Source organism: Paenibacillus sp. L3-i20 (genome assembly GCF_022180385.2).
In the GTDB taxonomy this organism is placed as follows: Bacteria; Bacillota; Bacilli; order Paenibacillales; family Paenibacillaceae; genus Pristimantibacillus.
This window is the reverse complement of sequence record NZ_BQME02000001.1, coordinates 916,200-973,870: the sequence shown is the minus strand read 5'-3', so window position 1 is coordinate 973,870 and position 57,671 is coordinate 916,200. Positions and strand designations below refer to the sequence as shown.

43 protein-coding genes and 2 CRISPR repeat arrays (3 of these 45 running past the window's edge) are annotated in these 57,671 nt (G+C 41.1%); of the genes, 33 read left to right on the top strand and 10 right to left on the bottom strand.

Going from position 1 to position 57,671, the window contains the following annotated elements; genetic code table 11:
* A protein-coding gene (locus MFF31_RS04725) for an ATP-binding cassette domain-containing protein (RefSeq protein WP_238186955.1) crosses the window boundary here: on the top strand, nt 1–19 show its final stretch. The gene continues 833 nt to the left of window position 1, outside the view; 19 of the gene's 852 nt are visible here — the last part of the coding sequence; its start codon lies beyond the left edge, outside the window; the stop codon is at nt 17–19.
* Nucleotides 1–887, top strand: partial view of an ABC transporter ATP-binding protein gene (locus MFF31_RS04720; RefSeq protein ID WP_248565483.1) — the 3' portion only. 1 nt of this gene lie to the left of the window's left edge; 887 of the gene's 888 nt are visible here — the last part of the coding sequence; the start codon is cut by the window's left edge — 2 of its three bases fall inside, at nt 1–2; it ends in the stop codon at nt 885–887. Before MFF31_RS04725 ends, MFF31_RS04720 begins: the two co-directional genes overlap by 20 nt.
* Nucleotides 888–1,145: 258 nt before the next feature.
* A CRISPR array of direct repeats spans nt 1,146–3,474; the repeat unit is 32 nt; unit sequence GTCACATCCTACACGGATGTGTGGATTGAAAT.
* 409 nt (nt 3,475–3,883) lie between these two features.
* A complete protein-coding gene (locus MFF31_RS04715; RefSeq protein ID WP_238186953.1) occupies nt 3,884–4,831 on the top strand; it encodes a helix-turn-helix transcriptional regulator in 948 nt (315 codons plus the stop codon).
* A gap of 104 nt (nt 4,832–4,935) precedes the next feature.
* Nucleotides 4,936–7,362, top strand: coding sequence for a CRISPR-associated helicase Cas3' (gene cas3, locus MFF31_RS04710; protein ID WP_238186952.1), 2,427 nt, complete (start codon nt 4,936–4,938; stop codon nt 7,360–7,362).
* Between the two features lie 223 nt (nt 7,363–7,585).
* Entirely contained in the window at nt 7,586–8,305 is a 720-nt protein-coding gene (gene cas5c / locus MFF31_RS04705) for a type I-C CRISPR-associated protein Cas5c (RefSeq protein WP_238186951.1), read from the top strand.
* Nucleotides 8,302–10,206 (top strand): type I-C CRISPR-associated protein Cas8c/Csd1, encoded by a 1,905-nt coding sequence (gene cas8c, locus MFF31_RS04700; RefSeq protein ID WP_238186950.1) that lies wholly within the window; start codon nt 8,302–8,304, stop codon nt 10,204–10,206. Before cas5c ends, cas8c begins: the two co-directional genes overlap by 4 nt.
* A 13-nt stretch (nt 10,207–10,219) precedes the next feature.
* Complete coding sequence (gene cas7c / locus MFF31_RS04695; RefSeq protein ID WP_238186949.1) at nt 10,220–11,083, top strand: type I-C CRISPR-associated protein Cas7/Csd2; 864 nt, start codon at nt 10,220–10,222, stop codon at nt 11,081–11,083.
* Nucleotides 11,073–11,729 carry a CRISPR-associated protein Cas4 gene (gene cas4, locus MFF31_RS04690; RefSeq protein WP_238188492.1) on the top strand — a complete coding sequence of 219 codons (657 nt, stop codon included), beginning with the start codon at nt 11,073–11,075 and terminating at the stop codon, nt 11,727–11,729. The genes cas7c and cas4 overlap by 11 nt, the downstream gene beginning before the upstream one ends.
* Entirely contained in the window at nt 11,726–12,757 is a 1,032-nt protein-coding gene (gene cas1c, locus MFF31_RS04685; protein ID WP_238186948.1) for a type I-C CRISPR-associated endonuclease Cas1c, read from the top strand. The genes cas4 and cas1c overlap by 4 nt, the downstream gene beginning before the upstream one ends.
* Before the next feature lie 9 nt (nt 12,758–12,766).
* Nucleotides 12,767–13,057 carry a CRISPR-associated endonuclease Cas2 gene (gene cas2, locus MFF31_RS04680; protein WP_238186947.1) on the top strand — a complete coding sequence of 97 codons (291 nt, stop codon included), beginning with the start codon at nt 12,767–12,769 and terminating at the stop codon, nt 13,055–13,057.
* A gap of 181 nt (nt 13,058–13,238) precedes the next feature.
* Nucleotides 13,239–15,972: a CRISPR direct-repeat array (repeat unit 32 nt; unit sequence GTCGCACCTCGTGTAGGTGCGTGGATTGAAAT).
* Nucleotides 15,973–16,303: 331 nt separating this feature from the next.
* Nucleotides 16,304–17,326 (top strand): ABC transporter substrate-binding protein, encoded by a 1,023-nt coding sequence (locus MFF31_RS04675; RefSeq protein ID WP_238186946.1) that lies wholly within the window; start codon nt 16,304–16,306, stop codon nt 17,324–17,326.
* Nucleotides 17,327–17,458: 132 nt separating this feature from the next.
* Nucleotides 17,459–19,072 carry a helix-turn-helix domain-containing protein gene (locus MFF31_RS04670; RefSeq protein ID WP_238186945.1) on the top strand — a complete coding sequence of 538 codons (1,614 nt, stop codon included), beginning with the start codon at nt 17,459–17,461 and terminating at the stop codon, nt 19,070–19,072.
* Nucleotides 19,073–19,107: 35 nt separating this feature from the next.
* The gene (locus tag MFF31_RS04665; protein WP_248565399.1) at nt 19,108–19,248 is read left to right on the top strand and encodes a hypothetical protein; all 141 of its coding nucleotides are present in this window, start codon (nt 19,108–19,110) and stop codon (nt 19,246–19,248) included.
* A 64-nt stretch (nt 19,249–19,312) separates the two neighbouring features.
* Here MFF31_RS04665 and MFF31_RS04660 read toward each other — a convergent pair whose 3' ends face one another.
* From MFF31_RS04660 to MFF31_RS04630, 7 genes are all read right to left on the bottom strand, one after another.
* Nucleotides 19,313–19,594: an ArsR/SmtB family transcription factor gene (locus MFF31_RS04660; RefSeq protein WP_238186944.1), complete on the bottom strand. Its 282-nt coding sequence runs from the start codon at nt 19,592–19,594 to the stop codon at nt 19,313–19,315.
* A 117-nt stretch (nt 19,595–19,711) separates the two neighbouring features.
* Nucleotides 19,712–21,535, bottom strand: coding sequence for an ABC transporter ATP-binding protein (locus MFF31_RS04655; protein WP_238186943.1), 1,824 nt, complete (start codon nt 21,533–21,535; stop codon nt 19,712–19,714).
* Nucleotides 21,535–21,933 carry a hypothetical protein gene (locus MFF31_RS04650; protein WP_238186942.1) on the bottom strand — a complete coding sequence of 133 codons (399 nt, stop codon included), beginning with the start codon at nt 21,931–21,933 and terminating at the stop codon, nt 21,535–21,537. The genes MFF31_RS04655 and MFF31_RS04650 overlap by 1 nt, the downstream gene beginning before the upstream one ends.
* Nucleotides 21,918–22,406, bottom strand: a complete 489-nt coding sequence (locus tag MFF31_RS04645) for a hypothetical protein (protein ID WP_248565398.1) — start codon at nt 22,404–22,406, stop codon at nt 21,918–21,920. The genes MFF31_RS04650 and MFF31_RS04645 overlap by 16 nt, the downstream gene beginning before the upstream one ends.
* Nucleotides 22,403–22,933 carry a MauE/DoxX family redox-associated membrane protein gene (locus MFF31_RS04640; protein WP_238186940.1) on the bottom strand — a complete coding sequence of 177 codons (531 nt, stop codon included), beginning with the start codon at nt 22,931–22,933 and terminating at the stop codon, nt 22,403–22,405. Before MFF31_RS04640 ends, MFF31_RS04645 begins: the two co-directional genes overlap by 4 nt.
* A 1-nt stretch (nt 22,934) precedes the next feature.
* On the bottom strand, nt 22,935–23,423 hold the full coding sequence (locus tag MFF31_RS04635; RefSeq protein WP_238186939.1) for a hypothetical protein: 489 nt from the start codon (nt 23,421–23,423) through the stop codon (nt 22,935–22,937).
* A complete protein-coding gene (locus tag MFF31_RS04630; RefSeq protein WP_238186938.1) occupies nt 23,420–23,917 on the bottom strand; it encodes a TlpA family protein disulfide reductase in 498 nt (165 codons plus the stop codon). Before MFF31_RS04630 ends, MFF31_RS04635 begins: the two co-directional genes overlap by 4 nt.
* A gap of 484 nt (nt 23,918–24,401) precedes the next feature.
* Between MFF31_RS04630 and MFF31_RS04625 the strand changes: the two genes are divergently transcribed.
* Together MFF31_RS04625 and MFF31_RS04620 are read left to right on the top strand one after the other, a co-directional pair.
* Complete coding sequence (locus tag MFF31_RS04625; RefSeq protein WP_238186937.1) at nt 24,402–25,463, top strand: endonuclease/exonuclease/phosphatase family protein; 1,062 nt, start codon at nt 24,402–24,404, stop codon at nt 25,461–25,463.
* 22 nt (nt 25,464–25,485) lie between these two features.
* The gene (locus tag MFF31_RS04620) at nt 25,486–25,782 is read left to right on the top strand and encodes a metal-sensitive transcriptional regulator (protein WP_238186936.1); all 297 of its coding nucleotides are present in this window, start codon (nt 25,486–25,488) and stop codon (nt 25,780–25,782) included.
* Nucleotides 25,783–25,879: 97 nt separating this feature from the next.
* Here the strand turns inward: MFF31_RS04620 and corA are convergent, their stop codons facing one another.
* Nucleotides 25,880–26,830, bottom strand: coding sequence for a magnesium/cobalt transporter CorA (gene corA, locus MFF31_RS04615; protein ID WP_238186935.1), 951 nt, complete (start codon nt 26,828–26,830; stop codon nt 25,880–25,882).
* A 303-nt stretch (nt 26,831–27,133) separates the two neighbouring features.
* Here corA and MFF31_RS04610 point away from each other — a divergent pair, with 303 nt between their 5' ends.
* From MFF31_RS04610 to MFF31_RS04535, 17 genes are all read left to right on the top strand, one after another.
* Entirely contained in the window at nt 27,134–28,135 is a 1,002-nt protein-coding gene (locus tag MFF31_RS04610) for a cell wall hydrolase (protein ID WP_238186934.1), read from the top strand.
* Nucleotides 28,136–28,399: 264 nt separating this feature from the next.
* Nucleotides 28,400–29,488 (top strand): ABC transporter ATP-binding protein, encoded by a 1,089-nt coding sequence (locus MFF31_RS04605; protein WP_238186933.1) that lies wholly within the window; start codon nt 28,400–28,402, stop codon nt 29,486–29,488.
* Nucleotides 29,485–30,654 carry an alkaline phosphatase family protein gene (locus tag MFF31_RS04600; RefSeq protein WP_238186932.1) on the top strand — a complete coding sequence of 390 codons (1,170 nt, stop codon included), beginning with the start codon at nt 29,485–29,487 and terminating at the stop codon, nt 30,652–30,654. The genes MFF31_RS04605 and MFF31_RS04600 overlap by 4 nt, the downstream gene beginning before the upstream one ends.
* Nucleotides 30,655–31,542, top strand: a complete 888-nt coding sequence (locus MFF31_RS04595; protein ID WP_238186931.1) for a carbohydrate ABC transporter permease — start codon at nt 30,655–30,657, stop codon at nt 31,540–31,542.
* A gap of 10 nt (nt 31,543–31,552) precedes the next feature.
* Nucleotides 31,553–32,380 (top strand): carbohydrate ABC transporter permease, encoded by an 828-nt coding sequence (locus tag MFF31_RS04590; protein ID WP_238186930.1) that lies wholly within the window; start codon nt 31,553–31,555, stop codon nt 32,378–32,380.
* 93 nt (nt 32,381–32,473) lie between these two features.
* Nucleotides 32,474–33,811, top strand: a complete 1,338-nt coding sequence (locus MFF31_RS04585) for an ABC transporter substrate-binding protein (RefSeq protein ID WP_238186929.1) — start codon at nt 32,474–32,476, stop codon at nt 33,809–33,811.
* Between the two features lie 23 nt (nt 33,812–33,834).
* Nucleotides 33,835–34,569, top strand: coding sequence for an HAD hydrolase-like protein (locus MFF31_RS04580; RefSeq protein ID WP_238186928.1), 735 nt, complete (start codon nt 33,835–33,837; stop codon nt 34,567–34,569).
* Nucleotides 34,569–35,498, top strand: a complete 930-nt coding sequence (locus tag MFF31_RS04575; RefSeq protein ID WP_238186927.1) for a sugar phosphate isomerase/epimerase family protein — start codon at nt 34,569–34,571, stop codon at nt 35,496–35,498. Before MFF31_RS04580 ends, MFF31_RS04575 begins: the two co-directional genes overlap by 1 nt.
* Nucleotides 35,499–35,526: 28 nt before the next feature.
* Entirely contained in the window at nt 35,527–36,465 is a 939-nt protein-coding gene (locus MFF31_RS04570; protein ID WP_238186926.1) for an NAD(P)-dependent oxidoreductase, read from the top strand.
* 507 nt (nt 36,466–36,972) lie between these two features.
* Nucleotides 36,973–37,104 carry a hypothetical protein gene (locus tag MFF31_RS25160; protein WP_282570419.1) on the top strand — a complete coding sequence of 44 codons (132 nt, stop codon included), beginning with the start codon at nt 36,973–36,975 and terminating at the stop codon, nt 37,102–37,104.
* A 4-nt stretch (nt 37,105–37,108) separates the two neighbouring features.
* On the top strand, nt 37,109–43,672 hold the full coding sequence (locus MFF31_RS04565; protein ID WP_238186925.1) for an S-layer homology domain-containing protein: 6,564 nt from the start codon (nt 37,109–37,111) through the stop codon (nt 43,670–43,672).
* 13 nt (nt 43,673–43,685) lie between these two features.
* Nucleotides 43,686–44,234 (top strand): hypothetical protein, encoded by a 549-nt coding sequence (locus MFF31_RS04560; RefSeq protein ID WP_238186924.1) that lies wholly within the window; start codon nt 43,686–43,688, stop codon nt 44,232–44,234.
* Between the two features lie 375 nt (nt 44,235–44,609).
* On the top strand, nt 44,610–45,101 hold the full coding sequence (locus MFF31_RS04555) for an RNase A-like domain-containing protein (RefSeq protein ID WP_248565397.1): 492 nt from the start codon (nt 44,610–44,612) through the stop codon (nt 45,099–45,101).
* Nucleotides 45,102–45,115: 14 nt separating this feature from the next.
* Nucleotides 45,116–45,385: a contact-dependent growth inhibition system immunity protein gene (locus MFF31_RS04550; RefSeq protein WP_238186922.1), complete on the top strand. Its 270-nt coding sequence runs from the start codon at nt 45,116–45,118 to the stop codon at nt 45,383–45,385.
* Nucleotides 45,386–46,618: 1,233 nt separating this feature from the next.
* Nucleotides 46,619–47,053, top strand: coding sequence for a hypothetical protein (locus MFF31_RS04545; RefSeq protein ID WP_238186921.1), 435 nt, complete (start codon nt 46,619–46,621; stop codon nt 47,051–47,053).
* A gap of 82 nt (nt 47,054–47,135) precedes the next feature.
* Complete coding sequence (locus MFF31_RS04540) at nt 47,136–50,036, top strand: glycoside hydrolase family 66 protein (protein WP_238186920.1); 2,901 nt, start codon at nt 47,136–47,138, stop codon at nt 50,034–50,036.
* A 122-nt stretch (nt 50,037–50,158) separates the two neighbouring features.
* Nucleotides 50,159–54,007: a TIM-barrel domain-containing protein gene (locus tag MFF31_RS04535; RefSeq protein WP_238186919.1), complete on the top strand. Its 3,849-nt coding sequence runs from the start codon at nt 50,159–50,161 to the stop codon at nt 54,005–54,007.
* A gap of 179 nt (nt 54,008–54,186) precedes the next feature.
* On the opposite strand, the gene MFF31_RS04530 is transcribed toward MFF31_RS04535, so the two are convergent.
* Together MFF31_RS04530 and MFF31_RS04525 are read right to left on the bottom strand one after the other, a co-directional pair.
* Nucleotides 54,187–55,527 (bottom strand): response regulator, encoded by a 1,341-nt coding sequence (locus MFF31_RS04530; RefSeq protein ID WP_238186918.1) that lies wholly within the window; start codon nt 55,525–55,527, stop codon nt 54,187–54,189.
* The gene (locus MFF31_RS04525) at nt 55,520–57,325 is read right to left on the bottom strand and encodes a sensor histidine kinase (protein WP_238186917.1); all 1,806 of its coding nucleotides are present in this window, start codon (nt 57,323–57,325) and stop codon (nt 55,520–55,522) included. Before MFF31_RS04525 ends, MFF31_RS04530 begins: the two co-directional genes overlap by 8 nt.
* 182 nt (nt 57,326–57,507) lie before the next feature.
* Here MFF31_RS04525 and MFF31_RS04520 point away from each other — a divergent pair, with 182 nt between their 5' ends.
* On the top strand, nt 57,508–57,671 hold the beginning of the coding sequence (locus tag MFF31_RS04520) for an ABC transporter substrate-binding protein (RefSeq protein ID WP_238186916.1). The gene runs 1,192 nt beyond the window's last position; the window shows 164 of its 1,356 coding nt (coding positions 1–164); it begins with the start codon at nt 57,508–57,510; the stop codon falls past the right edge of the window.

Genomic DNA, 57,671 nt, shown 5'->3' with positions numbered 1-57,671 from the left:
TGAGTATGTTAGAGTTTAAAAATATTTCGAAGTCATACTGTATGAAAGAGACGATAATGGCGCCGTCGAAATCGGTTAAGGTAGTAAATAATATCTCGCTTAAGTTGGAGCGGGGCAAATGCCTTGGCATCTTCGGTAGAAGTGGTTCTGGCAAAAGTACGCTGGGTCGTATAATCGCTGGGATAGAGCAGCCGGATTGCGGTGAGCTATTATTTAACGGGATAAATATGTTAGCAAAGACTAATAGAAACAATAAAGGGATACGTAGAAATATTGGTCTTATGTTTCAAGATTGCTATAGCTCAGTGAACCCCCGATTTACGACTAAAGATATCGTTGCTGAGCCGCTGCTTAATTATGAGAAATGTTCATCTGCCGAGCTAACAAAGAGGGTTGAGAAGTTACTAGAAGTAGTAAATTTGAGCTCCGATATAATGGGCAAATATCCGCATGAAATAAGCGGAGGGCAATTGCAAAGAGTCTGTATTGCAAGAGCGATAGCACTTAAGCCACAGCTAATCATACTGGATGAAGCAGTCAGCAGTTTAGATGTTCTCGTGCAGATGCAAATTATGGACTTATTGATTCAATTGCAGAAGGAATTTGGATTATCGTATTTGTTCATATCACATGATCTCCAAACAATTGGGAAGCTCGCCCATGAAATTGCAGTGATGGACCAAGGTCAAATTGTGGAGACGTTACAGGATGTTCATGCACTCCATCGCCTTTCTCATCCAGCATCGCGTCTCTTGTTCGACTCGGTGCTGCCTATGCATCCGGGTGGGAGGAAGAAGTTTGGATGTTTTAATAGGTTAGAGTTGTCACTGATTATGATTGTAAATTATTTTATTTTTAGTAACCATCTAGTTGTGTTAATTACATAATATTGGATTAAGCAAGATGAGTGTGTTACTATCACAAGAAATGGAACGAATAGATGTAAAAACGGGTGGATATCTTCCGTATGGATACTGGTGCGGATGTGGAGTGCACATGAAAACCCTAGTACATTCGCACCAAGATTAATCCAATATATAATAAAATAATGAGTAAAATCGTTATAAGAGTTTCGAATTTCATATAAATTTATCTGACAGAGGAAGATATGACACCCTTTTTAGATTTTCTTATAGGAATTCGCTGTCACATCCTACACGGATGTGTGGATTGAAATTTAGACCTACGTTGACACCAAGCTCGAACAACATGTCACATCCTACACGGATGTGTGGATTGAAATGCCTGTTAGATGACGATAATTATTTTTCGTAAAAGTCACATCCTACACGGATGTGTGGATTGAAATAATTATCTCCGTATAGTCATCCTCATACTCAACCAGTCACATCCTACACGGATGTGTGGATTGAAATACTTTGCACCGACATATGCAATGGGATTTGGTTAGTCACATCCTACACGGATGTGTGGATTGAAATCCTCTGCAGTTTCAATATCACGCCATTCACGAATGTCACATCCTACACGGATGTGTGGATTGAAATACTCAAGTGGGCAATGTGTGCCATATTTGGGGGCGTCACATCCTACACGGATGTGTGGATTGAAATCTTTGCCAATTGAAGTAATAGGATTAATGGATGAGTCACATCCTACACGGATGTGTGGATTGAAATTACTGTATCTTTTTGCCCTATTTTCGTTGTTGATGTCACATCCTACACGGATGTGTGGATTGAAATGATGAATAGGTGGTGTTTGCGAATGAAGTTAGAGTCACATCCTACACGGATGTGTGGATTGAAATTATTCATGCGAACAATAATCCCTATTTTGGACCTGTCACATCCTACACGGATGTGTGGATTGAAATAACAACAGAATCAATCGCCTTTACGGGTACTACTGTCACATCCTACACGGATGTGTGGATTGAAATCGAAGGATACCAAGAATCAAATGAAACATGTGAGTCACATCCTACACGGATGTGTGGATTGAAATTTGACGATCCTTAGTGCTTTGTAAGAATCAACTGGTCACATCCTACACGGATGTGTGGATTGAAATAGCAACTTAAACGCGGCGAAACATTAATTGTAAGTCACATCCTACACGGATGTGTGGATTGAAATTTAGGTAATCATAGCATTTCCTTCTTGATTGGTCGTCACATCCTACACGGATGTGTGGATTGAAATTATTATCAGAATTATTTAGCATCGTCATTATGTGTCACATCCTACACGGATGTGTGGATTGAAATTATTACTTAACATACGAGCGGAATACGTCACGTCACATCCTACACGGATGTGTGGATTGAAATCGTTCGGGAACGCCAAGCGCATCCGCAATCGGTAGTCACATCCTACACGGATGTGTGGATTGAAATCTTGACCTTATCCCGTATCATCTTATCTAGCACGTCACATCCTACACGGATGTGTGGATTGAAATGTCGCAATCTAGTATAAATGCGATGAAATCAATGTCACATCCTACACGGATGTGTGGATTGAAATATCAAGTACGGCCAGCAAGCACGTATCCAATTTGGTCACATCCTACACGGATGTGTGGATTGAAATATTAATGAGTGACGACGTAAAGAAGAGACCACAAGTCACATCCTACACGGATGTGTGGATTGAAATCATTTCATGGGGGGCGGCAAAAGTGAGGGGTATTGTCACATCCTACACGGATGTGTGGATTGAAATCATTTCATGGGGGGCGGCAAAAGTGAGGGGTATTGTCACATCCTACACGGATGTGTGGATTGAAATCATTTCATGGGGGGCGGCAAAAGTGAGGGGTATTGTCACATCCTACACGGATGTGTGGATTGAAATATCGGTATAAGTACCAATAAACTGAAAAATAGTAAGTCACATCCTACACGGATGTGTGGATTGAAATGTCTACTTTGAGATATAACCCCGTGTCAATGTCGTCACATCCTACACGGATGTGTGGATTGAAATTCGTAATGCAATCAAAGCGCTGATGAACGGTTGGTCACATCCTACACGGATGTGTGGATTGAAATAAGAACTCAATTACTTGCGCCTCGTCAGGGTATGTCACATCCTACACGGATGTGTGGATTGAAATTCGTAAATGAGCCATCCCAGGTCGATCCCGTTAGTCACATCCTACACGGATGTGTGGATTGAAATCATACAGGCTGTTAGTGGTATGGGTGAGCGTGAAGTCACATCCTACACGGATGTGTGGATTGAAATCATTCCATAGTAAATCACTCCTATTTTTAGTTAGTCACATCCTACACGGATGTGTGGATTGAAATTGTCGCTTTCAGTCGATCTTCCAAGCTTCGCAACGTCACATCCTACACGGATGTGTGGATTGAAATCAGTTGTTCAGGCCGTATGTCTCGGTATCGAGAGTCACATCCTACACGGATGTGTGGATTGAAATGCAAGAATTGGACGAGCTACTGAACGAACTTGGAGTCACATCCTACACGGATGTGTGGATTGAAATGTACGTCTTACCGCCCTTATTCGGTAATGATAAGTCACATCCTACACGGATTGTGTGGTTTGAAATGCAAATAGAAAGAGCTTCTTGCTTTGAGTTAAAGTCACATCGTAAATGGATGTGTTGATTAACCTGAAAAGATGGGGGTGGTCATGAAATTTTCATGCACATCCTACACGGAACACTATCATTTAATCTCTAATAGATAATAAGAAATCTTGTTTTTCATACTAAAAATCTGCCATTAACTTGTTTATCGCAATTCGGTAGCGACAATATGTGACACCATTCCAGCTATTGTTTTATTGTTCAATAAAAAGTGATAATAATTATTAATATATTGAAGGAAATTATTGGATTTTGTCGAATTGGTAATCATGGTAGTTCATTTCCTGAAATAAGGAGGGAAGCTATGATTGATAAGGTTATACGACTCATAAACATTATTATTGCAATACAAGCAAAACCAGGAATAACTGCATCAGAACTAGCGCTAAAATTTGATGTAACTATACGTACAATCTACAGAGATATAGATATAATCAGCTTATTTGCTCCCGTTACGAGTGAAGGAAGAGGCACTGGATACAGATTTATTGGTCAATTTTTTATGTACCCGCTTAATTTCTCCGAACAAGAAGCACTTGTTTTTTCTTTGTTGCCTTCTGTATTAGATTTAGAAAAACTTCCCCCTGGTTTTGAAACCGCCCATGATAAGGTCATGTCTACTCATAATAAGGAAAAGTCTCGACTGAATAATATATTTGAAGATATCGCAAAAGTTATTCAAACCGGTACCCCTGCATATCGCAAGGAAAGTCCAAATTACCTACAAACGATTATACAAGCTATTTTGGAGCAAAAAACGATCGAGACGGTTTATCATACCCAGTATAGAAATGAAACAAAGGAGCGGAAAATTGACCCGTATTTTCTTGTCCCTCGTGATCAACGTTTTTATCTTATTGGAAAATGTCACAAAGATGAAAAAGTGAAAACGTTTCGGGTTAGTCGCTTTCTTGAAGTGAAATTTACATCCGACTCTTTCCCTAGGGGCACTTTAGATATTAAAAAATTTTTTAAGAATACATGGTCAATTCAGCAAGGTACCCGGAATGTTACATTTAAAGTGCGGTTTAGTTCTACTGTTGCTAGATATGTAAAAGAAGAAGAATTATTTGTTCGTCCGAGAATGAAAGATATGAATGACGGAAGCATTCTATTCGAAGTAACTGTAAATAACGAGGAAGAGTTTATTAGATGGGTTCGACAGTATGGACCAGAAGCAGAGATACTAGAGCCTTTACAAGCCAGAGAGGCGTTTAAAAAAGAACTAGGTGACTGGATGAAGTTATATTAATGAACCGAACATACATTCGAGACGACGAACTGTCACTTTATTATTGCATAATAGCAATATAAGGGATTAGTAGTAGACAAAATGAAAAGAAAGCAGGCCATCTCATGGATTTTATTGCTCATATTCGAGAAAGCGACAAAGAGATTCAAAGTGTTGAGGAACATTTACTAGGAGTAAAAAAATTGGCCGAATCGTATGGGGAGAAAATTGGCGTTAAGCATATTGCCGGGCTCGCTGGTTTACTCCATGATATGGGCAAATTTACGCTTGAATTTAGAACATATATATTGGATGCAGTCAATAATCCGGATAATCCGCCAAGGCGTGGAAGTGTAGATCATTCAACTGCAGGTGGTAAGTTACTGTTTGAACTGTATCATAATGAACCAAGTCCTAGTTTAAAATGGATTTTGGCAGAAGTAGTTGGCAACGTTATTATTTCGCATCACTCGTATTTACATGATTTTTTGAATCCAGATTTAGAGTCTGATTACTTGAAGCGTGTATTTGAGAAAGATCTTAAGTCATATGAGGAAGCAAAAAGAAACTTTTTCGTTAATGTAGTGAGTGAAGACAGGCTTAGACTATATGTGGGGGAGGCATTGACTGAACTAGAATCATTTATATTAAAACCATCGACAGAATCACAAGAAAGTAAACTAATGTTTTTAACGAAGTTTGTATTTAGTACATTAATTGATGCAGATCGCACAAACACAAGATTATTTGAAGAAAATAAGAGCATCGAGCCACAACTAGAAAGCACGGTGTTATTTCAGGATTATTACGAAAAAATGATGAATAAAATAAGTTCCTTCAAAGAACATAAGGATGCAAACACCACTATTAATCTACTAAGAAAACAAATGTCGGATCGTTGTGAAGAGTTTGCGATGGAATTGCCAAGTATTTATAAACTTTCAATTCCAACAGGTGGCGGAAAAACGTTGGCAAGCTTTCGATATGCACTCAAACATGCAATGGAGTTTGGGAAAAAACGCATTATATGCGTTGTTCCTTATACAACAATAATTGAACAAAATGCTCTAGAAATACGCAAAATCATTCAAGATGATACTAGTTTGCTTGAACATCATTCGAATGTTATTGATGATGGAAACGATGATGATGAGGACATCGATGGCATTGTTAACAAAAACCAGAAATTGAAATTAGCTAAAGACAACTGGGATTCGCCTATTATTTTCACAACGATGGTACAGTTTCTGAATGTTTTTTATGAGCGTGGAAGTCGGAATATTCGGAGAATGCATAATCTGAGCGAATCCGTAATTATTTTTGATGAAGTACAGAAGGTTCCAGTTCCATGTGTTTCATTATTTAATTGCGCTGTTAATTTTCTTAAAACGTATGGTCGATCCACTCTTATCCTATGCACGGCGACGCAACCTACACTTGATTTCGTAGAACATAAACTTGAATTAGAAGCTGAACCTGAAATCATTAATAACTTAGACCACATTATAGAAGAATTCACACGAGTAAAAATAATAGATCGAGCGACAGGTGAGTCCTATACGAATGAAAAACTTGTTCATTTCGTAGAAGAGAAAATTGAAGAAGTAGGAAGTGTTCTAGTTATTCTTAATACGAAGTCGGTTGTCAGACGACTTTATGAACTATTGAGTGATTACGAGGATATATCAATCTATCATTTGAGTACGGCGATGTGTGCTTCTCATCGGAATGACATCTTGGGAAAAGTGCGAGAGCATCTTGCTAGGGAAGAAAAAGTTGTGTGTATCAGCACTCAACTAATTGAAGCAGGAGTTGATGTAAGTTTTAAATGTGTCATTCGTTCGTTGGCTGGATTAGATTCTATTGCACAAGCTGCCGGCAGATGCAATCGTCATGGGGAATGGGGTATTCAGTATGTGTATGTCATTGATCATGAGGAAGAAAATTTAAAGCATTTGAAGGAAATAAGGATTGGGAAAGAGATTTCTAAAAAGCTATTAATTGATTTAAAACAGGATCACAATTGTCATGGTGGGCATGTTCTGTCGATCGATGCGATGAAACAATATTTCCATAGATTTTATAGAGAGTTAGAAACAAATTTGAACTATCCTATTGCGAAATTGGAGAAGAATATGACGGAATTATTATTCGCTAATCGTAAAGATAGCTCTTATTATGTTGCAAACAAGCATGAAAATGGTACGGCATTGCCACTTTTCATTATAAATAGCTATCGAACAGCTGCAAATCATTTTCAGGTTATAGAAAATTATACAACCTCTGTAATTGCGCCTTACGGTGAAGTAGGGAGGGAGATTATTGCGAAATTGAATGGCAATGAGACGATTGAAAATTTAACACAGTTATTACGAAGTTCGCAGCAATACACGATCAACTTACTTCCATACGAAATTCAAAAGTTAACTCAGAATGATGGATTAGTATGTTTGTTTGATGGAAAGGTATGGGCGCTCAAGGAAAGTGCGTATAGTGATAGGTTTGGTGTTGATATTGAAAATGAAAGTGGATTTGGGGACAGCTTTATTTAAGGGTAGAAATGAAAGAAACCTATCTTCGTGGGGAAGTTAGGTTCTCATTTCACACAATATATTTTTCAATCCACGCCCAGTGAAGTGCGACGAATTATTATACCATATATTTAACATAAGTTAATAAGATTCATATAATGTGTTAAATAATACTTTACTTATAGATATCGTTGTAATATTCTATTTATAGAAACAAATGTAATTTTAGAAAGGAGGTGAATCTATGAGAAATTCAGTGGAATTTGTTATATATGGCGATTACGCCCTGTTTACGGACCCTCTAACTAAGTTGGGAGGTGAGAAGCTTAGCTACCAAGTCCCGACTTATCAAGCACTGAAGGGAATTGTGGAATCTATTTACTGGAAGCCCACTCTCATTATGGTGATAGATGAAGTGAGAATTATGAATCCGATCCGTATGGAGTCGAAGGGCATTCGTCCACTGGAATATAGCGGTGGAAATACGCTAGCGAACTACACTTATTTGAAGGAACCGTGTTATCAGGTTAGATCACATTTTGAGTTCAATTTGAACCGTCCAGAGATGGCTTTTGATCGCAACGAAAATAAGCACCACAATGTATTCAAGCGTTCACTTCAAGCGGGAGGTCGCAGGGATGTTTTTCTTGGGGCGAGGGAATGCCAAGCATATGTTGAACCCTGTGTTTTCGGTGAAGGTGAAAGTTTTTATGATAATTACGGAGACATTCATCTTGGCAATATGATACATGGAATTAACTATCCGGATGAAACAGGAAGAGAGCAGTTGGAAGTGCGTCTATGGAGTCCGGTGATGAGAAATGGCATTATTCAATTTATTCGACCAGAACAATGTGAGCAAGTTCGAATTATCTCTGATATGAAGCCTAAATATTTCGATCAGGGAAATGTTGAGCCAGTGGATGTACTATCTGATGAATTAGAAGGGAGGGGGAAACTATGAGTTGGCTACTCCATTTATATGAAACTTACGAGTTTAATTTAGAGCACGTTGGTAAGATCGAAAAAAAACATAACGATCAAGAGTACACGCTGCTACCAATTTCACATACGACTCAAACGGCACATGTCCAATTAAATATAACGGAAGACGGAAAATATCATTCTGCAACAGTTATTGATAAGTCCGACGGAAGTACCCTCATTCCTTGCACAGAGAAATCCGCTAGCAGAGCAGGTGCTGTAGTAGCGCCATATCCACTACATGATAAATTAAGTTATGTAGCAGGGGACTTTGTAGCCTATGGTGGGGAGGTTAAAAAGGGAGAAGATCCTTTTGTAGCTTACATTAGTAAGTTAGGTGAGTGGGCAAATTCTCCTTATGCTGTCCCTAAGGTTAAAAGTATGTACACTTACTTGTCCAAGGGTTGCCTTATTCAAGATTTAGTGGAAAATAAGGTGCTTTATACAGATGAAGATGGGCGATTAATTAATAAATGGGATAAGAAGTATGAAGAGCGATATGGTTCAAAGCCACCTATCTATTCTGTTATTGTTGGTGGTCCTGAAAGTGTGTTTATTAGATTTAATGTCCATTCACATGACCCACTATCAAATGATGTGTGGAAGGACAAAGAGATGCATCAATCTTTTATTCAATACTATCGACAGCAACTTGGCGAAGCAGATTATTGTTATGTGACAGGTGAGTTGTTGCCAAGCACTGATAAACATGCTAATAAGATCAGAAATGCCGGAGATAAGGCAAAGTTAATTTCAGCAAATGATGATACGGGATTCACGTTCCGTGGACGTTTTAATAAGGGATTTGAAGTAGCTAGTATTAGCTATGATGTATCGCAGAAGGCACATAATGCATTAAAGTGGCTCATTAATCGGCAAGGTAAAATTATTGATGGCCGAGTATTTCTTGTGTGGGCGAATAGGGAACTGGATTTACCAGGATTAACGGAGGAATCTTTTGATATTTTTCCTTCCGTTTCCAAAGTAAAGGAGACCATTCCATTTACTTATCGAGAGTTTGCAAACGAAGTTGCGAAGGCATTAGAGGGTTACAAAAATCGGCTTGCCGTTTCTACAAAATCGGATGTAAATATTATGATCCTTGATTCTGCAACAACTGGACGTATGGCTGTACTGTACTATCGAAGCATGAATAAAGAACTTTATTTGGACAGACTTGTTAAGTGGCATTCATCATGTGCATGGTTGCATCGTTATCGCAAGGATGAAGAAGGTAAATTTGTTCAATTTTACGGAGCTCCTGCGACAAAAGATATTGCATTTGCTGCATATGGACCACGTGCAGGAGATAAAATCGTCAAAGGCCTGATGGAGCGAATGTTTCCTTGTATTGTAGATGGTCAAAAAATACCTCGTGATATTGAAATGAGTGCGTTTCACCGTGCTTCTAATCCTGTTGCTATGGAAAAATGGGAGTGGGAGAAGACGCTTAGTATCACTTGCGCATTAATCAATAGAAGGGAGAAATCGAATGTGGCATTAGATCAAAGTAATAATGATCGTAATTACTTGTTTGGACGTCTGTTGGCAGTGGCTGATGTGCTAGAAAGACGTGCACTTGGTCCAGATGAGAATCGTGCGAGCAACGCTATCCGCTATATGAATGCGTTCTCAAAGCATCCAGAGAGAACGTGGAATACAATTCAACAATGTCTACAGCCGTATCAAGCAAGGTTAGGGAGAAAGGCAACAGATTTGAATAGAATTATTGATGAAATAGGTTCACGTCTCCCAGTAGACGAGTTTAATAATAGACCCCTAACAGGCTTGTATCTATTAGGTTATTATAGTCAGCGGCATGAGCTTTATCAGAAAAAGGATAAAGATGAAGATGTTATTGCAGAGCCAATCAACGAATAGGGAGAGATAAAATATGACGATTTTGGATTATAAAATTGATTTTGCTGTTGTACTATCCGTATCGAAAGCTAACCCCAATGGTGATCCACTTAACGGCAACCGTCCTCGTCAAAATTATGATGGGTTTGGTGAGATATCCGACGTTGCATTGAAGAGAAAGATTCGTAATCGCCTGCAAGATATGGGAGAATCCATTTTTGTACAATCAAATGACAGAAAAAATGATACGTTTGGTAGTTTGAGAGAGCGTGCCGATTCCAATGTTGAGCTAGGTAAAATATTGAAGTCCAAAACAGGATCTAGCGATGAGTTTGCTCAGATAGCTTGTCTAGAGTGGATTGATGTTCGGAGCTTTGGACAAGTGTTTGCATTCAAATCAGATAAAGCAGGCTCAGGTGTCTCCGTGGGCGTCAGAGGCCCAGTATCTATTCATACAGCAACAAGCCTTGATCCCATTGATATTACAAGCATACAAATCACAAAAAGTGTAAATTCCGAACCTGGTAATTCGAAAGGATCTGATACGATGGGTATGAAGCACCGTGTAGATTCAGGAGTTTACCTTTTCAAGGGTAGCATTAATACACAATTGGCGGAGAAAACTCAATTTACGAAAGAGGATGCACAAAAATTTAAGCAAGCACTTATTACATTATTCGAAAATGACTTATCTTCAGCTAGACCAGAAGGAAGTATGGAAGTTCATAAAGTTTTTTGGTGGGAGCATACATCTAAGTTAGGACAATACTCGTCAGCGAAAGTACATCGTTCATTGCTGGTAGAGAAACTTGTAGCTGAGCCAAAAGAATTTACAGATTACAGATTTGATGTGCAGTCATTGGAAGGTCTGAAAGTCGAAATTATTGATGGCCTATAACGAAGATGACTATCTTATGTTATCTGGAATACAACATTTTCAATTTTGTAAACGTCAATGGGCATTGATTCACATTGAACAACAATGGGAAGAAAATGTAAAGACGATTGAAGGGCAACATCTGCATAGGAATGCTGATAAGCCGTTTACAAGAGAAAAACGAGGAGACAAGCTCGTCGTTCGCGGAATGCCTGTTAAGTCAAATAAACTTGGCATTTCAGGCATTTGCGATGTTGTGGAGTTTAAAAGAAGTGATCACGGTGTAGAAGTATTTGGAGCCGAAGGGAAGTATGTCGCTTACCCGGTTGAATATAAACGTGGCAAACCAAAAACAAATGACGAAGATATTTTACAATTGGCTGCACAAGCAATTTGTTTGGAAGAGATGCTGTTATGTGAAATAGAAGTAGCCTATATGTTCTACAATGAAATAAAACATAGAGTTGAAGTCCCCATCACTTTGGAAATAAAGCATAAGGTCCAGCGAATCTTCTCAGAGATGCAGGATTACTACAGACGCAGACATACACCGAAAGTGAAAACAGGTTCATTTTGTAAGAGTTGTTCCCTTCATAACATATGTTTACCAGAATTGATGACTAAACGAACCGTGAAAAGTTATGTTGAAGGGAAAATTATGGAATGAAAAAACTACTGAATACGTTGTATGTTACGCAACCAGATGTGTATATGTCACTTGACGGTGATAATATTTTATTGCTGAAAGAACAAGAGAAGTTAGGAAGAATACCTCTTCATAACATTGAATCAATTATCGCTTTCGGCTACACCGGAGCAAGCCCGGCGTTAATGGGCTATTGTGCAGAACGCAATATCGATATCGTTTTTATGACGATGAGTGGGCGTTTTCTAGCAAGAGTAATAGGACAGAGCAAAGGTAATGTTATTTTGAGAAAGAAGCAATATTTGGTGTCAGAAGATGAAGTGATATCAGCAAAAATAGCTCGTAATTTCATTGTCGGTAAAATATATAACCACAAATGGATGCTTGAAAGAATGACAAGAGACTATCCCTTACGAATTGATGTTGCTCAGTTTAAAGCTGCTTCGCAGCAGTTATCTTCTATTATTATTGATGTTAGGGATTGTGAAGATTTAGAGAGATTGCGAGGTTTGGAAGGTCAAGCTGCTGTTTCTTATAATAGATTGTTTAATCATATGATCTTGCAACAAAAAGAAGATTTTTATTTTCATAATCGAAATCGAAGGCCGCCACTTGATAATGTGAATGCAATGTTATCCTTTGCTTATACATTGTTATCTAAAGATATGGCTGCTGCTTTGGAAGCTGTTGGATTAGATGCATATGTTGGATTTTTGCACCGAGATCGCCCAGGGCGGGAGTCTTTGGCACTCGATGTAATGGAAGAATTGCGAGGGGTTTTTGCAGACAAATTTGTATTATCATTAATCAATAAGAAAATTTTGAACAGTGAAGATTTTTTCAAGAAAGAAAACGGCGCGGTTATTATGAAGGATGATGGTAGGAAGACGTTTTTAAAGGCATGGCAAGAAAAGAAGCAAGAGAAGATCACACATCCCTATTTAGGGGAGAAGATTTCTTGGGGACTTGTGCCTCATGTGCAGGCTTTACTATTAGCTAGGTACCTGCGTGATGATCTGGATGAGTATCCGCCTTTTCTGTGGAAGTAGGTGTTTAAGTTGTTGGTGTTAATAACGTATGATGTAAGCACCATCAGCAGTGATGGTCAGAGAAGGCTGCGACAGGTATCTAAAACATGCCAAAGTTACGGTCAGAGGGTTCAAAATTCTGTATTTGAATGTATAGTAGATGCAGCTCAATTTACAGAATTAAAATTAAAACTACTCGATATTATCGATAAGGATCAGGATAGTCTTAGATTCTATCAACTAGGAAACAACTATAAGAATAAGGTGGAGCATGTGGGTGTAAAAGAAGCATTGGACTTGGAAGGGCCACTTATATTCTAGTGCGAAAGTCTGGTGCGAATGTATAGCTCACATGAAATCCCGGGGACATTCGCACCGGATTTAATATTTGAAAAGGTCATAAAAAGGTCGGAATGTATACAAAATCATATTTATTAACTGGTTTTCATGCGATTTCCCTTAAATATAGGGTTCTTTTTGTGTAATTTAAGCTAAAATCGCTGTCGCACCTCGTGTAGGTGCGTGGATTGAAATATGTACTGATCATCCATGCAATTATCGTAAGAGGTCGCACCTCGTGTAGGTGCGTGGATTGAAATCCTTTATCCCACTCCACAAATCGTTCTCTTACTAGTCGCACCTCGTGTAGGTGCGTGGATTGAAATTTTAACAGTGAAGATATTGCGATGCAACATTTCTGTCGCACCTCGTGTAGGTGCGTGGATTGAAATTATTAATAAACCATTAATAGTTGCAAAATCCTCGTCGCACCTCGTGTAGGTGCGTGGATTGAAATTTTGGCTTTGGATTGCAGCTTTAATTGTGCAGCGTGTCGCACCTCGTGTAGGTGCGTGGATTGAAATAGATTATACATTAATAGATTTGCAACAAGCTTGGTCGCACCTCGTGTAGGTGCGTGGATTGAAATTCACGCTGTAATTCCACTCTTTTAAGTTCTGCCTGGTCGCACCTCGTGTAGGTGCGTGGATTGAAATCAACCCCTTGAATACATGCCTTGTTGATGCGACGTCGCACCTCGTGTAGGTGCGTGGATTGAAATAGCGAGAAGAACTTGAGCTACAAAAAAAAATGGAGGTCGCACCTCGTGTAGGTGCGTGGATTGAAATTAATAAAAGTACAACAACCAATTAGTCTTACATCCGTCGCACCTCGTGTAGGTGCGTGGATTGAAATTATCATTAATATATTGTTCAATCTCATGAACTGGTCGCACCTCGTGTAGGTGCGTGGATTGAAATTTAAGAACCAGCTTCAAGCTAGCTTATCGCTAGGTCGCACCTCGTGTAGGTGCGTGGATTGAAATAAACAAGAGAGAACTATTCATTGAGACCTATATGTCGCACCTCGTGTAGGTGCGTGGATTGAAATCACCTGTTTTGAGAACATGGCTATTAAGATCCGCGTCGCACCTCGTGTAGGTGCGTGGATTGAAATTGGATTTCATCAAACAAGCATATTTGATATATCCCGTCGCACCTCGTGTAGGTGCGTGGATTGAAATACCTTATCCCGACCAGGATAAATATCTGGACTTCGTCGCACCTCGTGTAGGTGCGTGGATTGAAATTGGAGAAGTCGCCATTTTCGATGAACGAGACATGTCGCACCTCGTGTAGGTGCGTGGATTGAAATAAGAGCATCCAACCAGCGCTCAGATTGAACTGTGTCGCACCTCGTGTAGGTGCGTGGATTGAAATAGTGAAGGAGGAAACAGAACAATGATTAAACTAAGTCGCACCTCGTGTAGGTGCGTGGATTGAAATTTGCCATCAGCTCACCCAATTCAAAGCGCCACGAGTCGCACCTCGTGTAGGTGCGTGGATTGAAATGAACAGACGGATGGAACGGACAACCCGCGATTGTGTCGCACCTCGTGTAGGTGCGTGGATTGAAATAGAGATTATCCGGAGAGAGCTACCGTGGAGAGGGTCGCACCTCGTGTAGGTGCGTGGATTGAAATATCTGTCTGCATTTTAGCCATCCGTGCTGCTTGCGTCGCACCTCGTGTAGGTGCGTGGATTGAAATACTTCACACATTCACGAAATAGATGAGGTTGTTGGTCGCACCTCGTGTAGGTGCGTGGATTGAAATGCTCAATCTCGCTTTCGTACAGTGATTTTATCCCGTCGCACCTCGTGTAGGTGCGTGGATTGAAATGTCAGTCATGTAGCCATAGTTGCCGCCGCCGCCAAGTCGCACCTCGTGTAGGTGCGTGGATTGAAATACCATGAGGCTCAAAAAGATACGTATAGCCAAAGTCGCACCTCGTGTAGGTGCGTGGATTGAAATTTTTAAAAAGGGTTTAGCGTAATAGAGCTTCCGGGTCGCACCTCGTGTAGGTGCGTGGATTGAAATTACCCATCGGGCTGAAGCTTAGACTAGCATCAAAGTCGCACCTCGTGTAGGTGCGTGGATTGAAATAATGATTGATTAAGAGCACCGTTCACAGCATCACGTCGCACCTCGTGTAGGTGCGTGGATTGAAATTTTTCCTGAACCTCTGTACCTCAGTAGCTAGGTCGTCGCACCTCGTGTAGGTGCGTGGATTGAAATATGGATGGTTTGGACTAGATGCCATATCGCCTAGTCGCACCTCGTGTAGGTGCGTGGATTGAAATTGCGAAGGGTGATGAAGGCTTGCTTCTCGTCCAGTCGCACCTCGTGTAGGTGCGTGGATTGAAATATTTTGCATCCACGGGGCGTTAAGTTTACAAGCGTCGCACCTCGTGTAGGTGCGTGGATTGAAATTGATGAAAGGCGCTCACTGGTTATGCGGTGAGCGGTCGCACCTCGTGTAGGTGCGTGGATTGAAATAAGATTAAGATGTCCCCATAAACACGGTTACCGAGGCTACGGTCGCACCTCGTGTAGGTGCGTGGATTGAAATATCTCTCGTTGCAATTGATCAATTGGAACCCCTTGTCGCACCTCGTGTAGGTGCGTGGATTGAAATCTCTGGAAATCTGGACGACTTCTCGAAAAAAACGTCGCACCTCGTGTAGGTGCGTGGATTGAAATAATGATCATCTCCCAAATGATGTATGAGTTAGTGGTCGCACCTCGTGTAGGTGCGTGGATTGAAATTCTGGGCACAGGCGAAGAAGATTGGTATGGATCGTCGCATCTCGTGTAGGTGCGTGGATTGAAATCAGAAGCTGAATTCTTGTGTGCGCTATTATAGAGTCGCACCTCATGTAGGTGCGTGGATCGAAATAAATGTCTTAGATCAGTTGAGCGACTCTAAATAGTCACACCCAGTATGGGATGTCGATGAAATAGCCAGTTTCGTCGAATGCAGTACCTGTTAACGGCGTTTCATCCTTTAAACATATGTGAAGTGGTAGGTTCTTTGTTGATTTTACAATACGAGACTCGCATAACCAGAATCTCAAAATAGCGTGTTTGTATAAAAGATTTGCCAAAGAATAGACATTGTATGTAAAGAACAAGGTGCTATAATTGGTTTTGAGCGAAATGAGAATGATAATCATTTTAATTAAATTGTTGTTTCGTTACATTACCATTTATATAGGAGTGGGCAGAACATGGTGGCATTCGCAAGAACGCGCAAAATATTGTGGAGTGGAATGGTTGGTTTACTTATTGCTGTTACGGTACTTACTGGTTGCGGTAATTCAGGGGAAAAGCAAACAGAAGGATCGACGAATAAAGGAAACGCAGTCAGCACTGAGACTACAGCAACGGCTGAGAATGCGGAAAAGAGTGAAACACGTGTGGTAAAAGACTTCTTCGGCGACGTGAAAATTCCAGCTAAGCCACAGCGAATAGCTGCTATTTATTTGGAAGATTATCTAGCTGCATTAGGAGTTGAGCCAATTGTACAGTGGTACCATCCGATGTGGGGTAAACAGGAATATTTGAAATTGAGCGTACCTCAATATGATATTACCGGAAGTATTGAATCACTGCTTGAGGCGAAGCCAGATCTTATTATTTCTGATGGATATGCAAGTCCTGAAATATATGAAAAATATTCTAAAGTTGCTCCTACTTATCGGCTGACAGACGAAGATGTCGGAGGAGGTGCCTCGGCAATTCTCCGTACAATAGGCGATCTAGTTGGAGAGTCGGAAAAGGCAGAGCAATTAATCAAGGATTACGATCAGAAGGTTGCCGATATGAAATCAAAACTACAAGCAAAGATCGGGACAGAATCCGTTGCTGTAATTCGTCTTAATATCGGAGAGAAAGATCTTAACATTTTGGGAATAAAAAATAAATTTGTTGGCTCTATTTTGTACAAGGAACTGGGATTGACCCCGCCTAAATTGGTCGCAGAGATGGAGAAGTTTATTGATACGATTTCTATGGAGGTAATACCGAACCTTGGAGCGGACCATATAATTGTTCTGACTTCGAATGGCTCATGGTCCTCACCTGAAAATAAAGAATCGATTGATAACTTACTTAACGATCCGCTTTGGAAAACTAATTCTGCTGTTAAAAACGGCAACGTATATTTTGTAGAACGTACCTACTGGCAGACGGGAGCTTTTACAGCTAATCAGCTCAAGATGGAAGACTTAGAAAAGCACTTGCTTCAATAATAATGTGATAATTAGTTATTCTATGAAATAGGAAAGAGAGCATTTCAGCAGCGATGTTGAAGTGCTCTTTTTTATGTTATATTGTATTTAAATGATAATAGTTCTCACAACTAGAAGGTGGGAGGTGAGCCTGTGGATGAAGTTACTGCAAAAAAAGTTGCTGCACCAAGTATGTTTTACCGAATGATCGGATTAGATTATAGGGGGAGTGGAGTTAATGAGCAGAAGGAAATTCCCGGAAATGGAGCCTATCGGCTGCTTGTATTTACTGAAGGCGAAGGGCGTCTTACTCTCAATGAATTTGGCTACCGGCTAGTACGTGGCAAATGCTTTATTACTACGCCTAATATGGAGATTGGTATCGAATCAGGGAATTTGGGACTTGTTTATTATGAAATACTCTTTGAAATCTTTTATAAAAATGATGTTGGTTTTACTTCTTCACAAGAACAACAGAGTCCGTCGTTTCCTTATGTAGGAGAGCTTGAGTGCTCTCCGTTTTTTCAGTTCTTGGAATGGGTCAAAGAACTCTATAGTGATTGTTCATCCGAAACAAATGATGAATTGACTTTATTTGATCAGCAATTGCGATTTCAGATGTTGCTTCGTCATATTTTTAAGCAAAATAGTTCAGCTTCTATTATTCAGGGCAGTCGACAAGCAGTGGAAACTACGATCGAGCTGTTACACCAGGATTATGACGATGTCTGGACGGTGGACCGAATGGCTGCGATGGCCAATGTTGGACGTGGACAATATACTCGATTGTTTAAAGAGATGACAGGTCAGGTTCCGTTAACGTATTTGTCCGATATTCGAATGGACAAGGCTAAGCAATTACTGCAAGCGACCGATGATCGTTTATTTGATGTTGCCCAGAGCGTAGGTTTCGGCAATGAATTTTATTTTAACAGGCGTTTTAAGCAGACGGTAGGTCTGTCACCGGGGCAATATCGACGTCATTATCGAGAAGATATTCGCGTATTTGCTCCTTTTTTGGAGGACTTTATGTTGGCACTCGGCATTACACCTCTCTTGCAATGCTCCTTAGTAGGGTGGGGCACGCCATCCTACTTGGGTCTCAATCATATACCTACAGTTGAGTTATCCGATAAATATTCGGTCACACTTCCGTGCAAGCCAGATTTTATTATGGTAGATTGCGGTTTTTCTGAAAAATGGGGATTTGAAACCCCAGAAAAAGAGGTTCCTCTTTATCATATATCCAGTCAAGGAGAGGATTGGAGGCAATCCTTACAAACAGTAGCAGATTTGCTAGGTAGGGGCAAACATGCCAAGGTTGATCAAGTTATTTCCGAATATGAACGGAAAGCAGATTCGGCTCGCAAGGCACTCCGCCAGTACCGCGATCATAACGTTGCTTTTCTACGGGTAAGTGAAAATGAAATTCAGTTGTATGCCGGTCCCGATAAGGGTTATACGGGTCCAATTCTTTACCGTGATCTTGAACTAACGCCACATCCTCTCGTAAAGCAATTAACAAGTCATGCTCGGAAAGTAGCATTGACGCCAGAGTTACTTGCGCAATTGGATGCGGATCTGTTGTTCGTTACCTATGAAATTTTGGAGATAAATAAGAAGAAACGATATGCCAACTATCTTTTGAAGTCACTCCCAGCAGTTCGTCATAGACGAATCATTGAGGTTGATTTCCTTAACTGGATGAGTTACGGGATACTCTCCCACAGGAAAAAGATAGATGATGTGATGCGTGCTCTTGTATAAGAAGCGTCGTAGATTCTATTGTGCTTAACTCGCCAATGGGAATATCGATAGCCGTAATCGACTGGGAAGAAGAGGTATTCACATATCGAGGAACAATTAACTATGGAGGATTAGATAAAATAGTCGTTCTGCAACGAATTGAACATTACTTTAAGCAGAAGAGGGGGAGCACATGAGTCCCCCTCTCTCCGCCTAAATATTTTTATATTTCTAGATATACAGAAATATAAACGAAAAAAATTACTCCAACAAATAAGGGGCATATTTGGCCGCAACTTCACGGTTGACGCTGTAGTAGATGTAGGTGCCGTCCTTGCGCAGGTTCAGTAATCCACATTCCGTTAACTGCTTCAAGTGATGAGAAAGTGTCGATCCAGCGACAGTTGCCAGCTTGTTCCCAATAGTTGAGCAACATAAATTTTTCTCCTCGATTAGCAGAAGAGCAATTTTTAGCCGGGTAGGTTCGCCAAGTGCTTTATATACTTTGATCGCTTGCAGCATTTCCAGATTTTCTTCTACCATTCGTTTTCCCTCACTGTTTTCTTCGTTTTTTATTTCTATGTATATCGAAATAAAGAGTACCATATCCACTGGCGATAGTAAATAGTTCTGGATAAAATTAGGGGGCGGAGCAGCTAGTTAAGATCCCACTTTCTGCTCCGCCCATTCCTTCGTATACCAACTGGCTTGTTTGCGGAACATGGCTGCATATTCCCCGTTTAAGTGCATTAATGTATCGTGGTCCCCATTTTCAACTAACTGACCATGTTTAAGAACGATGATTCGATCTGCGAACCGACAGCTTCCTAGTCGATGCGTAATAAAGACGGCAGTTTTGTCATTCGTTAAGCTCATAAGGTTTTCAAAGATAGCAGATTCGGTCATAGGATCAAGAGATGCGGTTGGCTCGTCTAATACGATCATTTCAAAATTTCGGTAGAATGCTCGGTTAAGGGCAATACGCTGCCATTGGCCATAAGAAAGCTCATGTCCACCGTCAAAATGAACGCCCAGTACGGTGTCCCACTCTTGTGGCAACTTATTAATGAAGGAAATAGTATTTGCTTGTATGCTAGAGGACTGTAGTCTACTGCGATTATTCAGCTCAGACACCTGTCCGAGGCCGATATTCTCCCAGACAGGGAAGGGATACTGAACAAAATCTTGAAAGATGGCACTTACATTGCTTCGTAGGTTGTCTGCCTTTAGCTGCGAATAAGGTATGCCATCGACTGCAATATCGCCGCTGCTAGGTTTGTATAGTCCAAGAAGAACTTTCGCCAACGTACTTTTTCCAGCTCCGTTATCGCCTACAATGGCAATTTTCTCACCGGCATGGATCGTGAACGTTATCCCATCGAGCGCTGGCCTAGATGCACCATCGTATTGGAAGGATACATTGTTAATGGCAATGCCATGTTGTATGGGGGCGGGAAAGTCCATTTCCCCCTTGAGGTTATTTTCTTCAGGAAGATGAACAAAATCTATAATCTCATTCGTATGCAGCAAGTCTTGATGGATTCTTGAATAGCTTTGAGCTAAGCTTTGAACGAGCGCTTGGGTGCTGAACAACGCTTGTGCTAGAGCGACGTATCCTCCAATTTCCAAACCGCCATTCACCCCAGTATGCAGAGAAAAAAGTAACATGCCGCTTAGAAGTGTCAGCGTGAATATCTGTACGCCATACGTAATACTGATCGTTTTTCTTTCCAATGAGAGAACACGCTTCGCATTTCTCCAAGCGATTGTCTTCCACTTATTTATTAGATAGGGGGCCGTTTCAAACACACGAATTTCCTTAGCAGCTTCGCGACTTTTCAGCAGATTGCTAATGTAGGATGACATCCGCTCATCCGGCGTTTGATGTACGATGAGTTTAAACTTGGATTTACTTTCATACAAATAGGACCATAACATTGGAATAACGAGTAGAAGCATGCCGAGAGAAAGAAGCCAGTGGAATTGATATAACACGATCATAAATCCAATGACTGTAATAAAGCCTTGGAGCATCATTAAACAGGTGAAAATGATTCCGATCCCTTGCAGCTGTAAGCCTAATGCGGTTCGTTGCAGTTGATCATAACTAGAGTGATTATCAAAGTACGTTAAGGACAATCGATTTACTTTCGCCGACATCAATTCATCGAAATAAAGCGTTGCACGTTGATTAAAGTATTGCTGCGCATAATTAAACACACTGGTTAGAAGAGCGGCAATCAGAAGCAATGCAAGCTGTAGCCAAACGAGCCGTTCAAGCGATTGGAAATCGTCTCCATTGTTCCCTTGGAACAAAAAAGCAGCTTCATTTACCAATTTACTTGTAAGTTTTATCTGTGCGATCGGAATAAATGCCTGTGCTAGTGTTACGCATATGAGAATAACTAGAGTTAAGCCCGAGATCCTCCACAATATAGGAAGCAAGAAACCGAATGTACGAAACTTGCTGTAAGATCGATTCATTATGACACTGCTTTGGAAATATAGAGAGGGTAATGCGATAACGTTTCACCATCAACATCTGTCATCACAAAATGAAATAATCCTTCTTCATGGACAACAAAACGTGGCTGAAAGGCCATATCCATCCCCGAAGGAACATGGCTTTGTCGTTTGTTGATAAGACCATCGCATTTTTTCTGCCATACAATTTCTTTATTAGAATCATAAACCTTAATAAATACGACCCCTTCACTCGTCCCCAAAAATAATACTTTAGCCCATAAATAAAAAAGAGTCACCGAAGGAAACGTACGAATGTGAACTTCATTGCGAACATTTTGGATACAATGTGCCCTCGCTTCATAATTGTCTACGACTTTATCAGCTATAATGAGTTGTCCGCTTACTGTTGCGTGCATAATTCAGCCTCCTCTTTGGGATGGAATATCATCATTTTCCGTTCTACAAACATCTCTACCTCCGTGTACCGATTGAGCGCTATCCCATTCCACTGATAGGCTATCGATTCTTCATTCAGCAACATCAGCCATTTGGAATCGTGGCATTCGGCTTTGTTACGTACACTGCGGCAACTGCTCCAAGCTCGTTGTTTCAGAAGAATAATAAATGCTGGCGCATCCAAAAAAACAATGACATCCTGAAATGCCCTATGTTTCGTCGAAAGTAATTCATCTAGTTTTTTAAATGATGGATGTGCGTAATGAACGCTAAGAATAGTAATGTTTGGTGCAGCTGACCAAGCTTCCTCCGCCGAAGCGGCACTTGCTATTTGCCATTCTATCGCATTTATTTTACGTTTCATTCGGATTAACGGCAGTGATCCGAGAGCCAACACGGATAATGATCCGATAAGTAACCATATGATCATCATGCGTTCACCTTGAGGGTTGTGTGTCGATTACGTGTTTGGTAATAATCGATTAAGATCATTGAACCACAAATAGCTATGATACTGACGATAAGCTGCATGAAGACCATGTACGTAGAAAGAGCGTACGTCGGAACGATACATTTGCCTGCACAAAGTGCGATAAAGATCGTGTTTCGGCTGAGTGGATAGCGATTAAGGAAGCTTATAGAGCCAAAGCAGGAACAAGTACTGCTGTTCTCCCGGTCAAGGCGACGTTTCCGCAGCAATAGTAAATTGAACATAAGCAGCAAAACAATCGCAGCCATTTCTTTATAATAAAGGGCTAAACCAGATGCGAATGCTATAAATAGCATAAACTCAGAGATGAGCAACACTATTGCTGCTGGACGAATCCACTCTAATCGTATGATGCGATAGGAGTGTATCGAAAGCTCTAAATCTCTGAACATGCTTGCTTTAGAATAAAAAGCTGCGAAAAAGAGTGCCGCTATTAGTAAGTCCACCACAAACACAGCACTCGAAAGCATGCTATCCGCCTCCTTGTTCGATACCAAGTTGTCTATATAGATCAGTAATATCTTGAATCGTAAAGCGTTGCTTCATCAGACCATGTTCGAGAATAATTGCAGCTGGTGTTGCCTCCAATTGGAATTGTGCTTTATAACTTTTCTCCGCCATTGTTAAGACAGGGAATGGATAGTCGTAGTAATGGACAAGCTCCATGTTATCTTCCTGCGGTCCGCTGCTGACGAGCAGAAGAAGGCCGGTATATGTTTGGCTAAATAAGAGAAGCTTTGGAAGTAAATCAATGCAGCTGCTACAGGTCAAAGAAATGAATAGAATGGTGGCCGATGGGGTATTTGCTAGTCTTTCATCTAACGAAAGGTCAGGGAAGCGTTGTCCCAGAACGAGGGAATCAGATGTCACTTCTTCTTCACTAGATATGTAGGGTGCTTGGAATTGATCACTCTCCAAAGTGTCGCTCTTAAACAAATCGCGAAAGCTAAGCTTGCTCACTGTGATTCCCCCTTAAGTGAAGACACTGGTTGCTGATTCAAAAACTTTTTGAATGGGAACAGAAGTTTTTCCAAATAGTCGAGACTGCCTGCATGTTCAATAGTTATGATCTGTCCATCTGCATTTAACCCGTACGCCCACGGATAGCCGCGGGTTTTTAACTCGCCGAACAACACATCATCAGATGCATGGTAAATTTTGGCAGTGTGATGAAAGACTTGTTTCGCCTTTTCGAACGTATCTTCTTCTGTATCCAAGAAAATATGCATATTAGCGGTTGGATATTGCTGCACAAAAGTATTTAGAGCCTCCATGGCAGGAAGACAGGCTGCACAGGTGGTGCTTATGGTTGCGAGCAGAAGATGGTCCGTAATGAGATCATAGAGGTGTAAAGACTCATAGTGAGGGATAGCGATATTGGACATATAGTCACCAATTTGTAAGCCCTCTTCTACTTTTAAAAATGATGGGATCGTTTTTTCTATTGGATTCATTGTGTTCATTCTCCTTTCTAAGCAGTTGAATAGTAGAAAGAGAATCTCCCATTTCAAATGAGAGATTCTCTCTATAAAGAGATTACCAGCAATCACAAGGTCCATTAACTGTACAACCTTCAGAACGGCATAAGAAATATCTTCTTCTGTTTATACCAGCGCAATATTCAGTACAATAAGTCACCCAATCACCTGCAGTACATCTGTTAGGACATGCCATTATTATTCACCTCCTCTCGTGTGGTAGGTAAAAAAATAGAATCTATCGGAATAAATATCATTTGTTGAAGATAATATAGAGGATAAATTTATTCGTGTAAACGCTTTCACTAAAACTGTGTATAATAATGGTTATTTCGACAAGGTTTTATTGGTTTTTTGAGTATTATGCGACAAAATAATCGTTATTTTTTCGGAATGTGCTTCATATGGGTAGGACAAGTGGAGTGAAATGTTGAATTTATGTTACAGGGGGAGATAAACAATGATTAAAAAGTGGTTAAAGTATTTATGCTGGATCGTAGCGGTTCCAGTAGCATTACTCATTATTTTTCTAATTTATGTTACAGCGGTAGACTACAAACCTCCCGGGCAGGTTGAGCTTAACGCTATTAACAATATGAGTGGAAAAGTGAAGCAAGGCGAGCCGTTTACAGTTACAACGTTCAATATTGGTTATGCAGGGCTGGACGAGGGGCAAGATTTCTTCATGGATGGCGGTGAAATGTCACGTTCAAGCAGCAAGGAGCAAACCGAACATAATTTAGCTGCTATTGCTTCTGTATTAGAAGAAACTGCTTCAGATATGTATGTTTTGCAAGAGGTTGATAGGGAAGCTTCTCGCAGCTATCATATTGATGAAGTTAGTGAGCTTGGCAAAGCTCTGCCTCAATACAGCTCAATATTCGCAACCAACTACAAAGTGCCTTGGGTACCGGTTCCAGTGCTGCGACCGATGGGGAAAGTACACAGTGGATTGTTAACGATGTCAACATTTGAAAGTACGTCTCATATTCGATATGATCTTCCCGGTAAGGAAAGCTGGCCAGTTCAACAAATGGAGCTGGATCGCTCCTTTATTGAGAGCAGATATCCTGTAGATAATGGCAAGGAGCTTGTCCTTATTAATCTTCATCCATCCGCGTTTGATAAGGGCGGAGAAATTCGTAAGCAGCAGTTGAGCTTCTTAAACAGTTACATTCAAGAAGAAATGAAGAAGGACAATTATATGATCATTGGTGGAGATTGGAATCATGCATTGCCTGGAACAAAGCGGGATCAATTTGAAACGGAGCAACAATGGCCGGAATGGCTTCAGCCTTTCCCAGAGACATTTGCACCAGAAGGATTCCAATGGGCAATCGATCCGAGCACACCAACTGTGAGGACGCTTGATATTCCCTATAAGGAAGGTGTTAACTTTCTTGCTGTCATTGACGGATTTTTTGTATCGCCAAATATCGAGATTGAGCGTGTATACGGGCATGATTTGAAGTTTAAGCACAGCGATCATAATCCGGTTACCGGAAGCTTTATTTTAAAGTAGGTTTAGGGAGGAAGACTACGCCATGGAGCACAACCATGATGAGCGAAGCAGCCAACATTCAGATAAAACAAAAACGAACTTGATGAATCGTTTAAATCGAATAGAAGGACAGGTACGTGGGATCAAAGGACTGATCGAAAAAGACGCCTATTGCGACGATGTGCTTAATCAAATTGCTTCGGTTCATGCTGCTTTAAACGGTGTGGGGAAGCTTTTGCTAGAGGAACATTTGAAGAGCTGTGTCGCTCAGAAGATACATGAAGGCGATACGGACATTATTAATGAATTACTTATTACGGTGAAGAAGATGATGAAATAGTGATGTTTTTTATGTAGAGGGTGAACCAGTAGGATCATTGGAAATGATCTTACTGGTTTTTTCGTATTTAATGGATAAACGCTATCACGCTTCTGCCCTATTTAAACCACCCTTTGCGTTTAAACCAAAACAGCAAGGATGTGCCAACTATGAGCATGATCGTTAATACGCCAAAGTATCCTAGTCGCCATTTGAGCTCAGGTATATTTTCGAAGTTCATCCCATAGATACTCGCAATAAATGTAAGTGGTATAAAAATAGATGTCATTACCGTCAGCGTCTTCATAATTCCATTCATTCTGTTGGAATTGATGGACAAATAATTGTCGCGCAGATCTGCTGTCATCTCTCTATTGGATTCGACCATATCAGAAAGCTTAAGCAAATGATCGTGGATATCTGTAAAATACAAACGGAGTTCATCTAATCCGTCAATTCGATCTGAATTAACAACTCGATACAACAAATCTCTCATAGGTAATATAGTCCGCCGCAATTTTAATAGCTTAGAGCGAATCTCAAAGATATCATCCATTAGCTCTCGAATGGACTCGGAGCTCACATTGACTTCAATTTCGTTTAAATCTTCTTCGATCTGGTACACACCAGGGAAATATTGATCCACTAATTTATCCATCACCAAGTAAGCAGCGTACAAATGGCCTTTGTCTACGCCTTTATTTTGCTTTGCAATTTTGCACCAAGCATCTTCAATCTCTCTTGAATATTGAAGGTGAAAGGTTACGACATAGTTGGAACCTAGAAATAAGTCAATTTCTTCAGCGGCAAGTGTCTTCGGATTAATGGCATGCATAACAAAAAAATGCATATTCTCATAATGATCCATCTTGGGACGCTGTAGTAAATGGTAGCAATCTTCAACTGCAAGCGGGTGGAAGCGGAAATGGTTTTCTAATAGAGTAGCTTCTGCTTCAGTAGGTATGTCGAAATCGACCCAATACCATTTGATATTGGCATCAGAAAGTTTATCTAGTGGTATATCTCTTATAATTTCGAGATCATTAGTGATCGCTAAAGAACGTATCATCAGAATCTCCCCTTTTTGGTTCTACTTGATTAAGGCTTTAAGAAATTGTAGCACAAGCTCTCGATTGGAATATACTAATCTATCGAGATCTCTCTCAACAAATAGGATATTTTATCTATTCAGGCCTTGAATAATGGGACTAACTATTCAGCTGAAAAAGTTGTGAAGTCGGGTAATTTCCCCAATTCTGTGAAATTGTTAATCCTTTTTGTACCAAAACCTGTGTTATACTGTGCGGAGGCAAAAACCGACTTTTCGAAAGATCGTCATACCATATAACTTGAGAAATTCGAGGAGGTATTTATGGTTAGAGAAAATGGAAAAATAGGCAAACGAATGCTTCTTATAACGTGGACATTGCTCTTACTTTGCATAGGGCCACTATCGGTCGTTGCGGCACAGGATAACAAAACAGTCGTTGCGAATGGTGTTTCAATTAAGCAGGATGGCGAGAAAATAAAGATTAAAGATCCAATCAGGAAACAAGGTGAACGGATCTATTTGCCAGTTGCAAGCATTGCGGGGGCATTGGATGCGAAGAGCAAATGGGATAGTGACAATGAGGAATTAACGATAAATACGGTGCAAGGTGATAAAATCGTTCTTGGAAATGGGGTTCCCGTCCTTTATTTCAACGAGGGACGTTATATTATGGACGAGGTACCATTCCTAGTCGATGGCAAGATGTATATGCCGCTTCGTCTGATGGCAGAGCTGCTGCATGCAACAGTGAAATGGAATGATGCAGACAATACAGCCGAGCTAACGACAGTGAAGCCGGCGGTTGTAGTAGCGGATTACGGACTGGCTGAAATCAGCAAGCAGTATGGCAGCAGCAAGTCGGAGTTGTTAAAGCGCAACGGCCTAGAGAGCCAAGATACGATCAAGGAGGGCACTAAGCTGCTCGTTGTTGTACCATCAATTTTTGCAAAAGAGGCTGAGCCTTTCACGGATAAGGATCTGAGTTTACTTGCAAAAATTACACAAGTTGAGTCTGGCAACGAATCATACGAGGGACAGCTTGGCGTCGCCAATGTCATTCTTAATAGGGTCAAGGATTCAAGATTTCCGAATTCCATCGAAGGTGTTATATATTCAGGGAAGCAGTTCCCGCCTGCGCATAACGGGATGCTCGACAAGAGCAAGCCGAATGCAAGTGTGCTTCGTGCTGCTAAGGATGCGTTAAACGGTAAAAACAATGTAGGCGGTGCCGTCTATTTCTTTAACCCAAAGGTGTCCAAAGGATCATTCTGGTCTGACCTTGATGTGATTGTTACGATCGGCCATCATAGCTTCGCAAAGTAGGTAAGTTAGCTAAAGAGCACAATTATAGCGAATAAATAGAAATTAAAAACCTTTAACACCCTTGAAAGTTTCACCTTATTGGTGATCCGATCAAGGGTGTTTTTCTCGTTAACTCAGCTTTTTCCCACCTTTTACCTTCCTCCATAGAAATGTAAACTCCTTTACAAGACCTTTATTCGAGCTTGATTTGACGTTAACAATTGAAGCCTACAATTGGCGTACGCAAACAAAACAAATGTTAATTTTGAATGGAGGTTACGCATCATGTCAGCCATCACACTGCATTCATTGTCAAAACAATATACGAAAGACAAAAGAACATTAGACAATATTAGTCTTGATATTAAAGATAAAGAGTTTCTCGTATTGCTCGGTCCATCCGGGTGCGGCAAGTCTACCTTGCTTAGAATGATCGCAGGCATCGAGGACATTACACATGGTGAGGTAAAGATCGGCAATGTATGTGTGAATGATGTTGAACCTAAAGATCGTGGGGTAGCGATGGTGTTCCAAAACTACGCTCTTTACCCACATATGACCGTATACGAAAATATGGAATACGGTTTGAAGATCAAAAAAGTGAAGAAACCCGAAAGAGAAGAACGAATTCAAGCAGCTGCGGACATTTTGCAAATTACTCATTTGTTGAAACGTCTTCCTAGTCAATTATCAGGCGGGCAGAAGCAGCGGGTTGCTATTGGCAGAGCTATCGTGAAAGAACCAAAAGTATTCCTAATGGACGAACCGTTATCCAATCTGGATGCGAAGCTCCGAAATGAGATGAGAATCGAAATAAAAAAGCTGCATGAGCGTTTAGACTCTACCTTTATTTATGTGACTCATGATCAAGTGGAAGCTGTTACGTTAGGTGATCGCATTGCGATTATGGCTGACGGAAAGTTTAAGCAGATTGGTACTCCGATGGAAATTATTGAATGCCCTGCGGACATGTTTGTAGCCAACTTTATAAGCTCGCCGCCAATCAATTATGTTGAAGCTGAGCTGGTTGAACGATATGGACAAATTTATGCGGACTTAGATGGAATGTTAGTGGAGACAAACCTTCCACTAGATACGATAAAAAATCATCCGAGCGTGATCGCAGGTATACGACCTGAGCATTGTTTCATTACAGAGGAGACGAACAACACATTCGCAATGAAGATTTCTTTTACTGAAATTATCGGGACGGATGTACTGCTTCATCTAACGTATAAGAACGCTACTTTTCTTGTGAAAAAGAGTTTTGACGGCATGTATGCAAAAGGTGAAACGGTCAATGTAGGTATAATGGCGAGTCATCTTCTTGTTTTCGATAAGAACACAGAAATGAATGTAAGGAGCATCCGATGAATGTACTCATATCGGTAGATGGCCCAAGCTATACAACCTTTGAGCGCTATGCGGGAAGTTTTATCGAAAACGGCTTCTCCTCTTGCAAAAAGTTAATTACAACGTTCCCGTCGGTTACTTTTACCGCACATGCAACAGCTATAACTGGCAACCACGGCAATAAGCATCTTGTGTATGACAATGTCTTATTGCGTGGGAGCACGATGGAGCAAGTGCCGCTCTACGGCGACCATGAACTCATTTGCAACGATGAGCTACACAAGCAAACGTTATTCCATTCTTTAGCTGCGAGTTCACTTACAAGCTGCTGCATCCATTGGCCGCTAACATCGGGAAATCCATATATCAATCATTTGGTGACGGAGTCCAGCAGCAAGAAACGGATTCAGGCTAGAGACATTGATGCTGTGTACGAGGTTGATGGCATTGCTATTCGAGAAACGTTAGGAGCTATTCAGTCGAATGCTTATGACTTTGTCGCAACACGGTTCGTTGGTTACGATGCTTTGTCTCATCAACATGGAAAGGACTCGGTAGAGGCCATTCATTGTCTTGAGACGTTGCTTGATTATGTTAACGATATTCATCGTGCATTAGAGGAGAGCGGTACAGCATACAACCTGATCGTCTTTTCTGATCATGGGCAAAGCGATGTTCGAACGTTCTTTTATCCCAATAAAATATTGGCACAGAGCGTCTGGCAGCAGGAACTCCTGAACAATCAGATTCGATTCGTTGGTGATGGGAGCGGCTCAATGCTGTTCTACAGCTCGCTTGAACAAGAGCAGAACCAAAAGATTATGGATTACTTTAATGAGATGACAGAAGTCAGCCATTTCTATGCACTGGTTAAGCTGGAGGGTGAGCATAACTCTGAACTTCGACCAGCCGGCATTATGGACTTGAACGACACCGTATGCGGTGAAGATATATTTGCAACTGAGGAACCCAAATATGTGGGGCTAAAAAGTTTACACGGATATCACCCTCATATTGTGGATGAAATGAATGGCTTCATGATTTGGATTGGAGACGGATTGAAGCGGGGAGTGCAGTTGGAGCAGCAATCAATCGGGAGCATCGCACCTACGGTTGCGAAGTTGTTCGGCATCCATCATCCCTGCACCAGCACAGAAATTAAAGACATCATTAGGGAGCTTAAATAGATGATCAGGTTAAAGGGCAGAAGTGTGAAGGAAAACCTATGGTCGCTTGCGCTTCTATTGCCAGTATTGATTCCATTAGTTGTGTTTTGGATTTATCCGATGATCAAGACATTCCATATTAGCTTTACCGATTGGAACTATATTTCACCAACCTATGAATATGTGAAGCTAGACAATTATGGGGATTTGTTAGGCGATTCCTTCTTTCTGAAAGTACTTATTAATACGCTCGTGTTTACAATATTCACCGTTGTACCGCCTATCGTTATTGGGCTGCTAGTGGCAATTAGGCTAAGCAAAATAAAAGCGCTTCGTACATTGTTTGTAGCGACTATCTTCTCATCATGGTTAACGCCAACCGTTATTGTATCAATGGTTTGGGTCAGCATATTTGATAAAGATACGGGGATCGTGAATACGATCTTGCAAGCAATAGGTATACAGCCAGTGATGTGGTTGGGCGGCGAATCAACAGCGATGTTCGTTGTTATCCTTGTAACGGTGTGGAAGTACTTGGGTATCGCGATTTTATTGCTTACCTCAGCACTAGCTAAGTCAGATCCAGAAGTAGAAAAGGCAAATGCACTTGATGGAGGCAAGGGACTGCGGAAGCTAATGAAAATTACGTTGCCTGCAATCTCGCCAATTCTAATATTCCTGTTTATCCTGTTTACGCTAGATTCTCTGAAAGCCTATGACCAAATATACATTTTGACTCAGGGCGGTCCAGCAGGGGCAACATCGACGATCCTTTATTATTTCTATGTATTAGCTTTTCAGTGGTATGAGACAGGTTCAGCATCGGCGCTTGCCATTATGTTCCTCGTCATCTGCCTATTGATTAGTGCACTAAATTACTTCATATCGAAGTTATTTGTAAAGAAATGAGGTGATGAAGGTGAACTATGCGAATGTGAAAAAAGGTATCAACTATATCCTGTTAATCGCGCTCAGTGGACTTATGGTGTTTCCGTACTTATGGATGTTCATTATGTCCATTAAGCCTAAGGACGAGCTGTATAGCGGCAAGATATGGCCATCAACGTTTCATTTTGAAAATTATTTGCGAGTGTTTACAGAAACAAATATGCTGCAATATTTGTGGAACAGCATTTATGTCAGTGTAATTATTATCGTGTTGCAAATCGTATCCGCCATATTTGCAGCTTATGTATTTGCGGCGATACCGAAGAAGTGGGTGCAATTTATATTCGTAATCATTCTAGCAACGTATATGTTGCCAGCGGCGGTTACCTATATCCCTTCATTCATCTTGATATCCGATTGGGATTTGCTCGACACGCATATCGGGTATATCTTCAGCGAATCGATAAGCATCTTCGCCATCTTCTTCTTGCGGCAAACATTCGTTCAAGTGCCTAATGATGTGGTACAGGCAGCGAAGCTGGATGGAGCGGGACATTTAAGACTTATCTTTACGGTGTATATACCCTATTCAAAAAACGCGATTGCTTCCCTAATACTGATCACTTTTATTTACAGTTACAACAACTACATGTGGCCTTCCTTGTTAATTAAGTCCGAGGAAAACATGTTTGTAACAATCGGACTCCGAAGAATGTTTATGAGTCAAGCAGGCTATGGGATGGACTTTCCTCTAGCAATGGCAGCTTGTGCGGTATCGCTGCTGCCGATGTTTATTCTACTGGCTGTCTCTAATAAACGAATTATTCAATCGATGTCTAGTCTCTATGTAAACAAATAAGGTGGTGATGTCATCTAGACTATTCAAGGGATCAGCCATGGACTTTATTACAGGATAAGCTTTACAAATCATCCCTTCGAGAGGAAGTTTACGATGAAAAATCCGAGAAAAAGCATCAAAAATGCAATTTTGACTACTATGTGCCTTACATTGGTTTTGGTAGGGATAGTTGGCTGCTCAGGTCCTAATAATACTTCAACGAATAAGGTTGCGACGAACACAACAGGAGAGACAAAAGAGAAAACGAAGCTTGAGTTTTACTACGGACTTGGCGGCAAGCTTGGCGAAACGATGGACAAGCTGATTAAAGATTTCAACAGCAGTAATGAGAAGTATGAAGTTGTGCCTATCATTCAAGGCAATTATAGCGAAACGTTGCAGGCATTGCAGGCATCCCTTGCAGCAGGCAAACCACCCGCTCTAGCGATTAATGGCTACCCTGAATTTATGAAGCTGGCTAAAAATGATGTGTTGCTGCCGCTAGATGAGCAAATCAATCAACCAGAGTATAACAAGGACGATATTCTTCTTCTGGAGCAGGGCAAATACAATGAAGCAACAGTAGGCGTTCCGGCGTTTGTGTCCACTCAAATGATGTATTACAGAAAAGATATTTTCGAGAAACTTAACATTGATTACGACGCACTCGAAAGTTTCGAGCAATTAGCAGATGCAGCAAAGACGATTAAGGAAAAAGAAGGCATCAATGGCTGGTCCGTTATGTGGTACGCGGAGCATATGATCGATTATGCACGTTCAGCGGGCGGCGATATCGTCAGCGAAGACGGCAAGACGATTACGATAGATTCCGAAGAATGGATTTACGCATGGGATCTTATTCGCAAGTCGATTCATGAGGACAAAACGATGGAAACGGTGTACGGCGGCAATGGCTGGGAATGGTGGTACAAAACGATTGACAATGTGATGAATGGCAAGTCTGCCGGCTACACAGGTTCATCTGGTGATGGCGGCGACTTGGATTTCACGAAGGTAGCTACTGGCATGCAAAAAGGATTTAACGGCAGCAAACCAAGACCTGTAGCTGTATCTGTCATGTTTAACATGTTCAAAGATTCTCCAATCGAGCAGCAACAAGGTGCTTGGGAATTTGTGAAGTTCTTCTCAGAAGCACAGCAAACTGCTTATTGGGCTGTAGAGACAGGTTATATTCCGATTCGCAACAGTGCGGTAGAGACGGACATTTTCAAAAATCAACTGAAAGTAAATCCTTATCTGTCGGTACCTCTGGAGCAAGTTAAGGCTAATGGAATCGCACCTTATATCGATCCAACAGGCGGCAAAATTTATGCAGAAATCGAGCTGGCGAAGGACAAAGTACTCGTTCAGAACATGCCTGCGGCAAAAGCTTTGAAGGAAGCAAAAGAAAAGGCGCAAAAAGAGCTTGATGAAGTGTTGAACAAAAAATAATAACAACTAGGGAGAGATAACAGATGAAAAACGGAATTGAATTAGCGATATTTGACCTTGCAGGAACATTGGTAGAGGATAATAACGGGGTTAGGGACTGTCTATATCAAGCAGCAATCGATTTTGGATTAGAGGTTACTAGGGATGAAATCAGCACTCATATGGGTACCAACAAAATTCATCTCTATCAATATTTGATTGCTAGAACGAAGGGCAACATCATTGACTTCAAAAATTTCGAAATCGAAATCGATAACGAAACGCTAGAAGAGGCGATCAAGCTATACGATAAATATACCGAGTATATGATTGCTTATTATATGGAAAATTGCCGTGAAATCGAAGGCGCTACGGAGACGCTAAGATGGTGCAAAGACAATGGTATCAAAGTAGCAACTGGTACTGGTTTTCATAAAGATATTAATGCAGTCATTATGGACAAGCTCGGCTGGGTTAGAGATGGCCTAATTGATTATGCGGTAGATCTGGACATGGTTCCAGAAGGTAAAGGACGTCCGGCACCGTTTATGGTGTTCAAAGCAATGGAATATTTGAACGTACAAAACGTTAGGCACGTAATCAAAATTGGCGATACTCCTGCTGATATGCTCGAAGGCTACAATGCTGGCTGCAAAGCGATCATTGGTGTAACACAAGGTTCAACGCCAATTGAAGTATGGGGCAAATATTATCATACGCATGTCATCCACACAGTGAAGGACCTGCCTGAGCTTATTACTTCGGGCAAAATCGTATAATGGAGCAGCTTGAGAAATTAGCAAACATCGGTATTGTGTTGCCCAAGCTATTCCCATTCGAGCAGAGTAAGCCTGAGGAAATGATCTCAGGTCTGCTCACCATATTGGAAGATCCTTTCTTCACGGCAGTTGAGGTTTCATATATTGCTGATAAGGAAACAAGAGAGCTCGCTAAATCCTATATGGAGTATAGCGGTGTAGAAATATTGTTTAACGGTGGAGATGCTTTTCGTGAATTGAAAATTAATCTAAGTTCCTTGGACCCGGTCATTAGAAGTCAGTCCATTCAACAATGCTTCATGCTAATCGACCACTGTTATGAAATGAATGCCAAAGTGATGCATATCGTTACTGGCAAGTATGAAGGGGAAGAAACGAAGCAGCAAGGTATTATTGCGTTTATGGATTCGACTATGCAGCTTTGCAAGTATGCGAAGGAAAAGGCCAGTTCGTATGAGCTTTGTATTTCGTTGGAAATCGGGGATCGACATATGGATCGCCGCTACTTGCTCGGACCAACTCATGAGGCAGTTAATGTAGCCCAAATTATTAGGAGCGAATATAACAACTTTGGCCTGTTGCTTGATCAAAGCCATCTTCCTCTTATGGGAGAAGATCCGAATAAGTCGCTATGGCTTGCAAAAGACTATTTGACCCATATCCACATCGGTAATTGTTATATGAAGGATAGGGAAGCGAGTTACTTTGGCGACAAGCATATTCCATTCGGCATTAAAGATTCCGAAGTGGGTGTAGCGGAACTGACTAGCTTTATTCGAACGCTAGATGATATCGAGTTTTTCAAGAGGCCAAAGCCTACTCGGAAACCAGTCATCACCTTCGAGGTAGGTCGTCTTGGCTCTGAATCTCAAAAGCTAGTTATCGCCAATATTAAACGTACATTCTTTGAAGCTTGGGCACAGGCATAATAATCCGTCAGCAGGAGTTGGGAAGTAGATGAATGTTTTAATAACAGGTTATTTTAACGATACGTCCAAGAAAAGAGTGACAGGCGCTTTTCCAAAGGGCTGGACAATTACTATTGTGGAACCGCAGCATATCGAAGCATTCATTGGTGAAGCAGAAGTATTAATACCAGAGCATATCCAGGTAGATGGACCATTGTTGAATAAAGCGCATCGACTCAAATTTGTTCAAACAGGCGCGGGGTATGACAATGTTGATATCGAGGCTTGCACAGCTAGAGGCATATGGGTCAGCAATGCAGCCGGAGTTAATGCAAATGCGGTAGCGGAACATATTATCGCATTCGTTCTTAGCTACTATAAGAACATTCCATTTCTCGATGGGGCTTTGAAGAACGGGGCAGACGAAACAAAGCTGGATTATGTCGGAGGCGAGTTGTTTGGGAAGACGATCGGCACAATCGGCTTTGGTGCTATCGGCTCCAGAGTAGCTGAGCTGGCACGGGCGTTTAAGATGAATGTGCTTGCGTATGACACGAACAAAAACATCAAAAGCGACGATGTTGAGTTAGTTGATCTAGACACATTGCTAGCTAATTCCGATGTGATTGCGATTAACATCTTTTTGAACGAGTCTACTAGACATATGGTGGATAAAGCCTTTTTGGCGAAAATGAAAAAGAACGCGCTACTCGTGAACACCGCTAGAGGACCGCTCGTATGTGAAGAGGACTTGATCGATGCGCTCAAAAATAACGTTATCGGCGGCGCTTGTCTAGACGTATTTACGGTGGAGCCATTAAGCGAAGACAGTGAGCTTAGAAAGCTTAGCAATGTTATATTGACGCCTCATACAGCAGGTATGCCGGATGGAACGAAGTTCCATGAAACAAGATACCGCTTCTTTGTACAAAACATTAGGAGAGTAGAACAGGGCGATACGCCTCTTAATAGTTTAAATACAGTGTAATGATTTATGGTTGAGAATGAGATGACATGTAAATATACAGAAGTTGAGGGATGTTTCAGAGGTTATGTGACCTTTGGAGCATCTCTTTTTCTTTTTCGGTTATAACCAAAGTGAAAGTAATATCGCAGAAAATGCTGTAGCTTTATGTCTATATTTTTCGGATTAACAGAACCTTTGTCGGCTTCGGAAAAATAAATAGAAAACACGCTTAGGTGACTCAACTGTTGAGTCATACAAGCGTGTTTTTTGTTTGTAGGTAAAAAATCAGAAGAGTGAACATGTGTAATTTTTTGTCATAATTTATGAGTTTTACAGAACCTTTGTCGACGACATAAAAATAAAAGGGTATTTTACAGTTTTTGGCGAATGTGTTGAGCTGGTAACATGACACAACCGACATGAATTGCTAATCATGTCGCTTTCTAAACACAACAAGACGAACCCAACACTGTATACGGGATTCGTCTTTTTTATTATGCCAGCCAATAAGGACAACAGGAGTTATTGATGAACGAGCACATAGAACCAGTGACCGAAGGAGTAGCGCAAGGAGGTCTACTTAACCCAATATCATCGAATATCGTTCAAGATGAACTGGACAAGGATTTTGCAACTAATAAAGTGAATCAGGAGTGGTGAAAGAGTGAGGAAACAATTTATTGTATATATCATTATTTTAAGCATATTAGTTACACTATTGCCTCCTCCACCTGTTGCTAGTGCAGCAGAGAAGCTAGTTGGAGAGAACTTTATAGATATTAAAGGTCACTGGGCTGAAAAAACGGTTGCTGCGGCGAAGAAGAACGAGACGATCAATGGTTATGAAGATGGAAGCTTTAAACCAGATCAAGATGTAAGTCGTGCAGAGTTTGTTACTTTTGTAAATAAAGGTCTTGGTTTGAATCCTAGAGTATACGACGCTGAATTTAGAGACGTATCTAGTACAGCTTGGTATGCCAAAGACATAGCAATAGGGCAGAAAAGTGGATATATCCAAGGATATAATAGGATATTTCGACCCGATGTTTCCATTACTCGCGAGGAAGCTGCTGTTATCCTTCATAGACTTATGAACGAGCAGCAACCATTGGTTAATAAGAACAAACTGAAAATTTCCTTCACGGATGCGAATCAGATTGCTAATTGGTCAAGAACAGCAGTTGAACAAGTGACAAATGATCAGTTAATGGATGGTTATCCCGATGGAACATTCCAACCGAAGGAATTGATTACAAGAGCAGAGACATTAGTTGTTCTCGAAAGGTACGCAAAACTGTATTCAATTAACATAACTGAAAATAAGAAAGAAGAAAATTATCTTAATCCGAGCTTCCCGTTAGAAGCAGATATTTCGGAAGATAAGCCTGTTCTAATCATCAATTCACCTACATCTGGCTCCCAATGGATGACACGTGAGAGTCAAGTAACATTAGGAGGAATAGCAAAGTCACGATCGCTGAAGGCGATCAGCTATGAAACGAGTGATGGTCAGACTGGACAGATTGCGTTAAAGGAGAGTTGGGAGCTTCCATCCATTGCGTTAAATGGTGAGGAAACAAAAGTTTCGATTACTTTGACAGATATGGAAAATCATAAATCTACGGATGCTATTACTATCATTAAAGATGCTAGAGTTCCAGAGCTACAACTGGCTAATAAATATCAATCAGAGACGATTTATGTATCAGAATCTGAGATTGAACTAAGTGGTACTGCTTTTGACAATCAACGAGTAGAAAGTATCTCTTATACGATTAAGAGTGAAGATACATCCTACAGCAGTGTAGCCCAAGGTACAAATGAGTGGAGTATACCGAGACTAGCACTTACCTCTGGGGTAAATGAAGTCATTATTACAGCACAAGATAAAGCAGGAAATAGCTCCACCATCAAACGGATATTCATTAGAAATGATCTTGCTTCATTTCAAGGAGAGTTGGCAGTTTCGAATCAGCTGCTTTTCGTTAAGGAACCACACACCGTTACATTCACCGTTCCTTTCTACACGGAATATGTAAAAAATGATCTATTGTTGTATCGCATTCATGAGGATGGTAAGAAGGAGAAGATAGCCGTCTTAAATGACGATGGCAATCTCTATAATGGCGATGATATCGGCAGTGACGGTATATATTCAACGAAGATTAGACTGGATGCAGATTCTACAGGAGAAGTAATGTATCAAGCTGTTATAAACACCCATTTCGGAGTTTTATCAAGCAATGAAGTGAAAATTGAAACCGTAGATCGTGGAACAAAGGAACAGCACCAGCAATTTATTGACCTGGGAGAACAAGCACTTGATCAGGTAGTGAGGCAATCAGGACAAGATGCTACGAATAAGAAACAAGTTGTGGATTGGTTATTAAAGCAGCCGAACGTAGAAGCAGCAGGTGTATCTCCCGAAGGTGGGAGTATCTGGTATGAAAGTGTAGACGGTATGCGAGGCGGCATTCTAGTTAATAAATCAGGTATAAAGGGTTCAATCGAGGGTGGAGCTATCACTCTGCCGGAGGCACAATTAGCAGAACTCGCTGGAATATCCGCATCAGGGACAAGCCCTTCTTTTCCTGCGCCAAGCTCGACAGGAGAATTAACAGTGGGAAGTGGCAATGTTCTCATCGCTTCACCATTTGCTAGCAAAGGACTGACCTCAGCAGCCTACGATGATATATCGGATGCCTTTAAATCTGCTCATTATAATGTGAATCGTTTAAAGGATGAAGCGGTGACGGTAGAAACCTTTAAGAAGCTCAGTCAATATGGCGTTATTATACTCGACACACATGGAGAATTGTTTGGATCAGCGGAGGATAAGACGCAATTGTTCTTAACGGGAGAGAAAGCGACTGCAGCGAATCTAAATATCTATGAGACGGATATGAAGAGTGGCAGATTAGTAGAGATGAATGGTTATTACGCTATTACACCTGCGTTTATATCTGCTTATAACAAAGCACTTCCAAGTACTATTGTATTTAATGGTAGTTGTTTAAGTGTTGCAAATGATAGTTTCGCCAGTACCTTTTTGGGGTTGGGTGCTTTATCTTATCTTGGTTACTCAGATTATGTTGAGGTGAAGAATGATCAAGCCATCGTAAGAAAGTTATTCCTACCGCTTGTGACAGATAAAAAATCTTTGGACCAAGCTTATGAGGGCGTCCTTTCAAGCGACTTGCCTGGAAAAGAAAGCATCAAATTGATGGGGTCTGCCCATGTGAGCTTAACGAATACTTTCTTCAATACTTCATTTGAAGAGGGAGATTTCGCTGGCTGGACTAGGGAAGGCGATGTCAGAGCTATTGCTAAGTTAGGGTCCATCTCACCAACACAAGGCAAACAAATGGCTATTATTAGTACAGGACTTGGTTCTGTAAATAATTCGGACAGCTATATGGAGCGCAGCATTGAGATTCCTGCTGGAGCCAAATCTATATTATTCGACTATAACATTCTGTCTGAAGAACCAATGGAGTGGCTTGATACTGAATATGATGATGAGTTTCAAGTCATTCTAGAAGCAGCTGATGGCAAGCAAAAAGTGCTCACCAAAGAAACAGTTAGTACGATAACGAAGTGGGAAGCTGTTGAGGAGCTCAATTTGGACGGCGGAGACCAAACTGCTTATATGACAGGTTGGAAGCGCGCAAGTGTAGATGTATCGGGTTATGCAGGAGAAGGAATCCTGCATTTTCAATATCGAGTATGGGATCGTGGGGATACAGATTACGATACAGCTGTGCTAATGGACAACATTAAAGTATCCTATTTCGAGGCGATTGACCAGAAGGATGCGGATAAAGATGGACTACCCGACTTGCTGGAGAAACAAGGCATACGTGTAGGATTTAACGGAAAATATCGATACACAGTCAAGACGAGCCCTGATAAACAAGATACGGATGGAGACGGTTTGACTGATGGTGCTGAACTCATATATCTCCAATTCTATAACAGTGTAGATGGCGGTTTCTTCGAGGCAATTGATCATCCAAACAGCAAGGTGGTCAGTTTGTTTGCTCGTGATATTTATGCAGAACTTGAATCGATTGTTGATCTGAAAACAGAATCTATCGATGTTTATAAGGAAAACATTATCAAAGCAGAGAACTATAAAACTGATTTGCTTGCGTACAGCAATAGAATTATGAACTATCACAATGATTTGCGGGAGGGAGACCGCAGTACTTTTCTTATTTACTTAAGTGAAATTCGCTTGTTCATCGATGTGTTAAATTCAGTCATTTCGACTTATGCAGATTATATTCTCTCTTCCACAGATGATGACGCGAAGATATGGTTGCTGAATGCAAACATTAGTCTTATGGATTCTGAATTTGGAGAAGGCGTTGTTATTAACCCACTTAAGATCAATCAGAAGATAGGGATTGAGAATTATGTAGATAATACAATTTATTCTGATGAAGGACCCAGAGGTAAACAATCCATTTTTAATAGCTATGATTTAACAAGCAACGAGCTAAAACAAATCTATGAAAAGGAGTTAAAAACGTTACCAATAACGCCTTATGAGAGCTACGAATATGTAATGAATGAAGAATCGTTTGATAAGCTCATTAATTATATGGAAGCTTGGTGGATATTAAGCGATTCAAGTAATGAAGATGACAAAAAATATCGATATCAATATGCAATTGAAGGATTGCGAATGAGAAACAACCCATGCAGCTATGTGCCGGGAGGCTGTGGAGATGGGACAGCAACTTTTGAAAAGTTCTTTGATCGTTATTTCTACATTCAATATAAGGAAAGCAATGGAACAGTAACTCGTTATTCCATAGAACCGGATTTAGGTGTTATTAAGCAGTCATCATCAAAACGAAACCATATCGTTTTTGGCCTTGTTGAACCGGGTAGTGGGAAACTATTGTATGTAGGTAGAACGGCTAACATTGAAGAAAAGCAAAATGCCATTCGTAGTTATCCAAAGTTTCTTGGATTGGAATGGACAGAAATCCATAACGGAGAAGATTACTTAGAAGCGAAAAAAGCAGAACAAACACTAATTAATAAGTATCGAGATACTCCAGTTAAACCTAAGTTACTTATTGGCGTCAGACAGCTAACTGATCGAAATAATCATATCGCAAGTCAACTTCGGTCTATTCGGAATGATTTGATGTCTAAGAGGTTAACGGGAGAAGTGGTGACGAAGGAAGTAAAATCTTTTAGTACGAAGAAAGCACTATTAGATTATCTTGGACCAGCAGATTCAGGAGACACTTGGCATTTTATTGCACCTGATTTAGGCCAAGTGTCGGCTTCCAAAATATATAGTACTGCAAACGTGGTTATTTTACCATATTCCGTTTCTAATGATGTAAAGGAAGCTATAGTCGCAAGACCAAGACATGAAATTATGTCGTTAACGTATGAGGCACTATATGATTTAGGACGAAGAGAGATCGAAAAGCATGGGCATTTGCTTATGTACGAACAGAATCTCAGGTTCGAAAAAGATTCGGTCAAGTTTTATAAGGAGATTATTTCACGTGGATCTGGTGTAAGTACGGATTTTATTAAAAAAATTCAAATCGTTCTTAGGGATCATTATAAAATCTTTAATGGAGAAGCAGATGGCAAGTATTCTATAGCATTAGTAAATGCATTTTTATTTTTTCAACATGCTATCCCTCATAAGGGTATTATGGCAGTTCATGTTAATACATTTAAAGTTAACTATAAGTTTGACGGTATTATTACGGCGGCGTGGGTATCATTTGCATGGAATGGGTTAGTGATAGACGAATACAATAGAAGCTTAAACAATAATGCATCGTCAAATTTATTCGATTTAAAAACATTGATAGGAATTATGGAAGGTATGCTTGTTCAAGTTATAGAAGAAGGTATGGAGATTATAGGCGGAGCATGGTCATTGTGTCCATTAAACCCTAAGTTTTATAGCGAAACGATACCTCAATATTATCAACTATTATTAGCAATTGTCAGTGGGCAAGGCGATGAGATATTAGGAGATATGTTGAACGATTTAAAGACAGAGTATGTGGGTGCGTTCAACTATATTAAACATAATACAAGCAAAATATGGGGTAAGAATAAAAAAGATAAGCCTACCTATAAAGAAGCTAAAGAATACGGAAAGAACTTAGCTAAGCTTCTAATAGTCATAGTCTCCGTAGTTAGTGTGACAGGGGCAGCGGCAAAATTAAGTGCTAAAGGAATCGTATTACTCAATAGGGCTCTGCAAAAAGTGGACGAAGTTCCTAGTACAAGAAACAAAGTATTTGAAAATAATACGATTCCATGTAATTGTTTCACTGCTGGAACGAAAGTTCTCACAGACGAAGGGGAGAAACCTATCGAGGAAATCGAGGTAGGGGATAAGGTTCTCGCTAAGTCTGATGCGACTGGTGAAGTGGCATATAAAGAAGTCGTGGGGCTGTTCCAGAAACAGGCTGATGAAATCTATAAGGTTCATATCGGTGATGAAGTCATCGAAGCTACTGCTGAACATCCTTTCTGGCTTGATGGCAAGGGATGGACAGAAGTTAAGGACATGAAAGTCGGAGACTTGCTTCTAACGAGTGACGGGGCTACGCTAGCAATAGACGGGATTGAGAAAGAGGCACAGGAAGCAACGGTTTATAACTTTGAGGTTGAAGACTTTCAGTCATATTTTGTATCTGATCTTAGGATTTGGGTTCATAATTGTCTGGTTCTAAAGCTCTCGGATTTAGGAAGCAAACTAGGCTCAGGGGGAAACAAAAATGTATATGCTTATGGTAAGGATAAAGCAGTTGGAGTACTGAAACCTGGGATTAATTCTAATGTAATTGATAATGAAATTGCACTTTTAAAGAAAATAAATGAACAAGGATTGCCTACAGTTAACCCAGAGAGAATGACCGTAGACGGGGAACCAGCTATGCTCATGGATCGCTTTGAATTAGGTTCGAAAGATGTTGTGCGAACTATAGACGGTGTGGTTAAAATAGTAGGTCAATCTAAACTGCTGAATAAGAAAAGTATCGAAGACCTGAAAAAAATAAGGAAATTAATGATTGATAAAAAAATTCGAATTCATGACCTGCAATTTCTCATTGGGAAGGATGGACGAGTAGTTATTGCTGACCCTTTAGATATATTACTAAATACAGCACCTTCTAAATCAAATCTAGATACAATAGACTTACTAATTAAAGCAGCTGAAAATAATCTGTAGAAAGGGTGATTTAATGAGTAGCGACGAAATAATCAAAATACCTTCACGTCAGTTGGAACTTTTAAAACAATTGGTTGGGAGAAATATTGAGAAGATGGTTAGAAATTCAGAATGGACCGGTAAAGAAGCGGTAGAAAGATATAATTTAAACCCAGAGGCAGTGTTTTCATTTACTACTGGACCTGTGTTCCTTTATTGTTCGGGTGGGTTGGTAGTTGCTGTAGGAAGTAACCCATCGATAAACTCAGTTACAATTCGGCCAGTCGGAAGAATAGAGCATGAAGAAGAAAGAGAAGGGATAGACTCGTTAGACAACACCTATAGTGATTTTGAATGGACCAAAGTAATGCATAAAAAAATACAAAGGGTAAGCATAATGAAGGGTGTTATTCATAATGTTAAATATGAGTCCCTACCTAATGAAGTTGGTATTTGTTTTACTATGGATAATGGAGTTCAATTTATTTTATCTCATGGACTTCATGACCATTCTGATGATTTTTCGGTTATCTTTATGGAACAAGTTATGCCTGATCTTGTAGAATCTGTTGAGGAAATTTAAAAGGTAATACTCTTGTAGGCGGCGACAAAAAAGTTGCCGTCCTTTCTTTTTTTGACTTAAGTTTATAACTAACGAAGGAGAGAAAAATATCGAAGACATTGAAGTTGGAGATTGTTTTCTTTCCAAGAATAAAGAGATAGGGAGTAGGGTTACAAGTAAGTCACATATCTCTATCGAAATGATAAGAAAATTATCTATGAACTTACAGTAGGTAACCAAGTCATTGAAACAACCGATAACCATCCATTCTGGGTTGAGGGTAGAGGTTGGATTCTTGCGGCATACTTGCAGATAGGTGATAAGTTACAGTAGAGCAATGGAAATACCTTGACGATTAACAACATCAAGATTTTTAAGCATGATGACATGGTCAAGATGTATAGCTTTATTGTTGAAGATTTCCATACTTACTTTGTCAGTGATTTAGGTATTTGGGTTCATAATATAAGTGGTTGTCTAACAGCTGATGCACTTAGAAAAGTTGGAAATGACATTCTCGATAAGATGGAAGAAGCAGGTGGACACACTCTTGAAAGACACGTTTCAAAAACAAATGAAGACCTTATCAAGAGGGCAAACAAAGAGGATGTAGAAGCCACAACATCGTTTACTGATAAGAGCACTGCGATAAGGTCGGTTCAAGAAAATTTACGGAAAAATGCTGATGGAATCGTGAAGTGGGTAAATGAATCGGAAAAAGCAAGGGTTGTGTTTGATGTGAAGCATGATAACGCTATTGGAAAAGGAGTATTACAGGATAAGAAAACTGTGAAATATGATTTAAATTATTCTCGTATAGTAGTGGTGAAAGATGTAAATCAAGAGCTTGGATTTAGAATAATAACGGCATTTCCAATAGTCAAGTAAAGTGGGGGCGTTAGGTGGAAAGATATGAATTACTGAAATATTTTCTTGAATGCTACTTTAATGTCAGTGCGAATTATGATGAGTTGGAGCAACTGATTACTGAATTTAGAAATAGTGAAACGGCAAAAAATCAGTCTTTGCTTATTGCCGAACTGGAGACTATTCAACGCTTGGATAATTGGGAGTTTATTCATGAGTTTGTCAGGAAGTATGGAATGCGGAACATGGCTTTCAACAAGCTAAAGTGGTTTATAGATACTTTGCAACTAAACATGACTAAATAATGTTATTTTTGACCTTGAGGCGGCAATCCTCAAGGTCTTTCTTTGTTTACCTATGACCGTTGCCGAATGAATCTTTATCCTCATTATCTCCCTATGAAACTCTTCTGAATATGGATGTACGTACTCTTTTAAGCTTTAGCAGTGCAACCTACCTGAAATGGTGATCATCTCCAAGTAACCCTCAAAATCATCAGATACCACAGCATTTAGAGTCAAATACATTAGCTTTGTTTTCTCTCGGTTTTTCCGAAATAAATGAAGTCTGTAGATAAAGCCATAAGCGATTTATAAAGCGGATAAAGGTTTTGAAACGAAATCAATAGATAGCCCAACCACTATAGTCTCAAGTGAGGTTATGAATTATTGATTTATACTGGAATGATTTGGACATGAACCAATGATTACTGTGCAAATACAATCTGGTAACGTGCCAGTTGACATAGAACAGGTAATGCAACGTGAAGGCTAGCATATTTCCCCCTAATATATTACGAAATTTGGGTCTAATTGTGGAAGATGTACAAGATTTGATTGTCTGTATTGTAGTAGAGTTAAATGCGTATATTGAGATTTCTTAATCCCTTTCGACTACGATTATGTGAGTATTTAACTTTCGTTTCAAAGTAGAAAAAGAACACATTATGAATCGAGTGTTATTCAAATAACTTAGTTCACTTCTATTCGTGGCTCAAGCCATTGAAAGATAATGCCACAACCGTATTGTTTGTTGTGAAGTAGCTTTTGAAATTCCAATCGCTATTCTAGAATAAGATTATTAAAGGGTGTTGCAGGTTGAAGAACTGTACTTACGTTATCTCATTGCTTGTTCTTGGCTTAATAATCTTAGGATTTAATTACGTTAATAAAAATACTAAAGCACGAAACTTACAAGCTTCAATTGATACAAAATTTAAGATTGAACTAAGCGATGTTCGCGATAATTTTGTCGTGGTGATAAATGACTATAAATATCGCACCGTCTCCGTCTTATCGAGTATTTCCAATGTTGCCACTATATCTGAATTAACGTCGTATAAGGAACAGAATGATAATTACAAATGAATGAAGCGTTATTGAATCGGAATGCGAAGCTCATGAATGTAATGACCTGATAATAAATATGTGCAAAAGAATGTATCAACAATCCTCACAAATGAGGATACATCCGTTTCCACCGCAACTAAATATTGCATATTAGCGTCTAATAGGTTAGTTCTATAAGGCGGTGAAGAGATGAATTCATTCAAAATATATAGCTTAATGTGGTTTGTGTTTATCGTTTTATTTAGTACAGCTGTTATTGGACTCGAAATCGTCGAAGGAGATAAAATTACGACTACGGAATATTATGGTCTAAATAATTTAGGGGTTAGCTTTGTTTTTTTTGTTGTCATATTTTCAGCTGCTGCTTATTTCTTTACATTATTGCCTCTATCCATCTTTATTCGTACATTTCTCAAAGCCACGTTGGAGCGAATGATTAGTTATACGGTCTTGTTCTCATTAAGCGGTATTGTTGTATTTCACGTATTATTCGACGACTATTTCATTGAAAGCTACGGACTTAATGGAGGAATTGCTGTACTCCTATTTGGGATTATTGGTTTTAGTTATGCCGTTGTGGAAATTACTTTGGACAGCTTCGATAAAAAGCGCACTGTTATATGAATTTTTCGGTCTTTCTTTCAATAGAGTAGGAAGCATACACTTAAAGTGCATCTTATTCTATCTTTGAAGGGAGAGAGTCGATGTGAGAAGAGCCAGTTATTGTATGGGGCTTGTACTGTTGCTGCTTTTTGTTGTACTGCCAAGTATAGTGCCACCACCTGTTCATGCTGCTGCTAATGGAATTGTGAAGCGGGTTTATACGGGCAAAGCGAGGTATAATCCCGGAACAAGCGCAACGATTAAGGTTGAACTAAAGAATGACACAGGAACTACTTTTAGCGGAAATGTGAATTTGACTATCCATCACCTCGAAACGCAAGTGTACGCTACCTCCACCCCAATTAACTTACCTAACGGAAGTTCTACCACAGTTAACTTCACTTGGACAACACCAAACACGGATTATAAGGGTTATTTTGTAAATATTACTGCTGGATCGTCCAAAGGGGCAACAGCCGTCGACGTATCCAGTAAGTGGACCAGATTTCCACGTTACGGCTACATTACGGAATATCCGTCCGAAAGTGCATCGGTTACGGATGCAAGGGTGAAACGTACCGTAGAAGATTACCATACGAACGCATTTCAGTTGTATGACTGGATGTGGCGGCATGAGAACAATATTAAACGAACAGGCGGGACGGTCGACAACTCGTGGGCCGATTGGAGTGGCAAACATACGATGTATTGGCCAACGATCCAAAACCTGATTTCCTCCATGCACAACTACAACGCGGCTGCTATGCCATACACGATGACATACGCAGCGCTCCACAATTATCAAGCAATTTCAGGAGTTAACCCTCAATGGGCAATGTATTCAGATACCGCACATTTGAGTCAGCTAGGTTTTGACTTCGACGACAATAATCCGGATACGTGGTTATGGTTGTTCAATCCTGCTAATGCAGGCTGGCAAAATTATATTTACGGCCAATATCGGGATATGATCACGACAGCAGGGTTCGATGGCATCCATCTCGATCAGATGGGTGAACGTGCTGATCCTTACGATTACAATGGCAACGTCGTTGATCTAGATAATAGCTTCTCTGGCTTCGTTAATAATTTACGGAGCAATCTCAATAGCAATGGCATGTCAGATAAGGTACTGACGTTTAACAATGTGGATGGCGCGGCTAATGGCTGGGCATTTGACGATGTGACGAAAAACGCGAATTACGATTTCACATATACCGAGATATGGGGCGGAGCTAACGACTATATCGAGCTGAAATCGCTGATCGACAAAGCGAAGCGCAATAACGGGCAGAAGGCGGTCGTACTGGCTGCATACATGAATTTTGAAGAAAACACAGGTACTCGTTATGAAGCAGAGTCAGCATCGTTGAACGGAGTAACAACGAATACGAATCATACAGGTTATACCGGAAGCGGGTTCGTAGATGGCTTTGGCGATACCGGAGATTACGTCCAATTTTCGATTAATGCACCAGAAGAAGGTTGGTATGGGCTTGTCTTCCGCTATGGCAATGATACAGGAACAAACAACACTCGCAGTCTATATGTGGATGGATCTTTTGTGAAGCAGGTTGGCAATTTTCTCGATCAAAACAGCTGGGGAACGTGGAAGTTCGATGCCTCTCATACCGTTTGGCTAAGTGCTGGCACACATACAGTTAAGCTGGCGAAAGAAGCAAACGACACAGGTTTTATCAATCTCGATAGCTTAACTTTGGGAACGTTCAATGATGCTTCCGTAAGGCTGACAGGGGCGGCAATTGCAGCGGCTGGCGCTTCCAGAATTGAGATGGGTGAAGGCGATCAAATGTTAGGTCACCCCTATTTCCCAAATAGAGCGAAGCAAATGCGAAATAGCTTAAAGGAAGCGACAAAAGATCAATACAATTTTATTACGGCATATGAAAACTTGTTGTTTGATAAGGATGTGTTTAATACCGATTCTGGCAACCAGTTTGTTGAAATTACGGGTCAGCCCGTTTCAGGTAGCGGCACAGCGGGCAATATATGGAGTTTTATGAAGCAAAGCGACAACTACAACATCGTTCACCTCATCAATTTGAAAAATAGTACAGATACCGACTGGCGAAATTCGGATATCACTCCAACAACGCTAACAAATTTAGAGACGAAAGTGTACATCGGCAATGGGGAGTCGGTATCAGGAGTTTATGTCGCTTCGCCAGATATTGCAATGGGTGCGACACAATCGTTAACGTATTCAACGGGTACAGATAGCAAGGGCAAATACGTCGCATTCACACTGCCATCGCTGCAATATTGGGACATGATTTATATGAAACGCTCTTTCGCTACCCCAACAAATGATATTTATGAAGCGGAAAAAGGTGTGAAAGTAAACGTTGGTGTGAACACGAACCATGTAGGTTATACGGGAACCGGCTTTGTCGACAACTTCTCAGACAATGATGGCGTTACGTTCACTGTATCAGCCGCACAAGATGATGATCAGGTACTGCGATTCCGCTATGCGAATGGCGGAACGAATGCCACAAGAGATATTTTCGTAGACGGCAATTACGCTGGGACAATCGCTTTCCCATCCACAGGAAGCTGGAGCGGCTGGTCTACTTCAGAGTTAACGGTCTCTTTGAAGAAAGGAATTCATACGATAACAATATGGAAAAATAATTCCAATACAGGTGCTATTAATTTGGATCATCTAGATTTGGATAAAACGTATGTATGGCAATTCGACCGTCAACTGACGACAGTTCCAGCAGGTTATCGGATTACATTTCTTACTGGCGCATCGGGATGGGCTCATCAAGGTGTGAACGGATGGACCAGCAAGACAGATTCCATGATGAGACCAAACGGATCAAGTAAGGCTTTACTAGATCATGAAATCTCGGTTGGGCCTTTCTCCGCTGGAACAGTCGTCGATTTCACTTTCCTATGGGATGACAATGGAAACGGCGTGCTGGAGAGTAGTGTGGATAGGTGGGAAGGTACTGATTTTCACATTACAGTCAATTAACATCTGACCCAGAAATTTATATCCCTCAATAGGAAATATGCGATCCATAGGGAGTGGCAACTTTCTTCGGCAAACTGTCACTCTATCCCCTCAAACCCATCAATGGAAAGGTAGGAGTTATTATGTCTATTCCAAGTAGAATTCGTGGTAAGCGTTTAGCCATCTATGGAATTATTATTGCGCTCTTATGTTCAACTTTTTTATCTGTTCCAGTTGTACCTGTATCTGCTTTTGTACCTGCTCTTGGCAATGTAACTGCGTTCTCAGCGTCAGCTGATACGTTAACGCTCACTGTTGATAATGGTGCGGAGCCTAATGATGACATTCTGATCTTTAATGTTTTGCAAAATGATATCGTGAAAGTATCGTATCGACCAAATAATGTAGCGCCAAGCAACGATACGCCTATGATCGATCCGAACAAAACGTGGAGCACTGTAGGCGCGACGATTAATACGGCGAGTAACCCCATTACGATTACCACTTCAAAGATGAGTGTGGAAATTACTAAAACTCCAACGAGAGTAACGATCAAGAAGGCGGATGGAACGACGCTGCTATGGGAGCCAGCAGGCGGCGGCATTTTCTCTGATGGCGTGAGATTCCAGCATGCCAGCGGTCATAATATTTATGGTATTCGCAGCTATAATGCAAATGAAGATGCACCTGATTTAATTCGCAACAACAACAGCCATCCCGCACACGCAGGCAATCAAGGAGATTCCGGTGGTCCTCTTATGTGGTCGACAGCTGGGTATGGCATTTTGGTAGACAGCGATGGTGGATATCCGTATACCGATGACGCTAGTGGGAAGCTGGAGTTCTATTACGGCGGAACACCAGTGGAAGGCAGGCGATACAGTAAGACGGATGTTGAGTATTACGCAATTGTAGGCAATCCGAAGGAAATTATGTCAGGAGTGGCTGAAATAACGGGCAAGTCGCCGCTGCTTCCGAAGTGGTCGCTTGGTTTTATGAATTTCGAATGGGGCATGGATCAGACAGAATTGGCGACGATGACCGATACGTATAGAGCGAAAAACATTCCGCTTGATGCGTACGGGTTGGATTACGATTGGAAAAAATATGGCGAGACGGCTTACGGTGAGTTTGCTTGGAACACTCATAACTTTCCTTCTGCGGCTGGAACTGCCTTGAAGACACATATGGATGCTAAAGGCGTGAAGCTAATTGGCATTACAAAGCCTAGAATTGTCACGATGGATGCGAGAGGCAACCGTACTAGTCAATATAACGATGCAAATAGCGGCGGTTATTGGTATCCGGGGCATAGCGAATACTCTGACTATTTTATACCTGTGTTAGTTAGAAGTATCGATCCTTATAATTCGGCTATGCGCGCCTGGTATTGGGATCATTCCAAGGATGCTTACGATAAAGGAATTGTAGGCTGGTGGAACGATGAAACGGATAAAGTAGCTTCCGGTTCCGCACAATGGTGGTTCGGTAATTTCTCAACGACACATCTATCGCAGGCGATGTACGAAGGACAGCGAGCATATACAAGTGGGGCGCAACGTGTATGGCAGACGGCGAGAACGTTCTACCCTGGCGCTCAACGTTATGCGACAACGTTATGGTCTGGCGATATTGGCGCACAATTTTATAAAGGAGAGAAAGTTAGTTGGGCATCCGGCATGCAGGAGCAGCGCACAGTTATGCTTTCTTCGATCGCTATGGGTCAGCCGAAGTGGGGCATGGATGCAGGTGGATTCAATCCGTCTGACAGCAACCCTAGCCCAGAGTTGTATGCAAGATGGCTGCAATTTTCTGCATTAACTCCCGTATTCCGTGTACATGGCAATCTCCAGCATCAACGGCAGCCGTGGTATTACGGGAACACAGCTGAGGAAGCGGCTAAGGGAGCGATCCAGCTCAGATATTCCTTAATCCCATATATGTACACGTATGAGAGAAGCGCATTGGAAAATGGCAATGGTTTAGTAAGACCATTACTATTCGATTACCCAAATGATGCGGCAGCAAGCAACTATACGGAGGCATGGATGTTCGGGGATTATCTACTTGCAGCTCCAATTGTCGATCAGTCGCAGACGACCAAAAATATTTATTTGCCGGCGGGAACATGGACGGATTATTTCCGCGGGATTACGTATGCAGGTGGTCAGAACATTACGTATCCCGTCAATGCAGAGACTTGGTCAGATATTCCGCTCTTTATTAAGAAGGGGGCAATCATTCCATCACAGAAAACACAGGACTACATTGGTCAAAGCGCAGTTTCTAAAGTGAATGTTGATGTGTTCCCAGATACGACGGCTACCAGCTTCACTTACTATGAAGATGACGGTACTAGCTATGATTATGAAGGTGGAGAACACTTTAAGCAGACGTTTACAGCTCAGGACAATGGTGGAAGTGGCGTCACTGTAGGTATTGCAGCGAAATCCGGTGTATACACGCCTGAGGTTCAGTCATACATCGTCAAAGTTCATGGCAAAGCGGGCACAGCCGTTACAAGCAACGGCACATCCCTTACTTCTTATGGAGATTTAAATGCTTTGCAAGCTGCTAGTGGAGAGGGCTGGACTACTGGCAGGGACATTTATGGTTTAGTCACTTATGTAAAAGTAACAGCAGCGAGCACATCAGCCAAAACTATCGTCGTTACTGGAAATGGAACAGTTGCAGCAACCTCAGTAAAGTTGGAAGCAGAAGAAGCATCCTTGTCGGGCAATACAATAGGGACAAAAGCTAAAGTCAACAATAACCATGCTGGATATACAGGTACGGGCTTCATCGACGGTTTAGATCAAGCCGGTGCGGGGGCAACCTTTTATGCAGATGTGAAGACAGGCGGCGACTACACGCTAGATCTGAGATATGCGAACGCTACAGGCTCAGCAAAGACGATAAGCATCTACGTGAACGGCAAGCGAGTGAAGAGTACAAATCTTCCAAGCTTGGTGAACTGGAGCACATGGTCTACGAAAAGCGAAAGTGTTCCATTGGCAGCAGGACGCAATGCCATTACGTACAAATATGACAATAATGCTGGGGACACAGGCAGTGTGAATGTAGATTATATTACGGTGCCGTTTGCTCCTACAGCAAGCAAGTACGAAGCAGAAAGTGCGGAACGTTCGGGCGGAGCAGCAACGAATAAAAACCATAAGTTCTATACTGGTGAAGCTTTCGTAGATGCATTAACGACGGTAGGAGCACAAGTGAAGTTTAATGTCGATGTGCCTTCAGCAGGCAATTACAGCGTTGCGCTAAGATACGCAAATGGTTCGGGCAGCACAAAAACGCTTAGCACCTATGTGAATGGTGTAGACGTAGCACAAGTTAGCTTAACAAGCCCGGGGACCAGTTGGGATACGTGGCAGGATGCAACCCAAACCCTAGCATTAAATGCCGGCTCGAATACGATTGCTTTCCGCTACGATTCCGCAGACACAGGTAATGCTAACGTGGATCGGTTGTTAGTTTCTTCGTCAGCTCCTGGTACACCAGAATCAGAACGGAATTTACTTGATAATGGGGACTTTGAGCGGGAAACGGGCTATGGCAGTGCATGGACAGAGTGGCATCCAAGCGGCCAAGCGCTTGCATACGGAATTGATAGCGGTTCAGGAACGAATCCACCTTCTTCTGCGTGGACAGAAGATAAACGAGCGTATTTATATTCCGCAGGCGCATATAAACAAAGCATTCATCAAGTCATCAACGTACCAGTTAACAACAGCAATTACGAGTTCGAAGCGAGAGTCCGTATGCAGTATGCCAATCCAACGACGGCAAGAGCCGAAATTTCGTCATATGGCGGGACGTTGCTGACGCAAAACATTACGAACGACGGTGTCTGGAAGTATATAAAGATCAGCAATATTTATGTAACGAGTGGTGTGATCGACGTAGGCTTCTATATCGACTCCCCGGGCGGAACCGTGCTCCACGTCGATGATGTGCGGGTGAGGAAGCAGTAAATGTAGCAAAGCCAAATAGGATGGTATTCAAGCGGAAGAAATTGATCCCTTGAAACCATCCTTCTTTTTATGAATGAGTTGGTGTTTCAAAATTGACATATTTATTTGAAATCAAAGATGGCAATCTTTTATTCGTAGAACAGAAATACGAGTAAGTGAGTACACCCTTTGTCATTCATCTATTGCCTCAACGCCCTCTCCTGAAACACACCGGGAGGCATGCCGAAATGTCCTTTGAAGACGTATGAGAAATGTTTGACGCTCACGTAACCAACCTTCTCTGCAACATCATATACTTTCTCTGAAGGTCTCTTCCGCAGCAATGTTGCCGCATGTTCCATTCGAACTCGCGTCAGAAATTTAATGTAGGACTCATCGGTCTGTTGATGGAATAAGCTGCTTAAGTATCCAGGTGACATTCGCATTTTGTCTGCAATTAATGCAAGGCTAAGTGGTTCAGCAAAGTGATCAAAAATATATTCCTTAACCTTCGTAATCGTTTCATGTTCCTCTTTCATTGCGAATTGAGGCGAGATTATCGATTTATCTGTTGTTTTCGAATCTTCGAAAGTTTCGTTGTTGCCATGCTTGGAGGAGAGAAGAGAAGGAGGTCCTTTCAAGCGTTTTGTTTTTAAAATAGTATCAGCCCATTTATAGGAAGCAGCAAGCTGAAGCACATCGATCTCCGGCGTGCCGATAGCTCCCCATAAGGGTAGACCTGTCATATGACGAATAGCCTCTGATAATTGCTGAAATAGCAGCAGGCAGTGATCTCCGACATCTTTCCCATCTTCACCTGTTATGAGCAGTGTTGTTCTCCCATCGTTATCGACAAAGAGTGTTTGACCTGAATTCATAACGGTTAACTCGGCTGCTGTCTGATGGACGATGTAACGGTATAGAGCCTGATCAGTTAATGAAAGATCTCGTTTTCGAAGTTCAGCATCATCAAGGTCAACGATCATGATTGCCCCTTCTGCTTCAATCAAGCTAATCTTTAGCCGATGCAGCATCGGATACAACACTTTAGTTTCGATATAATTGTCTGTAATAATGGCTCGCAGCGCATTTCTAGCAATTTGTTCTCGTGATTCCTCTGATAAGGAAACGAGGGAGCGATAAGCGTCTTGTTTTAATTGTTCAGCTGCGAGTTCAGAAGCGACAGTGCCAAGCACAGACACCAGTTCCTCGCGTACTAACGGCTTCAGCAAATAATCATGAACACCGTAGTGCATAGCTTCTTTCGCCAAAGAAAATTCGTCATAGCCTGAAATAATGATCATCCGAGTTTTTGGATGTTTAAGCGATATTTTTCGTGCCAGTTCGATGCCAGTCATTATGGGCATTTTAATATCCGTCATAATGAGATCGAAGGCTGCCCCTCCCTCTATCAAGTCCAACGCTTCTTTCCCGTCCGAAGCTTCTCCAGCACATATCCACTGATTATGAAGCAAGTGAATATTCAACTTTATATATTCCCTCGTTAGTGGTTCGTCATCAACGATTAGCAGCTTATACATCATTAGCCTCCTTTACCATCTGTAGGTAAGGAATGGACAAGGTAACTGTCGTCCCTGCTTGCGGCAAACTAGCAATACGTAATCCATATTCAATTCCGTACTTTACTTTGATTCTTTTATTTACATTAATGAGACCGATACCGGTATGGTTACTGCCCGGGCTTTCGGTATCATAGAATCCATCGACCTTTTGCTGAAGACTGCTAAGGGTGTCAGCATCCATACCAGAACCGTCATCTTTAACTTCAATTAGTAAGGAATCGGTTAATTTGTAGCTTGTAACAACAATCGTCGTTTTTCCTTTTTTGCGTTCACATCCGTGCAGAACGGCATTTTCAACGATGGGCTGTAGTAGAAGTGCGGGAATAGGAAGGCTGTATAATTCCGGATGAATCGTAATACTGTAGTCAAGGCGACCTTCAAAGCGACTGCTTTGAATACCTAAGTAGGCGTGGAGCAATTCAATTTCTTTTTGAAGCGGCATTTCTTTGTCCCATTGAGACATGGCTCTAAGGAGGCTGCTGAGCGCATTAATGTGATCAACTGCCCTTTCCTGCTTGCCCGACTGCATAGAAAGACTAATGAGATTGAGGGTGTTGAAAATAAAATGCGGGCGGATCTGACTGAATAGCGCATTGATTTGCGCTTCCTGCTGGAGTAACTTCGACTCATATACTTCCTTGACGAGTACGGTATTTTCACGAAGCATTTCATTTATGCGACCAACAAGACGATTAAATGCTGCTCCCAAATAACCTATTTCGTCTCTGCGATTGCTTAGGAAGCTGACGTCCAGCCTACCCATTTCCACATCCTTCATTAGTTTGACGATAGCTAGCAGTGGCTTCAAGAAATGGCGAATAAAAACAATGAGCACGAGAATAGCTAACAATGCGCTTGCGATGGAGAGGAATAAGGTTCGATTGCGCGTATGTATCGCTTCGCTGTTCATCTCGTTTACAGAATTAATCGCGATAATCTGCCAATTCATTTTTGGAATGACGGTTGTATTCAAAAGATAGCCGCCTTTCATGTTCCCCTCCATTTGAACAGTTGCGAGTACAGTATCTTTGAAAGCATCATTTGAGGCGTAGATGAAATCATTCTGAGCGTCCAAAATAAACAATCCGCCGTTCTGACCCATCTTTGCTCTCTCGACGATATCTATTATTCCTTTATAGTTAGCATCAGCTTTAATGATGCCTAGAATCTTCTGTGTGTTCGTAATGCTTCTAAGCTGTTTAACCACCGAAAATAGTTGTACGTTACCACTAGGATTAAATTCATTTTTGCTTGCGGGCACGACAACATATTGTTGGGAGGCCAAAGCCTGCCTATACCAGTCGTAGTCTTCCATACGTTCATCAGGAATGAGCTTAGTGGGAAGCCGCGCACTGGAGTAGATGTCGTCTGTTACGATCGAGACACGGAGAATATCTTCACGTGGGAATATCATCATTTCATCAAGAAAGGTTTCAATTCGTCTACGCTTCTCTAGCTGTGCTAGTTCAGTATGATCAGTTGGTTCTTCAAGAGATTGCATAAAGCTACCGTTGCGGTATGGGAACAAGGTTAGTCTGTAGAGGTCGTCGAGATACGTATCAATATTTAGTGATACTTGCTCAATGATTTGTTGGACTTTATTTGAGGATTGCTCATGAAAGTCACGGGTGTACTGTATATAGGATAAGTAGGATTCAAAAAAGACAGATCCAAGCAAAAGCAGACTAGTTATTGTAATCAGCTTGGGCTTAATGCTCCATTCACGGTAACTCTTGAAGGGGAGGAAAGATTTCATCGCATACTCCTCTCAAGCGATTTGGGTTCTGTTAGTTATATTGTATAGGATCATCCCAAGCAATTGTAAAGGCAATGTGAAAAAAACGTACCCAAATCACTAAAATCCGGTATTTCATTGAGAGGTTATTTACCTTTAATCTAGAACAGTAGCACAATTATATCCTCAGGGGAGGAAACACATTGATCCGTAACAGAATGGTGTGGTTTCTGAGCGTATTGCTCATCTTGGCGCTTAGTGCAGCATGTAGTTCGAACGGGAAAGAGCCGACCAGTTCTGGAAGCGCTTCATCGCAAGCGCCAACCGCCTCTGCGGGGCAGCCTGAGACAGAGAAGCCGCCGGAGAA

What these genes read in the sequence shown, in the direction of transcription:
- MFF31_RS04715 (WP_238186953.1), top strand. Translation starts at nt 3,884, where the DNA reads ATGATTGATAAGGTTATACGACTCATAAACATTATTATTGCAATACAA.
- cas3 (WP_238186952.1), top strand. Translation starts at nt 4,936, where the DNA reads ATGGATTTTATTGCTCATATTCGAGAAAGCGACAAAGAGATTCAAAGT.
- cas5c (WP_238186951.1), top strand. Translation starts at nt 7,586, where the DNA reads ATGAGAAATTCAGTGGAATTTGTTATATATGGCGATTACGCCCTGTTT.
- cas8c (WP_238186950.1), top strand. Translation starts at nt 8,302, where the DNA reads ATGAGTTGGCTACTCCATTTATATGAAACTTACGAGTTTAATTTAGAG.
- cas7c (WP_238186949.1), top strand. Translation starts at nt 10,220, where the DNA reads ATGACGATTTTGGATTATAAAATTGATTTTGCTGTTGTACTATCCGTA.
- cas4 (WP_238188492.1), top strand. Translation starts at nt 11,073, where the DNA reads ATGGCCTATAACGAAGATGACTATCTTATGTTATCTGGAATACAACAT.
- cas1c (WP_238186948.1), top strand. Translation starts at nt 11,726, where the DNA reads ATGAAAAAACTACTGAATACGTTGTATGTTACGCAACCAGATGTGTAT.
- MFF31_RS04675 (WP_238186946.1), top strand. Translation starts at nt 16,304, where the DNA reads ATGGTGGCATTCGCAAGAACGCGCAAAATATTGTGGAGTGGAATGGTT.
- MFF31_RS04665 (WP_248565399.1), top strand. Translation starts at nt 19,108, where the DNA reads ATGGGAATATCGATAGCCGTAATCGACTGGGAAGAAGAGGTATTCACA.
- MFF31_RS04660 (WP_238186944.1), bottom strand. Translation starts at nt 19,594, where the DNA reads ATGGTAGAAGAAAATCTGGAAATGCTGCAAGCGATCAAAGTATATAAA.
- MFF31_RS04655 (WP_238186943.1), bottom strand. Translation starts at nt 21,535, where the DNA reads ATGAATCGATCTTACAGCAAGTTTCGTACATTCGGTTTCTTGCTTCCT.
- MFF31_RS04650 (WP_238186942.1), bottom strand. Translation starts at nt 21,933, where the DNA reads ATGCACGCAACAGTAAGCGGACAACTCATTATAGCTGATAAAGTCGTA.
- MFF31_RS04645 (WP_248565398.1), bottom strand. Translation starts at nt 22,406, where the DNA reads ATGATGATCATATGGTTACTTATCGGATCATTATCCGTGTTGGCTCTC.
- MFF31_RS04640 (WP_238186940.1), bottom strand. Translation starts at nt 22,933, where the DNA reads ATGCTTTCGAGTGCTGTGTTTGTGGTGGACTTACTAATAGCGGCACTC.
- MFF31_RS04630 (WP_238186938.1), bottom strand. Translation starts at nt 23,917, where the DNA reads ATGAATCCAATAGAAAAAACGATCCCATCATTTTTAAAAGTAGAAGAG.
- MFF31_RS04625 (WP_238186937.1), top strand. Translation starts at nt 24,402, where the DNA reads ATGATTAAAAAGTGGTTAAAGTATTTATGCTGGATCGTAGCGGTTCCA.
- MFF31_RS04620 (WP_238186936.1), top strand. Translation starts at nt 25,486, where the DNA reads ATGGAGCACAACCATGATGAGCGAAGCAGCCAACATTCAGATAAAACA.
- corA (WP_238186935.1), bottom strand. Translation starts at nt 26,830, where the DNA reads ATGATACGTTCTTTAGCGATCACTAATGATCTCGAAATTATAAGAGAT.
- MFF31_RS04610 (WP_238186934.1), top strand. Translation starts at nt 27,134, where the DNA reads ATGGTTAGAGAAAATGGAAAAATAGGCAAACGAATGCTTCTTATAACG.
- MFF31_RS04605 (WP_238186933.1), top strand. Translation starts at nt 28,400, where the DNA reads ATGTCAGCCATCACACTGCATTCATTGTCAAAACAATATACGAAAGAC.
- MFF31_RS04600 (WP_238186932.1), top strand. Translation starts at nt 29,485, where the DNA reads ATGAATGTACTCATATCGGTAGATGGCCCAAGCTATACAACCTTTGAG.
- MFF31_RS04595 (WP_238186931.1), top strand. Translation starts at nt 30,655, where the DNA reads ATGATCAGGTTAAAGGGCAGAAGTGTGAAGGAAAACCTATGGTCGCTT.
- MFF31_RS04585 (WP_238186929.1), top strand. Translation starts at nt 32,474, where the DNA reads ATGAAAAATCCGAGAAAAAGCATCAAAAATGCAATTTTGACTACTATG.
- MFF31_RS04580 (WP_238186928.1), top strand. Translation starts at nt 33,835, where the DNA reads ATGAAAAACGGAATTGAATTAGCGATATTTGACCTTGCAGGAACATTG.
- MFF31_RS04575 (WP_238186927.1), top strand. Translation starts at nt 34,569, where the DNA reads ATGGAGCAGCTTGAGAAATTAGCAAACATCGGTATTGTGTTGCCCAAG.
- MFF31_RS04570 (WP_238186926.1), top strand. Translation starts at nt 35,527, where the DNA reads ATGAATGTTTTAATAACAGGTTATTTTAACGATACGTCCAAGAAAAGA.
- MFF31_RS25160 (WP_282570419.1), top strand. Translation starts at nt 36,973, where the DNA reads ATGAACGAGCACATAGAACCAGTGACCGAAGGAGTAGCGCAAGGAGGT.
- MFF31_RS04560 (WP_238186924.1), top strand. Translation starts at nt 43,686, where the DNA reads ATGAGTAGCGACGAAATAATCAAAATACCTTCACGTCAGTTGGAACTT.
- MFF31_RS04555 (WP_248565397.1), top strand. Translation starts at nt 44,610, where the DNA reads ATGTATAGCTTTATTGTTGAAGATTTCCATACTTACTTTGTCAGTGAT.
- MFF31_RS04545 (WP_238186921.1), top strand. Translation starts at nt 46,619, where the DNA reads ATGAATTCATTCAAAATATATAGCTTAATGTGGTTTGTGTTTATCGTT.
- MFF31_RS04535 (WP_238186919.1), top strand. Translation starts at nt 50,159, where the DNA reads ATGTCTATTCCAAGTAGAATTCGTGGTAAGCGTTTAGCCATCTATGGA.
- MFF31_RS04530 (WP_238186918.1), bottom strand. Translation starts at nt 55,527, where the DNA reads ATGTATAAGCTGCTAATCGTTGATGACGAACCACTAACGAGGGAATAT.
- MFF31_RS04525 (WP_238186917.1), bottom strand. Translation starts at nt 57,325, where the DNA reads ATGAAATCTTTCCTCCCCTTCAAGAGTTACCGTGAATGGAGCATTAAG.